This is a genomic window from Tistlia consotensis USBA 355, from assembly GCF_900177295.1.
GTDB lineage: Bacteria > Pseudomonadota > Alphaproteobacteria > Kiloniellales > DSM-21159 > Tistlia > Tistlia consotensis.
Genome location: NZ_FWZX01000007.1, coordinates 171,349 through 214,899 on the forward strand (window position 1 = coordinate 171,349; position 43,551 = coordinate 214,899).

Consider the following 43,551-nt stretch of genomic DNA (forward strand, 5'->3'; position numbering starts at 1 on the left):
CATGACCAGCAGCCAGATCATCTGCGGGAAGGACAGCTCGCCGATCAGGTGCTGGATCGGCCGGCCGCGGATCTCGATGCGGCCCGGCTCCATGTCGATGATCGAGGTCCGCCACCAGTCCGAGACGTCGTTGCCTCCGGTCCCTTGCGTCACAGCACACCCTCCGCCTTCAGGTCCTCGATCTCCGCCTCGCTCAGCCCCAGCTCGCCGTAGACGGCGGCGTTGTCGGCGCCGAGCTCGGGCGGCGGCGTCGCCACCGCCGGCGCCCGGCCGTCCAGCTTGAAGCCGGTGCGCACGACCCGGATGTCGCGTCCGGCGCCGGGCACGGCCGGGAACTCGGCGACCATGCCGCGCTCCGCGATCTGCGGATGCTCCAGGATGTCGGGCACCGCGAGCACCGCGCCCGAGGGCACGCCCAGGCGGTTCAGCTCGCGCGCCCAGTCGTGCGCGGCCTTGGCCGCCAGGCTCCGCTCCAGCTCGGCCCGGAGCGCCTCGCGGTTGGCCTTGCGCGCCTCGCGCGTCCGGTACTCCGGCCGCTCCAGCAGCTCCTCGCGGCCCAGGTGGCGGCAGAGGATCTCCCACTGCTCCTGCTTGTTGGCGGCGATGTTGAGCAGGCCGTCGGCGGTGCGGAAGGCGCCCGAGGGTGCCGAGGTCACGTTCTCGTTGCCGTGCGGCTGCGGCCGGACGCCGGCGATCAGCCAGTTCGAGACGACCCAGCCCATGGTCGCCAGCGTCGCCTCCAGCATCGAGACGTCGATGAAGCTGCCGCCGTTGCGCTCGCGGCCGTTCAGCGCCGCCGAGATCGCCATGGCCGCGGTCAGGCCGCCGATCGTGTCGCAGATCGGGTAGCCGACCCGGTAGGGCGCGGTGTCCGGCGCGCCGGTGATCGACATCACGCCGGACAGCCCCTGGATGATCTGGTCGTAGGCCGGCAGGTTGCGCAGCGGGCCGTCCTGGCCGAAGCCGGAGATCGCGCAGTAGACCAGCCGGGGGTTGACCGTCAGCAGCGCCTCGTGGTCGAGCCCCAGGCGCGCCATCACGCCGGGCCGGTAGTTCTCGACCAGCACGTCGGCGCCGGCGGCCAGCCGCCGGAACAGCGCCTTGCCCTTCTCGCTCTTGAGGTTGAGCGTCACCGACTTCTTGCCGGCGTTCTGGGCCAGGAAGGAGACGCCCATGTTGCGGGCGTTGAGCGCCTCGTCGGCGCCGAGCTGGCGAGCCAGGTCGCCGCGCCCGGGCACCTCGACCTTGACGACCTCGGCGCCGAGGTGGGCCAGCTGATGACAGCAGAACGGCCCGGCCAGCACGTTGGTCAGGTCGAGCACGCGGACGCCGTCAAGCGGCGCCGGCATGGCGCGACCTCGCGAGACGGATCAGGGCGGGCAGCGCGACGAGCGCGACGCCGGCGGCGTTGGCCGGCAGCCCGGGCGCCAGCACCAGGGCGGCGCCGGCCGCCATGGCCAGGCGCTCCGCGACGCCGAGCCGGCCGAACAGATAGCCGACGTGCGAGGCCGCGAAGCCGACGATGCCGACCAGCAGGAACGGCAGGTACTCCAGCGCCTCGAGCACGCCGGTCCCCTTGGTGCCGATGACGATCTCGGGATGGAAGACCCAGGCGATCGGCAGCACGAAGCCGACGGCCGCCAGGCGCAGGGCGTTGAGGGCGAGCGGAATCGGATTCTCCCTGGCGATGGCGGCGGCGGCGAAGACCGCCAGCGCGACCGGCGGCGTGATCGCGGAGAGCGCCGCGTAGTAGAAGACGAAGAGGTGGGTGCCGAGCTTCGAGACGCCGAGCTCCATGATCGCCGGCCCGGCGACGAAGATCACCATCAGGTAGGAGGCGGCGGTCGGCAGCCCCATGCCCAGCACGATCGAGCAGAGCGCCGCGAGCAGCAGCGCCGCCAGCAGGTTCTGGCCGCCGAGCGCGGTGATCTGCTGGTTGAGCGCGACGCCGAGGCCGGTCGAGGTGATCGCCGCGATGACGATGCCGATCGCCGCACAGCTCAGCAGCACCGACAGTCCGTCGCGCCCGCCCTCGACGACGAACAGCAGCCACTCGCGGGCACCCAGCCGGGTGTCCGGCAGGAGCATCGCGACCAGCAGCATAACGCCGATCGCGATCAGGCCGCAGTAGGTCGGCGGGTAGCCCAGGAACAGCAGCGCCAGCAGCAGGCCGAAGCCGAGCAGCAGCAGGGCGGCGCGCGACAGCCGCGCCCGGTCCCAGGGCGGCGGCGGCTGGTCGAGCGGGTTCAGCTGCAGCCGCCCGGCCTCGAGCGCGACGGTGGTCGAGAGCGAGAAGAGGTAGAGGAAGGCCGGCACGATCGCCGCCGCCATGATCTCGACGTAGGGGATGCCGGTGATGTCGGACATGATGAAGGCGCCGACGCCCATCACCGGCGGCATGATCTGGCCGACGCAAGAGGCCGTCGCCTCGACGCCGCCGGCGAAGCGCCCCGAGAAGCCGGCCCGCTTCATCAGCGGGATGGTCAGCACGCCGGTCGAGGCGACGTTGGCCGGCGCCGAGCCATTGATCGAGCCGAACATCGAGGAGGCCAGGATCGCGCACTGGGCCGGCCCGGAGCGGCGCCCGCGGGTCAGCATCAGCGCGACGTCGTTGAACAGCTCGCCGGCGCCGGTCAGGCGCAGCACCGTGCCGAGGATCACGAAGATCAGCACGATGTCGACGACCGAGCCGAGCGCGACGCCGAAGATGCCGCGGTAGGAGTAGGAGATCTCCAGCACCCGGCTCAGCGAGAAGGGCCGGTGCTCCAGGATGCCCGGCATGACGTGGCCGAACAGCAGGTAGCCGGCGGCGGCCAGCACCACGGCGGTCAGCATCCAGCCCTCGGCGCGGTGGGCTCCGAACACCACGACCAGCGTGCCGATCGCGTAGGCGGCGAGGTCCCAGTCGTTCGGCAGGCCTTCGCGGAAGTTGGCGATCGCCTGGTATTCGCGGGTCATGTAGGCCCAGGCGAAGAGCGTCGCCGCAATCAGCAGCAGGCTGAGCCAGAGGTCAAGCCGGCTGCGCCGTCCCTCGCGGTCGGTCAGCATCGGCTTCAGGCAGAAGATGGCGACGAGGCCAAGCGCCAGCGCCGTGCCGTACTGCACCTGGCTGGGGTAGCGGCCGAACGCCAGGGTCGCCAGCACGAAGAGCGTCAGCGCGGCACAGGCGGCGAGGCCGAGAGCCTGCAGCAGGCGGAAGGCCGGCCGGCTGTCGGCGCTGACCGGCAACGCGGTTTCGAGAAGCCAGTTCACGGCTGAGGAAGCCCCTTCCCGGACAGGAACGGCCGCGCCTGCCGGCAGGCGGCGGGCGCGGCCGACGGCAGGCTCAGAGCTTGCCGATCTCCTGGTAATAGCGCTTGGCACCCGGATGCAGCTCGCCGGAGATGCCCTCGAAGGCGTTGTCGAGCGAGATCAGCGACAGCGCCGCCGACTGGCCGTTGACCAGCTCGATGTGCTCCCAGAGCGCCTTGGTCAGCTTGTAGACCGTGTCGTCGTCCAGGTCGCCACGCACCATGATCTGGTAGGGGAAGGTCCAGAACAGGGCCGGGCCGTCGGAGACGACGCGCGTGCCGTAGGCCTTCTCGATCGAGGCCTCGGGGACCTTCTGGTAGACGTAGTACTGGCCGTTGGTCAGCGCCTTGCGGAAGGCCGGCAGGGTCGCCGGGTCCGGCGAGATGAAGCGCAGCTTCCGGCCGCGCGAGGCGTTGTCGATCGCCGCCGTCGGGATCGAGCCCCAGACCAGCGCGGCGTCGAGCGTGCCGGACAGGATCTGTCCGAGCGCCGGCTCGTACTCCAGGTACTGGCCGTCGACCTTGTCGCCGATGCCGTGCACGTCGAACAGGATCTTCGAGACGCGGCCGGCGTTGCCGCCCGGCCGGCCGATGCCGACGGAATGGCCGGCGAGGTCGTGGAAGCTCCTGATCTCGCTGTCGGCGGCGACGACGTACTGCGCCATGCCGGTCGGCAGCGCCAGGATCACCTTCATCTTCTTGTAGGCGTCCCGGAACTCGGCCGGATCCTTCTCGAACTTGCCCTTGCCCTCGATCGCGTCGAGGTAGTGCGGCGCCCCGATGCCGACCAGGTCGACCTCGCCCTGCGCCGCCTTGCGCAGGCCGGCGACCGAGCCGTTCTCGACCACCGTCATGTCGATTCCCGCCTGCTTGGCGAGACCCGACCAGACCACGCCGAGGGCGTAGTCGTCGGAGGTCGTGGAGACACCGGAGAAGACCAGGTCGGCGGCCGATGCGCCGCCGGCGGTCATCGCGAGCCCGGCCACCAGGGCCAGGCCGAGGAGCCTGTTGGACATCCCTTCTGTTCCTCCCGAAAGCTTCTTGTGTTCTGTCTAACAGAATGATATTCATTCTAGTAGAACGCCGATCCTTCGTCAACGAAGGCCGGCGCGCACGGTCCTGGAGCGGTCGGTGACGGAGCAGAAGGTCGAGGCGGTCGAGCGCGCGCTGGCACTGCTGGAATGCTTCGACGGCGGCGAGGAATCCCTGTCGCTGGCCGAGCTCGCCCGGCGCAGCGGCCTCTACAAGAGCACGATCCTCAGGCTCGCGGCCTCGCTGGAACGCTTCGGCTATCTGGTCCGGCGGGCCGACGGCCGCTATCGCCTGGGCCCGACCCTCTGGCGACTCGGCTCGCTCTATCGCCGCTCCTTCGACCTGGCCGAACTGATCCGGCCGGAGCTCAAGGTGCTGGTCGAGGCGACCGGCGAGACCGCCTCCTACTACGTGCGCGAAGGCGACAGCCGGGTCTGCCTCTACCGGCACAACTCGCCCAAAGCGATCCGCCACCACCTCAACGAGGGCCAGCGCCTGAGCCTCGAGGGCGGCGCCGCCTCCAAGGTGCTGACGACCTTCTGGACGCCGCCGGAGGAGCGGCCCTGGGCCGAGCAGGTGCGCCGCGACGGCTACGGCGTCTCGCTCGGCGAGCGCGACCCCGAGATCGCGGCGATCGCCGTGCCGGTCTTCGACCGCGGCGGCCGGCTGCGCGGCTCGCTGTCGATCTCCGGCCTGATAACCCGCTTCGACGCCGGGCAGCGCGCGATCGCGCTGGAGGCCATGCGGGGCAGCGCCGCGCGGCTCCACGAGCAGCTCACGGAACGGGAATAGCAAGCGAGGGAAGAAGGAAATGGCGCTCTATCCTCCGCCGCAGCGGATCGAGGCCGAGGTCTGGACCCGGCTGCCGGACGCGCTGCGGCGCAGCGGCGAGGTCCCCGACTGGGGCGCCGCCAACAAGCCCGGGCGGCCGGTCGACTGCTTCCTGGAAGGGCCGAGCTTCGACCGCGACGGCCGGCTCTGGCTGGTCGACATCCCCTACGGCCGGATCTTCACGGTCGAGCCCGACGGCGCCTGGCGGCTCGTCCTCGCGTACGACGGCTGGCCGAACGGCCTCAAGATCCACCGCGACGGCCGGATCTTCGTCGCCGACTACCGCCACGGCATCCTGGTGCTGGAGCCCGGCGCCGGACGCATGGCGCCGCTGCTCAGCCATCGCTATTCCGAGCACTTCCGCGGCTGCAACGACCTGGTGTTCGACGCCGCGGGCCGGCTCTACTTCACCGACCAGGGCCAGAGCGGCCTGCACATGCCGAACGGCCGGGTCTACCGCTACGACCTCGAAGCCGGGCGGCTCGACCTGCTGCTCGACACCGGGCCCAGCCCGAACGGCCTGGTGCTGAACGAGAGCGAGAGCCTGCTCTACGTCGCCATGACCCGCGACAACGCGGTCTGGCGCCTGCCGCTGATGGCCGACGGCGGCGTCTCCAAGGTCGGCCGCTTCGTCCAGCTGTCGGGCGGCCTGTCGGGCCCCGACGGGCTGGCGCTCGGTGCCGACGGCAGCCTGTTCGTCGCCCATGCCGGCAACGGCTGCGTCTGGGGCTTCTCGCGGCTCGGCGAGCCGCTCTGGCGGATCGTCAGCCCGACCGGCCTGACCGTCACCAACCTGGCCTTCGGCGGGCCCGACGGCCGCACGCTCTACATGACCGAATCGGAGAGCGGCACGATCCTGCGCGCCGAGCTGCCGGTCGCCGGCCGGCCGATGTTCTCCCATGGCGAGACCGCCGCTTCCGGCTGACGCGGCTTTCGCGTAAGACGGCTCCATGCCGTCGCCCGCGACCCCGAGCACTTGGCGCCGCGCCCTGCGGCTGCACCAGTGGGCCAAGAACCTGCTGGTCTTCGCGCCGCTGGCGCTGGCCGGCAGCGTCTCGACCTTCGCCGACCTGCTCGACGCCCTGGCCGGCTTCCTGGCGCTCGGCCTCGCCGCCTCGGCGGTCTACCTGATCAACGACCTGCGCGACCTCGCCGACGACCGGGCGCATCCGACCAAGCGCCACCGGCCGCTCGCCGCCGGCGAGATCTCCGACCGCAGCGCCCTGGTCGCGGCCCTGCTGCTGCTGCTGCTCGCCGCCGCCATCGCCGCGGTCCTGCCGAGCCTTTTCGGCGAGGCGCTGGCGGCCTATCTCGCGACCACCCTCGCCTACTCCTTCCTGCTGAAGCGCTGCCCGCCCTTCGACGTCTTCCTGCTCGGCATCCTCTACGCCCTGCGCATCCTGGCCGGCATGGCCTTCGTGCCGGTACCGGTCTCGCCCTGGTTTCTCGGCTTCGCCCTGCTGTTCTTCCTCAGCCTGGCGCTCGCCAAGCGCTACGCCGAGACGGCCCACGCTCTCGACACCGGCGACACCCTCCGCCTGCACCGCGGCTACCGCCCGGCCGACCTGCCCTTCATCCTGGCGCTCGGCGTCTCGAGCGGCAGCGCCGCCATGCTGGTCTTCATGGTCTACCTGATCCTCGAACGCTCGCCGGCGACGGTCTATGCGAGCCCCGAGATGCTCTGGCTGGTCTTCCCGCTGCTCGCCGCCTGGCACGCGCGGATCTGGCTGCTGACCGGGCGCGGCGAGATGCACGAGGACCCGGTTGCCTTCGCCCTGCGCGACCCGCTGTCCTGGGGCCTCGGGCTGCTGGTCGTGCTCTGCGTCCTGCTGGCTTGGTAGCGCGGCGATGGTCGAGCGCGACGGCCGCGATCTCGCCTGGGGCCGGGCACACCCCGGAGGCCAGGAGGTCCTGCGCCCGGCCTGGCTGGAAGAGGCCGCGGCGCTGGCCGCCGATCCCGACCCGCTGCCGCGGCTGGGCCACGGCGCCGGCCGCTCCTACGGCGACGAGGCGCTGAGCGACGGCGGTCGCCTGATCGAGACCACGGCGCTCGACCGCTTCGTCGCCTTCGACCCGGCGACGGGCCGCCTGACCTGCGAGGCCGGCGTGCTGCTGCACGACATCCTGCGCCAGGTCCGCCGCTGGCGCGGCGCCGAGGGCGGCTGGTGGTTCCCGCCGGTGCTGCCCGGCACCCGCTTCGTCACCCTGGGCGGCGCCATCGCCAACGACGTCCACGGCAAGAACCACCACCGCCGCGGCACCTTCGGCGAGCACGTCGTGAGCCTGACCCTGGCGCGCTCCGACGGCAGCCTAGCGACCTGCTCGGCGGAGCAGAACCCGGAGCTGTTCCGCGCCACGATCGGCGGCCTGGGCCTGACCGGCCTGATCCTGGAGGCGACGCTGCAGCTGATGCCGGCGCCGGGGCTCTGGCTGGAGTGCGAGGAGATCCCGATGGCCGACCTCGCCGGCTTCTTCGCCCTCGCCGAGGAGTCGGAGGCAGACTGGGAATACACCGCCGCCTGGGTCGACTGCCGGGCGAGCGGCCGGGCGCTCGGCCGCGGCGTCTTCGGCCGGGCCAGGCCGCTGCCGGGCGGCGAAGCGCCGGCTCCGCCCGAGCTGCCGCGCCTCGCGGTGCCGCTCGCCCCGCCGGTCTCGCCGCTCAATCGCCTGACGCTCGGTGCCTTCAACGCCCTCTACGGCCGCCGGCCCGGGCTCGGCCGCGGCCGGCTCAGGCGGCTGCCCTATCACAGGCAGCTCTTCCCGCTCGACGCGGTCGGCGGCTGGAACCGCCTCTACGGCAGGGCCGGCTTCTACCAGTACCAATGCGTCGTGCCGCCGCCGACGGCGCGCGCCACGATCGCCGCCCTGCTGGGCGCCGTCGCCGCGGCCGGCGAGGGCTCGTTCCTGGCGGTGCTCAAGACCTTCGGGGCGCGGGCGCCGGCCGGCCTGCTGTCTTTCCCGATGCCCGGCGCGACCCTGGCGCTCGACTTCCCCAATCGCGGCGCGAAGACCCTCGCCCTGCTCGACCGCCTCGACGCCCTGGTGCTGGAGGCCGGCGGCCGGGTCTACTTCGCCAAGGACGGCCGCCAGGGTGCCGAGGCCTTCCGCCGCTCCTACCCGCTTTGGCAGGAGTTCCGGCGCTGGATCGACCCGCGCTTCGCCTCGGCGCTGTCCCGCCGCCTGGAGCTGACGCCATGAGCGAATCCCTGAAGGTCTCGATCTACGGCGCGACCTCGGCGATCGCCCAGGCCGTGGCCCGCCGCTACGCCGCCCGCGGCGCCCGCTTCTTCCTCGCCGGGCGCTCGCCCGAACACCTGGAGCGGGTCGCCGGGGACCTGGCCGTGCGCGGCGCCGCCGCCGTCGCGACGCATGCCGGCGACCTCGCCGAGGCGGCCGGCGACGCCGCCCTGCAGGCGGCCGAGGCGGCGGCGCACGGCGTCCCGGACGTCCTGCTGGTCGCCTTCGGCACGCTCGGCGAGCAGCAGCGCGACGAGCAGGACCCGGCGCGCGCGGCGGCGACGCTGGAGACCAACCTCGTTGCGCCGGTCCGCCTGCTGCTGCCGGCCGCTGCGGCGATGGAGCGGCGCGGCAGCGGCCGCCTGGTCGTGATCTCCTCGGTCGCCGGCGAGCGCGGCCGCCGCTCCAACCACCTCTACGGCGCCGCCAAGGGCGGCCTCTCGATCTTCCTGGCCGGCCTGCGCGACCGCCTGGCGCCCGCCGGGGTCGCCGTGGTCGACGTCCGGCCCGGCTTCGTCGACACGCCGATGACCCGGGACTTCCGCAAGGGTCCGCTCTGGGCCAGCCCCGAGCGGGTCGCCGACGACATCGTCGCGGCCGCCGACGCCGGACGGGCCGTCGTCTACACGCCCTGGTTCTGGCGCTGGATCATGCTGGTGATCCGCAACCTGCCGGCCGCCGTGATGCGCCGCCTGAACCTCTAGGCCCCATTCGGCCTGCCAGCACTTTCAGCCGACCGGTACCGAGACCAGCCGCCAATAAGTCAGACACCTCTATTTGAATGAGGAATGACTATCGATATGTTTTGCAAGCTTCACCGGCCTAAATCGAGGGTGGTCTCCACAATGATTACACGGAGGGAATTTCCTTCCAACAATCACCGTGACCTCATGCTCCGCAACATGATCCTCATCGTGGACAACTTTGTATACGCCCGACGCTTCGACTTTATCGCCAGGCTTAAACTCTGACTTCGTGAGCTTAGTCATCGCGCAATCCCTCATGTCATCGGCATGATATTCAACCTAAAATAGCTTAATCCAGCGCGGCCTTGCGCGCTCTACAATTCCCTTCAACGAACTCAGGATGAAGCCGCCGGGTCGTGGCTCGACGCAGCCAGCCCCAGCACGTCCTTCAGGTGCCCGCTCTTGACCCAGAGACGGGCACCCTCCGGGCCGGCCTCGGCGACCAGCCGGCCGCCGGCCGGCAGGCGCAGCCAGGACCAGGGCCCGAAGGCCTCGCCGCCCTCCTCGAAGCCGCCCTCCAGCACCAGCAGCTCCAGCCCGCCGGGCAGGTCGAGCGCGACCTCCGCGCCGGGCGCCCAGCGCTCCAGCCGGACCTCCTCGCGGGCGTCGCGGAACAGCGGCACCAGCTCGACGCCGGGCCGCCCGGGCGCCGGGACCGGCGCGACGCCGCCGCTGTCGAGCCGGACCTGGGTGCGGTCGGCGGGATCGAACTGCCAGAGCTTGACCAGGATCGTGCAGCCCGGCGCCGAGGCCGGGGTGTGCGAGGAGGTCGGCGGGTTGCGCACGTAGCTGCCGGCCGGGAAGTCGCCGTGCTCGTCCTGGAAGGTGCCCTCGAGCACCAGGAACTCCTCGCCGCCGCCGTGGACGTGGGGCGAGAAGCGGCTGCCCGGCGCGTAGCGCACGATCGAGGTCGCGCGCGCCACCTCGCCGCCGATGCGGTCGAGCATCCGCCGCTCGACGCCGGGCATCGGCGAGGCGACCCAGTCGAGCCGCGCGGCATGGACCGCGGCGCGGCGGGTGAAGTCGGCATTGAGCTCCATGGTCGATCTCCGTCCTGCTGACCGATGATATAGGCGGGCAGCCTTCGACGAGGCAGCAAAGCTGCGTGAACCGTCAGGCCCGGACCGCCGGCTCGATCTGCCGGACCGCGTGCAGTCCGCCCGGCCGAATTTGGCGGTCGGGCACGGCCATGCTTTCCCAGCGGCGGCGGTTGCGGCTATACCGGGCGGACCATGACACCAATCACCGACAGCACGGCCCTGGCCGCCCTCTGCGACCGGTTGGCCAAGGCCGACTTCGTCACCGTCGACACCGAGTTCGTGCGCGACACCACCTACTGGCCGAAGCTCTGCCTGGTGCAGCTCGCCGGGCCGGAGGACGCCGCGATCGTCGATCCGCTGGCCGAGGGCCTGGATCTGGCCCCGCTGGTCCGGCTGCTCAACGAGGAGCCGGTGATCAAGGTCTTCCACGCGGCGCGCCAGGACCTGGAGATCTTCTTCCACATGACCGGCCAGGTGCCGGCGCCGGTCTTCGACACCCAGGTCGCCGCGATGGTCTGCGGCTTCGGCGACCAGGTCAGCTACGAGAAGCTGGCCGGCGCCCTGGCCGGCGCGCGCATCGACAAGGGCGCGCGCTACGCCGACTGGGTCCGGCGCCCGCTGACCGAGCGCCAGCTCGACTACGCCCTGTCGGACGTCACCTACCTGCGCAAGGCCTACGAGAAGCTGGTGCGCAAGCTGGAGAAGAACCGCCGCGCCGACTGGCTGAACGAGGAGATGGCGGTGCTGACCGACCCCCAGACCTACGACCTGCACCCGGAGCGGGCCTGGCTGCGGCTCAAGACCCGCTCGCGCGACCGCCGCTACCTCGTGGTACTCAAGGCGCTGGCGACCTGGCGCGAGGAGGAGGCCCAGCGCCGCGACCTGCCGCGCAACCGGGTGCTGCGCGACGAGCAGCTCTACGACATCGCCCAGCGCGCACCGAAGGGCACGAACGAGCTGGCCCACACCCGCGGACTCAACGAGGACTTCGCGCGCGGCCGGCTCGGCAAGGGCATCCTGGCGGCGATCGAGGCCGCCCTCGCCCAGCCCCAGGACCTCTGGCCGAGCCTGCCCAAGGAGGAGGCCCTGCCGGACGCCCCCGGGCCGATCGCCGACCTGCTGAAGATGCTGCTCAAGGTCAAGTGCGACAGCGAGGGCGTCGCGCCGAAGCTGGTCGCCAACAGCCTGGACATCGAGCGCCTGGCGAGCGGCGAGGACAACGGCTCGCCGCTGCTGCACGGCTGGCGCTACGAGGTCTTCGGGCGCGACGCCGAGGCCCTGATGGCCGGCCGCCTGGCGATCGCCGCGCGCGACGGCAAGGCGGTCGCCCTGCCGCTCGACGGCGCCGACTGAGGGGTGGGCGCCTCGCCGCCCTCTTGCTCATCCGTCATCCCCGCGAAAGCGGGGATCCAGAGAAAGGCGTCGCCTGCGTGGACGGTCCGGTTTCCGTGCCCGCGGCGTCGTTCTCTGGATCCCCGCTTTCGCGGGGATGGCGGGAAGAGGGAGGTCAGGCCGCTGCGGCCTTGGCTGGCGCTCGCCTTCCTCCTCCTTCTCGCCTCCCCCGCCGCCGCCCAGGACGGGCCGCCGTCGCTCGGCCTGCCGGTGCTCTGCGAGATCGGCGTCGAGTGCTTCGTCCAGCAGTACGTCGACACGCGGCCCGGGCCGCTCGCCCAGGACTACCTCTGCGGCGGCCTGGCCTACGACCGCCACGACGGCACCGACATCCGCGTGCCGACCCTGGCCGACATGGAGCGCGGCGTGCCCGTGGTCGCGGCCGCGCCCGGCACGGTGCGGGCGGTGCGCGACGGCGAGCCGGACATGGACCCGGCCAGGCGCGGGCTCGACAGGATCAAGGGCCGCGAGTCCGGCAACGCCGTGCTGATCGACCATCTCGGCGGCTGGACCACGCAGTACAGCCACCTGAAGCAGGGCTCGGTCCTGGTCCGGCCCGGCCAGCGGGTCGGCGCGGGGCAGATCCTCGGCCTGATCGGCCAGTCGGGCCTGGCCGAGTTCCCCCACGTCGAGTTCCGCCTGTTCCACGGCGACCAGCGCATCGATCCCTTCACCGGCCTGCCGCCGGAGAGCGGCTGCGACAAGCCCGGGCGCGCGCTGTGGGACGCCGAGGCCGCCCAGGCCCTGGTCTACCGCGCCGGCGGCCTGCTCGCCGCCGGCTTCGCCGGCAGCAACCCGGAGATCGGGGCGATCAAGGCCGGCGCCTACCTGGGCAACGACCGGCTGCCGGCCAGCGCGGCCGCCCTCGCCTTCTGGGTCATCGACTACGGCCTGGAGCCAGGCGACAGCTGGCGCCTGGAGATCCACGGCCCCGACGGCAGGCTGTTCGCCGAATCCGACGGCAAGCTCGACAGGAAGCAGGCCGACTGGATCCGCGTCCTCGGCCGCCGGCGCGGCGACCGGCCCTGGCCGTCGGGCCGCTACGAGGCCCGCCACAGGGTCGCGCGCAACGGCGTCGTGCTGATCGACCGGGCGCGGGCCGTCGTCGTCGAATAGGTCCCGAGAACAGACTGCGGCATCCGCGCCGAAGATTCCCGGTGACGGCCCCGGCCCGGCTGTTCTAGCCTGCCGGGACAAGCAGAAGAAAAGTTCCAGGGACGCTTACCAGGGGACGCTGGATACCCGGGCTGCGGACGCACTCCTCAGGGGGATCACAGATGACTCATCCGTTTCGGCGCCTGATCGCGCTCGCCGGCTTCGCCGCGATGGCGGCGGTCGGCCTCTCCTCGGCCGCTCCGGCCTCGGCCGAGCCGCTCAAGGTCGCGCACTCGACCTGGGTCGGCTACGGGCCGCTCTACATCGCCAAGGACAAGGGCTTCTTCAAGGAGGAGGGCCTCGACGTCCAGCTGATCGTCATGGAGGATCCGAAGATCCGCTTCCCGGCGCTGGCGGCCGGCAAGATCGACGTGCTGGTCTCGACCGTCGACACCCTGCTCAACTACATGTCGGCCGGCGTCGACTACCGCTACCTCTTCGCCCTCGACGACTCGAAGGGTGGCGACGGCATCGTCGCCAAGAAGGACATCAAGACGATCGCCGACCTCAAGGGCAAGTCGGTCGCCTACAACCAGGGCTCGGTCTCCGAGTTCTACCTCGGCGTCCTGCTCAAGCAGGCCGGCCTCAAGCTGTCGGACGTCAAGACCCAGAACATGTCGGCGGGCGACGCCGGCGCCGCCTTCGTCGCGGGCCGGGTCGACGCGGCCGTGACCTGGGAGCCCTGGCTGACCCGCGGCAAGCAGGCGCCGGACGGCCACCTGCTGGTCGACAGCTCGACCTCGCCCGGCCTGATCACCGACGTCGCGATCACCACCAAGGAGACGCTGGCCAAGCGCGGCAAGGAGCTGGCGGCGCTCTACCGGGCCTGGGCCAAGGCCGTCGCTTGGCAGAAGACCCACGAGGACGAGGCCGACAAGATCATGGCCAAGGGCGTCGGCGGCTGGCTCGACGACCCGGCGGTCTTCAAGGAGACGCGCGCGGGCATCGCCTTCTACGACGCCGCCATGAACAAGTCCTTCATCGGCACCGAGGCCAAGCCCGGCCCGATCGCCGAGACGATCGCGAACGCGGAGGCGCTCAACAAGGAGAACGGCACCTCGGACATCGACGTGCCGCCGGCCTCGCTGGTCGCCTTCGGCATCGTCAACCAGTAGTCCGCAAACCCTCGGTGTCCATCTGGCTCCCCCCGGCGTCCGGCCGGGGGGCGCGGAGGTCGTGACCATGGCTCTGCGCGACCTCCTCGCCCCGAAATCCGAGATCCCGGCGCCGGTCTTCCTCGGCCTCAGCCTCTTCGCGATCGCCACGCTGTTCGGCGGCTGGTGCCTGCTGACCTACGGCCATCTCGTGCGGCCCGACTTCCTGGCGCCGCCGGACGCGGTCGCCCTGGCCGGCTGGAAGCGGCTCGGCAACCTGTCGCTGCTCGAGAACATCTGGGCGAGCCTCTCGGTCATCATGACCGGCTTCCTGCTGGCCTCGGTGCTGGCGGTGCCGCTCGGCGTGCTGATGGGCTCGTTCCAGGCGGCGCGCGCGCTGCTCGAGCCGATCACCGGCTTCATGCGCTACCTGCCGGTCAGCGCCCTGATCCCGCTGCTGATCCTCTGGATCGGCATCGGCTTCGAGGAGAAGGTGACGGTGATCTTCCTCGGCACCTTCTTCCAGCAGCTGATCCTGATCTCCGACGTCTCGGCCAGGGTCAGCAAGGACCTGATCGACTGCTCCTACACCCTCGGCGCCAACCGCCGGCAGGTCGTCACGCGCGTGCTCTTCCCGGCCTGCATGCCGGGGGTCATGGACAACCTGAGGGTCACCATGGGCTGGGCCTGGACCTACCTGGTGGTCGCCGAGCTGGTCGCCGCCAACTCCGGCCTCGGCTACATGATCCTCAACGCCATGCGCGGGCTGTTCACCGACGTGATCCTGCTCGGCGTCTTCACCATCGGCATCCTGGGCCTGATGACCGATACCCTCTTCAAGCTGCTGCGCCGGGTGCTGCTGCCCTGGTCGGCGACCTTCTGAGCGCCGGGACGGGGACGATGCCGACACTGACCATCGAGGACGTCACGGTCCGCTTCGAGACCAAGGGCCGGCGGCCGGTGACCGCGCTCGACGACATCAGGCTGACGGTCGAGGACAAGGCCTTCTCGGTCATCGTCGGGCCGTCCGGCTGCGGCAAGTCGACCCTGCTGCGCCTGGCGGCCGGCCTGTTCGACTGCACCTCGGGGCGGCTCGCGCTCGACGGTGAGACGATCCGCGGCCCCTCGGCCGACCGCGGCATGGTGTTCCAGAGCTACACGCTCTTCCCCTGGCTGACGGTCGAGAAGAACGTCCGCTTCGGCCTGTCCCTGAAGGGCCTGCCGGCCGAGCGGCAGAAGGCCGTCGCCGCCGAGATGATCGCCGCGGTCGGCCTGACCGGTTTCGAGCAGGCCTACCCGCAGCACCTCTCGGGCGGCATGATGCAGCGCGTGGCCCTGGCCCGGGCGCTGGCCAACGGCCCGAAGATCCTGCTGATGGACGAGCCCTTCGGCGCCCTCGACAGCCAGACCCGCCAGCTGATGCAGGCCCTGCTGCTCGACATCTGGGAGAAGAACCACAAGACCGTGCTGTTCATCACCCACGACATCGACGAGGCGATCTTCCTCGGCGACGTCGTCCACGTGATGACCGCCCGGCCCGGCCGCATCAAGAAGTCGATCCCGATCGACATCCCCCGGCCGCGCGCCATGGAAACCCTGACCTCGCCGGAATTCATGGCCGTCAAGCGCGAGATCCTGGCATTGATGCACGACGAGGCCGTGCTGGCCGACCGCAGCGCCGCGGGCGGCTAGGCTCCGGCAGCGGACCGTTCGAGCGCGCGAAGCGCCAGAGAAGAGGGGAAGCGATCATGGCGTCCGACGAACTGCTGGCCCGCCTGCGCGCGCGCTATGCCGAGGCCAAGGGCAGCGACGTGAGCGACCCCGACTTCAAGCGGGTCGCCGACGCGGTGTTCCAGGGCGACCGGCGTACCGCGCCCTTCGCCGGCCTGCCGACCCTGCTCGACGCGCCCTGGCGCGGCGACGACCTGGGCACGGCCCTGGCCGAGCTGGAGATCGCCCTGATCGGCGTGCCCATGGACCTGGGCGTCACCAACCGGCCGGGCGCCCGCTTCGGCCCGCGCGCCCTGCGCGCCATCGAGCGGGTCGGGCCCTACAACCACGTGCTGCGCTGCGCGCCGATCCAGGAGCGCAGGGTCGCCGACGTCGGCGACGTGCCCTTCCGCTCGCGCTACTCCCTGGACAGGTCCATCGAGGACATCTTCGAGTTCTACACCGGCATCCGGGAATCCGGCGTCAGGCCGGTCAGCGCCGGCGGCGACCACTCGATCACCTATCCGATCCTCAAGGCGCTCGGCGCCGAGCGGCCGGTCGCCCTGGTCCACGTCGACGCCCACTGCGACACCAGCGGCGAGTTCGAGGGCGCCAAGTTCCACCACGGCGGCCCCTTCCGCCAGGCCGTGCTGGACGGCGTGCTCGATCCCGAGAAGACGATCCAGATCGGCATCCGCGGCTCCTCGGAGTACCTCTGGGAGTTCTCCTACGACTCCGGCATGACCGTGATCCACGTCGAGGACTTCGCCCGGATGGGTGTCGAGGCCGTGGTCGCCAAGGCCAGGGCGGTCGTCGGCGACGCGCCGGTCTATCTCTCGCTCGACGTCGACGGCATCGACCCGGCCTACGCGCCCGGCACCGGCACGCCGGAGATCGGCGGCCTGAGCCCGCGCGAGACCCAGGCCCTGCTGCGCGGCCTGGTCGGCCTCAACGTCATCGGCGGCGACGTTGTCGAGGTGGCGCCGCAGTACGACGCGACGACGAACACCGCCCACCTCGGCGCCCAGATGCTGTTCGAGATCCTCTGCCTGACGGCCCTCGCGCCGCGGTAGCTGGGCTGCGTTGGCGGAAGGAAGAAGACGCGTTACATTCTTCCTATGGCGCTGAACATCAAGAGCGACGAGGCGGACCGGCTGGCTCGCGAGCTCGCGCGCCGGCGCGGACTGCCGATCACCCGCGTGGTGATCGATGCATTGCAGGCCGAGTTGAATCGCGAGAAGCAGAGACCATCACAGCCGGGTCTCGCCGAGCATCTGATGGCAATCGGCGCCGCCTGCGCCGCCCTGCCCGACCTCGATTCCCGCAGCGACGAAGAAATCCTGGGCTACGACGAGATGATCGCCGGATCGAGGCGATGATCGTAGACACCTCAGCCGTCCTGGCCGTTCTGCTTCAGGAACCGGACGCCGGCACGATCGCCCAAGCCCTCGAGACGGCGGCTCGACGCCTCGTCTCTGCAGTCTCCGTGCTGGAGGCGGCAATTGTCCTCACCGCCCGCAAAGGCGGGAGCGGCGTCCAGCAGCTCGACCTTCTGCTCTCGGTCGGCGGCTTCGAGATCGTTCCCTTCGATGCGGAGCAGGCCTTTGCGGCGCGGGAGGCCTTCGAACGTTTCGGAAAAGGGCGCCATCCAGCGGCCCTCAACTTCGGCGACTGCGCCGTCTATGCCCTCGCCGCGACCCGGGCAATGCCTCTGCTCTTCAAGGGCAACGACTTCGCCCGCACGGACATCGCGTCGGTCCGGACGCCCGGATAGCCTCTACAGCCCGGCGACCGCCGCCAGCGCCGCCACGTCGAGGTGCCCCTCCAGGTGGTCGGCGAGGCCGTCGAGTGTCGCCTCGACCGTCGCGTCGAAGCGCAGGCCGCCGTCGGCCCTCGGCCGGATCCGGCCGAGGAAGGCGGCACGGAAGGCGTCGCTGGCGAAGAGGCCGTGCAGATAGCAGCCGGCGACCCGGCCGTCCGGCGAGGCGGCGCCCTCGGGCTGCCCTGCCACCTCCAGCCAGGGCCGGTCCAGCGCCGGGCCGGCGGTACGGCCGATGTGCATCTCGTAGCCGGTCAGGCCCGCGCCGCTCGCGAGGTCGCGGCCGGCGACCTCGACCAGCCGCTTGTCGCCGGTCATCACCGTCTCGAGCTCGAGCAGGCCCAGCCCCTCGACCTCGCCCGGCGGCCCCTCGATGCCCTCGGGATCGGCGAGCCGCCGGCCCAGCATCTGGAAGCCGGCGCAGAGGCCGAGCACGCGGCCGCCGCGCCGGACGTGGGCCGCGAGGTCGAGGTCCCAGCCCTGGGCGCGCAGGAAGGCGAGGTCGCCGATCGTCGACTTGGAGCCGGGCAGGATCACCAGGTCGGCGTCGCCGGGCAGCGGCTCGCCGGGCGCGACCATGACCACCGTGACGTCGGGCTCCAGCTTCAGCGGGTCGAGGTCGTCGAAGTTGGCGACGCGCGACAGGCGCGGCACCGCGACCTTGATCGCTCGCGGCTCGCCCGCCGATACCGCCCGGTCGAGCGACAGCGCGTCCTCGGCCGGCAGCTTCGCCGCCCCGGGCCAGTAGGGCAGCACGCCGAAGGACCGCCAGCCGGTGCGCGCCTCGACGATCGCCAGACCCTCGTCGAACAGGGAGACGTCGCCACGGAACTTATTGATGATAAATCCTTTTATCCGATCTCGCTCGGCCTCGCTCACGACCGCGTGGGTGCCGACCAGGCTGGCGATGACGCCGCCGCGGTCGATGTCGGCGACCAGCACGACCGGCAGGTCGGCGGCCTCGGCGAAGCCCATGTTGGCGATGTCGCCGGCGCGCAGGTTGACCTCGGCCGGACTGCCGGCGCCCTCGACGATCACCAGGTCGGCCGCGGCCGCGAGGCGCCGGTAGGACTCCAGGACCGAGGCCATGAGCTCCGGCTTGCGGGCGAAGTAGTCGCGCGCCCTGAGGGTCGCGACCCGCCGGCCCTGGACGACGAGCTGGGCGCCGAGATCGCTTTCCGGTTTCAGCAGGACCGGGTTCATGTCGACCGAGGGCGCCACGCCGCAGGCCCGCGCCTGCAGCGCCTGGGCCCGGCCGATCTCGCCGCCCTCGGGCGTGACCGCCGCGTTGTTCGACATGTTCTGCGGCTTGAAGGGGCGCACCCGGAGCCCGCGCCGCGCGAAGAGCCGGCAGAGCCCGGCGACCAGCAGCGACTTGCCGACGTCCGAGCCGGTGCCCTGCAGCATGAGGGCGGGGGTGGTCATGGGTGGACAGGCGCCCTCTCGTGTCCCCTCTCCGCCCCCCTGGGGGGGAGAGGGAGGGGCCCGCGTAGCGGGAGGATGAGGTGGGGCAGCAGAGGTTCGGACAGGCCGACGCCGGCCGCACCGCCGGAGTCCCCCACCTCTCCCTGCCCTCTCCGCCCCCGGGGGCGGAGAGGGAATGTCCAGAGGGACGCGAGGAGGGTCACCGCCGCCCCCCTAGAACTCGATGCCGGCCTGGGCCTTCACGCCGTCGCGAAAGGGGTGCTTGATCATGGTCATCTCGGTGACCAGGTCGGCCGCCTCGATCAGCTCGTCCTTGGCGTTGCGGCCGGTGATCACGACGTGGTTGTCGGGATGGCGCTCGGCGAGGCCCTGCAGCACCTCCTGGATGTCGAGGTAGTCGTAGCGCAGCACGATGTTGAGCTCGTCGAGCAGGACCAAGCGGTAGGCCGGGTCCTTGAACATCTCCTTGGCGGCCTCCCAGGCGGCCCTGGCGGCGGCGATGTCGCGCTGGCGGTCCTGGGTCTCCCAGGTGAAGCCCTCGCCCATGGTGCGGATCGTCACCTGGTCGGCGAACTTGTCGAGGATGGCGCGCTCGCCGGTCTCCCAGCGGCCCTTGACGAACTGCACGATGCCGACCCTGAAGCCGTGGCCGAGCGCGCGCATGACCAGGCCGAAGGCCGCGGTCGACTTGCCCTTGCCCTTGCCGGTGTGGACGATCAAGAGGCCCTTCTGCAGGGTCTTGGTCGCCAGGATCTTGTCGCGCGCGGCCTTCTTCTTGGCCATCTTCTCGGCGTGGCGCGCGTTGATCTCGTCCTCGGTCATGCCCTCGGTCTTCATGGGGCGCGTCCTCCGCTCAGTCGTTCCAGGGAACCATAGGCCGCGTTGGCGCGCGGCTGCCAGAGGCCGCGGTCGATGGCCTCCCTGAGGCGCTCGGCCATCTCCTGGAGCGCCGCCGGGTTCTTGTCTTCCAGGAAGGCGCGCACCGCCTCGTCCTCGAGGTAGGCCTCCCAGACCGCGTCGAAGTGGTGGTCGCCGACAGCGCCCGTGGTCGCCGCGAAGGCGAAGAGGTAGTCGACCGTCGCCGCCATCTCGAAGGCGCCCTTGTAGCCGTGGCGCATGACGCCGGCGATCCACTTGGGATTGACGACGCGGGCGCGCACGACTCGGGCGATCTCCTCCTTCAGGGAGCGGACCACCGGCCGCTCGGGCCGCGAATGGTCGTTGTGGTAGACCGCGGGCTCGCGGCCCGAGGCGGTCTTGACGGCGACCGCGAGGCCGCCCTCGAACTGGTAGTAGTCGTCCGAGTCGAGCAGGTCGTGCTCGCGGTTGTCCTGGTTGTGCAGCACCGCCTCGACCTGGGCGAGGCGCCGCTCGAACAGGCCATGCGCCGCCTCGCCCTGGCTGCCGGCGCCGTAGGCGTAGCCCGACCAGGCGGTGTAGGCGCGCGCCAGGTCCTCGGCGCTCTCCCAGCCGCGCTCGTCGATCAGCGCCTGCAGGCCGGCACCGTAGGCCCCGGGCATCGAGCCGAACACGCGGTAGCCGGCGCGCCGCGCCGCGGTCTCGGCGTCGAGCCCCTCGCCCTCCAGCCGCGCCGCCTCGGCGCGGCTGCGCGCGGCCAGCGGGTTCATCGCCTCCGGCTCGTCGAGCGCGGCGACGGCGCGCACCGCCGAATCGAACAGCTCGATCTGCGCCGGGAAGGCGTCGCGGAAGAAGCCGGAGACGCGCAGCGTCACGTCGACCCGCGGCCGGTCGAGCAGGCTGAGCGGCAGCACCTCGAAGCCGGTGACCCGGCGCGAGGCCTGGTCCCAGGTCGGCCGCACCCCGATCAGCGCCAGGGCCTGGGCCAGGTCGTCGCCGCCGGTGCGCATGTTGGCCGTGCCCCAGGCCGAGAGCGCCAGCGCCTTCGGCCAGGCGCCGTGATCCTGGCGGTGCCGCTCGAGCAGCAGGCAGGCCGACTTCCAGCCGAGCGTCCAGGCCGCCGGCGTCGGCACGGTGCGGCTGTCGACCGAGTAGAAGTTGCGCCCCGTCGGCAGCACCTCGGGCTTGCCGCGGGTCGGCGCCCCCGAGGGGCCGGGCGCCAGGAAGCGGCCGTCGAGGGCACGCAGCAGCCCGGCGAGCTCGGCCGCGCCGCTGGCCTCGACGGCGGGCCGCAGGCGCGTCTCGATGGTGTCGAGCACGGCCGCCGTGCGGGGCCAGGCCGGATCGCAGGGCCGCTCGCCGCCGACCAGGGCCTGGGCCAGGCTCTCCAGGCGCTCGACCGTGTCGCCCTTGGTGCGCCAGGCCGCCTCGCCCGCCAGCGCCTCGGGTCGCGGGCCGTCCCAGGGCTCGCCCAGGGTCGCGGTCAGCGGGTCGAAGTCGCCGAGCCCCAGGTCGCCGGCCAGCGCCCGCAGCAGCGAGGCCTCGCCGGCACCACCGCCGCCCGGCCCCTCGCCACGCGGCACGCGCGCCAGGGCGACCAGCAGGTCGGTCAGCAGGCGACCCTCGGGCGAGCGGCCGAAGACGTGCAGGCCGTCGCGGATCTGCAGCTCCTTGAGCTCGCAGAGATGGTTGTCGAGGCTGGAGAGCGCCGCCGTCTCGTCGCCGGCGTCGAAGCCCAGGTCCTTGTCCAGGCCCAGGCGCTGCGACAGCTCCAGGATCTCGCGGCGCAGCAGGGCGAGACGCCGAGGGTCGACGCCGGCCGCCTCGTAGTACTCGTCGACCAGCGCCTCCAGGTCCTTGAGCGGCCCGTAGGACTCGGCCCGGGTCAGCGGCGGCGTCAGGTGGTCGACGATCACCGCCTGGGCGCGCCGCTTGGCCTGGGTGCCCTCGCCGGGGTCATTGACGATGAAGGGATAGAGGTGCGGCAGCGGCCCGAGGACCGACTCCGGGAAGCAGTCGGCGCCGAGCGCGATCGACTTGCCCGGCAGCCATTCCAGGTTGCCGTGCTTGCCCATGTGGATCACAGCGTCGGCCTCGCGGCGCAGGAAGGCGTAGAAGGCGAGGTAGCCGTGCGGCGGCACCAGCGCCGGGTCGTGATAGCTGCCGACCGGGTCGATGTTGTAGCCGCGCGCCGGCTGCAGCCCGACCAGCACCCGGCCGAGCCGGAAGGCCGGCAGCGCGAAGGCCTCGCGATCCGCCAGGAAGAAGGGGTCGCGCTCCGGCGCGCCCCAGCGCCCGGTCACCGCCTCGCGCACCGCCGCGGGCAGCCCCTCGAGGAAGGCCTCATAATCAGCCAGCGCCAGCGTCTCGCGGATCTCCCGGCCGTCGGTGGCGGCGTTGGTCGGGCCGGCCGCCAGCCGCGCGATCAGGGCCTCGCCGTCCGCCGGCAGGTCCGCCACCGCGTAGCCGGCCTCCGCCAGCGCGCGCAGCGCCTCGACCGTGCCGGCCGGCGTGTCGAGCCCGACGCCGTTGCCGAGGCGGCCGTCACGGTTCGGGTAGTTGGCGAGCACGACGGCGACCCGGCGCTCGGCCGGCACCTTGCCGCGCAGCCTCAGCCAGTTCGCCGCCAGGCCGGCGACGAAGGCGACGCGGTCGGCGACCGGCTCGTACTGCACGACCTGGCACTGGGTCGCCGCGTCCCAGCGCGCCGCGCCCTTGAAGGAGACGGCGCGCGACAGGATCCGGCCGTCGACCTCGGGCAGCGCCACGTTCATCGCGATGTCACGCGCCGAGAGGCCGTTCGTGCCGGCCCGCCAGGCGGCCTCGCTGCTGCCGGCGAAGACGACCTGCAGCACCGGGCAGTCGCAGACGTCGAAGGGCGTCGCGCTGCGCTCGCCGCCGGGACTGGAGACGGCGAAGCCGGTGGCGTTGAGGACGATGCCGGCACCGCCCTCCTCGAGCAGCGCCGCGACGGTATCGGCCGAGACCGGCTCCTTCAGGCTGGCGCAGTAGAGCGGCAGGGGATTGACGCCCTCGGCCTGCAGGGCGGCGATCAGCGCGTCGACCGGCTTGAGGTTCCCGGCCTGGACATGGGCCCGGTAGAAGACGATGGCCGCGACCGGCGCGGCTTCCTGCCAGCGCGCCTGCAGCTCGGCCAGGGTCGGCTGCGCCAGGTCCGGCCAGTAGAGGCCGGCGCGCAGCAGCGGCTTCGGTTCCGGCCAGTCGCAGGCGTGGCCGGCCAGGCTGGCGGCATAGGCCAGGAAGCCGCGGGCGTTCTCCGGCCCGCCCTGAACCAGGTACTGCCAGAGCCGATGGCCGGCCTCGGCCGGAACGGTCGAGCGGCGCGCCAGCTGCGGATCCGGCTTGTCGTCGCCGGGCAGCAGGACCAGCGGCACGCCGGCCTCCGCGCAGGCCGCCTCGAGCTGCTCGACGCCATAGCTCCAGTAGCCGGCGCCGCCGAGCAGGCGCGCCACGACCAGCCTGGCCGCGGGCACCATCTTGCCGACCCAGAGGTCGACCGACATCGGGTGGCCGAGCTGCAGCAGGTTGGCGAGGCGCAGGCTCGGCCGCCCGGCCGGCAGCTCGGCCTCCGCCGCGGCCAGCGCCGCCAGCTCGGTGTCGGCCGCCGAGAGCACCAGCAGGTCGCCCGGCGCCTGGCCCAGGTCGACGGCCTCCGTGCCGTCGCCCACGGCCCCCGGTTGGGCGGCTAGCAGGTGCATGGGCTCGATACCTTTCGCAGGCCTCCGCCGCCTTCCGTCATCCCCGCCCGCTCCTTCGTCATCCCCGCGAAAGCGGGGATCCAGAGAACGCCGCCGTTCGCGCGGACGGTCGAGCGTTCGTGCCGACGGCGCCGTCTTCTGGATCCCCGCTTTCGCGGGGATGACGAAGGAAGAAGGGATTCAACCATCATCTCGATCCGCGCGAAGGCGGTATGATCTCAGCCGGCCACCACCGCCTCGCCCATGAGAGCGGCCTCGACGGCGGCCCGGTCGAGCCCCTTGAGGCCGATCACCACCAGGCGGGTCCGACGCACCTCGTCCGGCCGCCAGTCGCGGTCGAAGTAGTGCTGCACGCGCGGGCCGGCGGCCTGCAGCACCAGGCGCATGTCCCGGCCGGCGACGGCGGCGAAGCCCTTCACGCGCAGCACCGCCTGGGCCTCGACCAGGGCGGCGACGCGGCGCGCCAGCTCGGCCGGCGCGGCGATCTCGGGCAGCTCGACGGCGAAGGACTCGAAGTCGTCGTGGTCGTGATCGTCGGCGCCCTCGTGGTGCGAGCGCCGGCTGTCGAGGTCGTCCTCGGCGGCGGCCGAGAGGCCGAGCAGCACGTCGGGATCGAGCCGCCCGTGGGCGGCGTGCAGCAGGCGTACGCCGGGCCGCGCCTCCTGCCGGATCGCGGCCTCGACCGCGGCCAGGTCCTCGGGCGCCAGCAGGTCGGTCTTGTTGACGACGACCAGGTCGGCGCAGCCGATCTGCTCCTCGAACAGCTCGGCGAGCGGCGAGTCGTGGTCCAGGCTTCCGTCGGCCTCGCGCTGGGCCTGCACGGCCTCGGGGTCCTCGGCGAAGAGGCCGGCGGCGACGGCCGGGCCGTCGACCAGGGCGACGACGCCGTCGACGGTCACCCGGGTGCGCACCTCGGGCCAGCCGAAGGCCTTGACCAGCGGCTTGGGCAGGGCCAGGCCCGAGGTCTCGATGACGATGTGGTCGGGCGGGAGCGCGCGGTCGAGCAGCGCGCTGATGGTCGGCAGGAAGTCGTCGGCGACGGTGCAGCAGAGGCAGCCGTTGGCCAGCTCGACGACGTCGTCCTCGCCGCAGCTCTCGATGCCGCAGCCCTTGAGGATCTCGCCGTCGACACCGAGGTCGCCGAACTCGTTGATGATCAGGGCGATGCGCCGGCCGTTGGCGTGCTCCAGCAGGTGCCGGATCGTGCTGGTCTTGCCCGAGCCCAGGAAGCCGGTGACGACGGTGGCGGGGATCTTGCCGGGGTTATGGGCGGTCATGGGCTCCTAGCGGTGCGCTGCAGAGGGTTTCAGGACGAGCGGCAGGCCGGCGGCGACGAAGACGACGCGGTCGGCCGCGGCGGCTACGGCCTGGTTGAGGCGTCCCGCCTCGTCGCGGAAGCGTCGCGCAAGGGCGTTCATCGGCACGATCCCCAGGCCGACCTCGTTCGACACGAAAACGACGGGGACTTCAACCCCCGGCAGGGCCTTCAGCAGGTGCCGCGTCTCCTCGGCCGGATCGCGCCCCGCCGCCAGCAGGTTGGACAGCCAGAGCGTCAGGCAGTCGACCAGCACCGCGCCGTCCGACCCGACGCCCTCAGACAGCGCGCCGGCCAGGTCGAGAGGCTCCTCCAGGGTCCGCCAGCGGGTGCCGCGCCGGGCCCGATGCGCGGCGATGCGCTCGGCCATCTCGCCGTCGCCGGCCTCGGCGGTGGCGAGATAGAGACAGGGTCCCGGCCGGCTCTCGACCAGCGCCTCGGCATGGGCGCTCTTGCCGGAGCGGGCACCGCCCAGCACCAGGGTCACGCGCGGCAGCGACTCGGCCAAGAGATCCTCGGGGCTTGCGCCGGCCCGACCGGCGGCCCGGCCGTCCGCGGCTACTTGTAGAAGCTGACGTCGGTCAGGGTGCTCAGGGTGGCGCTGACGACGCAGTCGTCGCGCGGCCCGGAAGCATCCTCGCAGGGCGAGATGTCGTTGAGCAGGATCTTCGAGATCGCGCTGCACTGCAGGCCGGTCAGGTCGAACAGCTTGACCACCGACTTGCCGGCGCGCAGCGGCGAGGCGTCGACCGCGATGCGCCGGTCGATCCGGCCGTCCTTGTCGAACAGCACGAGGTCGAGCCGGTAGACCGGGTACTCGGCGCCCTTCTCGTTCTCGAACAGCAGATAGGCGCGGCAGGCCTCGCCCTGCTGCTCCAGCTTGTTGAGCTCGATGTGGACGCCGGGCGCCTTCGCCGGCGTCGTGGTCGTCTGGGCCAGGGCACCGGCCAGGGGAAGGCTGAGAGCGCCCGCCAGGATTGCTGCCGCCAGCGCTTTCGCAGTCGCCTTGTCGCCCATCGTTCACCGCCTCCCGCTTGTCGTCTCGCACCCCGGTCCCCGGACGCGGCGGCAGCATGCCAGAGCCCTCCGGCCCGGTCCAGCCGCAGGAGCGCCCGACGCGCGGCTTGTGCGACTTGGCCGCGATCGCCTAAAGCTGCGGCATGCGTCTGCTACTCTATGCACCGCAGTCCAGCGGGGCGTCGGCCATGGCCATGACACTGGCCCAGCGTGCCGGCTGCTCGGCGCTGGTCGACCTGCCCTACTTTCACCTGGCCCCGCCCCTGGCCAGCGACCGGCCGGTCCTGGTCAAGGCGGTGGTGACCACCGCCTACACGCTGGCGGAGCACAAGGCGCGCTTCCGCCCGGACCTGACGCTGCTCGCGCTGCGCGATCCGGCCGCGGTCTGGTGCAGCCTGTCGGCCAACCCCTACCGTCATCGCAACGGCAGCGCGGAGGAGAAGCTCGCGCTCTTCGATCGGATCTTCGCAAAGGCACGCGATTACGACGGCCTGCTGCACTACGAGGACCTGATCCGGCGGCCGGCGCGCTTCCTGGAGGCCTGCGCCGGATTCGGCTGGCCGCTGCCCGACACGGCCCTGGAGCTGCCACGCAAAGTCGAGGCGATCATCGCCGACCTCTATGCCACCTTTCCCGAGCTGCCGGAGCTCTTCGACCTCTCCTTCGGCGGCTTCGACGGCGGCGCGATCTCGGCCGAGCGGACCGCCGTCCCGCCCGGCGACCCGGCACGAGCCCGCGCCGCCGAGCTCTGCCCGGCGCTCAGCGGCCACTATGCGCAGTACAGGATGCAGGACGAACCAATCTTGGCGAGCAGGTAGCGCGCGATGCCCCCTTTCGATTCGAAGCCCCTCCCCCCGGATCGGCAACCTCCCGGGGCCGGCGAGGCCGTGCGGTCCGACAGCGAGCCGGAATGGCTCGACCGGCTCGGCGTCGAGCAGCCGACGCTGCGCCGGCTCGGCGGCTACTGGCAGCGGCTGCGCGCCGGCCGGGCGATGCCGCGGCGCGACGAGCTGGAGCCCTGGGCGATCCCGGACCTGTTGCCGCATCTCTGGATCTGGCGGGTCCAGGCGGAGCCGCCGACCTTCTTCCTGCGGCTCGCCGGCGGCCGCATCAACCGGCTGCTCGGCGACTGGCGGCGCGGCAGCGAGCTGGGCGAGGTCGTGCCCGCGCACGCCCAGGCGCCGCTGCGCGCCCGCTACGGCCGGGTCGCCTTCGGCCCGGCCGTGCTGCGGGCCCGCGGCTACGCCCTGCTCGGCCGCGAATACGGCGTGCGCGTGCGTGCCGAGCGCCTGCTGCTGCCGCTCGGCGGCGGTGCCGACGCCGCCGAGGACATTCTGGGAATCACGTGGTACGAGGATCTGCCGCGCCGCGGCGCCACCGATATCCCGGACGGCGGCGACGAGAGCGTCCTCGCTCTCGACACACTCGACTCCCTTTCTGTGATCGGAGATGGACCGTCCAGAGTCGTCGCGCGTTCCTGACGTGGCGTGTCCGGAGAGTTCTCGTGGTGCTGGATCATAACGACAGACGCTACTCCTACGACGAGCCAGACTGGCTGGCCGGCCTCGGCCTGGGCGATTCGCGCCTGCGCCGCCTCGCCGCCTACTGGGATGCCCTGAGGGGCGCACGCATCATGCCGCGCTTCGACGAGCTGGAGCCCTGGAAGGTGCCCGACCTGCTGCCGATCATGTGGGTCTGGCGGGTCGACCGCGAACGCCGGCTGATGTTCCTGCGCCTCGTCGGCGAGGAGGTTCAGCGGGTGCTCGGCAGCTGGCCGCGCGGCGCCGAGCTGGCCGAGGCGGCACCGAAGGCGGTGCTGCCGCTGCTGCGCCGGCGCTACGAGGCGGTCGCCTACGGCCCGGCGATCCTCTACGTCCGCGGCATGGCCCTGCTCGGCGACATGCGGGTCCCGGCCGAACGCCTGGTCCTGCCGCTCGGCGCCGGCGAGCAGGCGGCCGACGACATCCTGGGCATCAGCCACTACGACCTGACGCCGCGCCGCGAGATCGAGGAGCGCGCCTACGCGACCGAGGAGTCGGCCGAGACGCTGCTGCCGCTCTCCGCGCTCGCCTGATCCGCTCCCGAGCCGGCCCGGGCCGCCGGGCGGCGCGGGCGCAGCATGACCAGGGCGACCAGGGCGGCGAGCGCCGCCCAGAGCGCGGCCAGCCAGAGCGCGCTGGAATAGGCCGAGACGAAGGCGCTCTCGACGGCCGGGCGCAGGGCGTCGCCGGGGGGCGGCAGCACGCCGAAGCGCTGGCCGGCCGCCGCCGGGCCCTCGTGGAAGATCAGGTTGGCGGCGGCCCCGACCAGGGCGATGGCGAAGAGGCCGGCGAGCCGGCTGGCCGCGTTGTTGATGCCCGAGGCGGCGCCCGACTTGCCGTCGGGGGCGGCGTTCATCACCACGGTGGTCAGCGGCGAGACGACCAGCGCCATGCCGAGCGCGAGCAGCAGGATCGGCGCGAAGACCGCGGTCCAGTAGCCGCCCTCCCCCAGCGCCAGCCCCGAGGCGGCGACCGCGACCAGGGCCGAGCCGAGCACCAGCGGCGGCCGCGGACCGGTGCGGTCGACCAGGCCACCGGCGGCACGCGACAGCGTGCCGATGATCAGGCCCAGGGGCAGCAGCGTGACGCCGACCTCGGCGGCCGAGAGGCCGCGCCGCCCGACCAGGTCGAAGGGCAGCAGGAACAGCACGGCGCCGAGCGCGCCGTAGAGGAACAGGGTCATGACGTTGGCGCCGAGGAAGGCCGGCTCGGCGAACAGGCCGGTCGGCATCAGCGGCGCCGCCGTCCGCCGCTCGGTGCGCAGGAACAGCCAGAGGCCGGCGAGGCCCAGGGCAATCGCGCCGAAGGCCGGCAGGCGGCCGCCGGCGCCGTCGTCGGCCAGTCGGGTCAGCCCGACGGTCAGCGCCCCGCAGGCCCCGGCCGCGAGCAGCCCGCCGGCCCAGTCGAGCCGGCCGCTCGCGCTCTCGTCGCGGCTCTCCGGCACGTGGCGCAGGGCCAGCCAGATCGCGGCCAGCGACAGCGGCAGGTTGATCCAGAAGGCGGCGCGCCAGTCCAGGGCGTCGATCAGCAGGCCGCCGAGCGGCGGGCCGAGTGCCGTGGTGATCGCCGAGGCGCCGGCCCAGGTGCCGATCGCCCGGCCGCGCTCGGCCTTCGGGAAGGCCGCGGCGATGATCGCCAGGCTCTGCGGCACCAGCAGCGCCGCGCCGACGCCCTGCAGCAGGCGCGCCGCGATCAGCGCCTCGATGCCCGGCGCCAGGGCGCAGGCCAGCGAGGCCAGCGCGAAGAGCGCGATGCCGGCGACGAAGACGCGGCGCCGACCGAGCCGGTCGCCGAGCCCGCCGCCGACCAGGATCAGCGCGCCCAGCAGCAGGATGTAGCCGTTGACCACCCACTGCAGCTCGGCGAAGCCGGCGCCGAGGTCGCGCTGGATCGTCGGCAGCGCGATGTTGACCACCGAGCCGTCGATGAAGGCCATCGCCGAGGCCAGGATCGTCGCCGCCAGCACGAAGGGCCGCGAGCCCTCGGCACAGAGGCCGTCGGGCCCGCCGCGGCGCAGGCGCCGCGCGGCCTGTCCTTCGGGACAGAGGGGGCGGTGGGTGATCATGGCCAGACGGCTCCCGCTTGAACGGCCGGCAGCCTACCACCCGACACCCGCAGGGGGAGGCTCAGAATGCGACCGGGTCGCCCTGGAGCGCCAGCAGTTCGCGCTCCTCGACAGAGCCCGCAACCTCGGAAGGCCGCCCCTCGTTCCCAGCTCCCATTCGCTCCATCGGCACCCGCTCGCCGCGCGGGATCGGTGACACATACAACCAAACACTGTATATATCATGGTCCCGCAGTGGCCAGTGGTGGGAAGTGTCGGAATGGCTGACGATTCGATGAGGGCCGACCCAGAGGCCGGAGGCCTCCGAATTGGTGGTGTCGACGCCGCAATAGGCGAATTTGCCGACACTGAGCAGGCTCAACTTCTGCAATACATCTACTTCGGTGATATCAGGGGCGGCGCCATTCTAGGTTCCTTGGGCGCCGCACTGATGCTCTATCTCATCCAACCGCGCCCCACGATATCGTCAGGGACTCTTCAATTCTTTCACGACGCGTTCGTAGCCTGCTGCCTCCTGGCCGGCACGTTGGTCTTCTTGTTCATCGGCATCGCGCTCTGCCCAATCCCCTGGCGCGGCAAACTCCCGAAGCGAGGGCCGAAAGGCAGCCATTCGTCGATCTCGCATTACCTGGACATTACGTCGTTCGACGACGGCGATCAGTACATCGAACGACTCCTGGCAATCCGCGCTGACGACACGGGGCCCATCGACGGGCTGACCCGCGAAAAGCTGAGAGCGTGCTACGAGATGGCCAACATCGCGAAGGACAAGATGAGCCTCATTGCGCGAGGATTCGGCGCGGCGGCCGCCTGTGTGCTGTTCCTGCTGCTCGATTTGGCGATCTTCACCGCCCATCTTGGCCAATAACGGCGAGAGCGGCGCCCGCATCGCCGCCGCCCCTGAAAATCAGAATGCGACCCGGTCGCCGCCCTTGAGCGCCAGCAGGTCGCGCGCCTCGGCCGGGGTCGCGACCTCGAGCGACAGCTCCTCGAGGATCCGGCGGATCTTGGCGACCTGCTCGGCGTTGGAGGTCGCGAGGCGCCCGGGGCCCAGCGTCAGGCTGTCCTCCAGCCCGACCCGGACGCTGCCGCCCAGGGTCGCGGCCATGGTGACCAGCGGCATCTGGTGGCGGCCGGCGGCGAGCACCGAGAAGCGGTAGCCCTCGCCGAACAGCTTGTCCGCGATGCGCTTCATGTGCAGCAGGTTCTCCGGGTCCGGGCCGATGCCGCCGAGCACGCCGAAGACGAACTGCACGAAGAGCGGCGGCTCGACCAGGCCGCGCTCGAGGAAGTGCTTCAGGCTGTAGAGGTGGCCGACGTCGTAGCACTCGAACTCGAAGCGCGTCCCTGCTTCGCGTCCGAACGCAAGAATCGTCTCTATATCCTTGAAGGTGTTCCGAAAGATCGAATCACGCGTCGCCTCGAGAAGCTCCGGCTCCCAGGCGTGCTGCCAGGACTCGAAGCGCTCCAGCGCGGGAAAGAGCGCGAAGTTCATCGAGCCCATGTTGAGCGAGCACATCTCCGGCTGCGCCCGGCGCGCCGCCGCCAGGCGCTGCTCCAGGGTCATCAGCGAGCTGCCGCCGGTCGAGATGTTGATGACCGCGTCGCTCGCCTGCTTGATGCGCGGCAGGAAGGCCAGGAAGACCTCGGGATCGAAGGCCGGCCGGCCGTCCTTCGGGTCGCGGGCGTGCAGGTGCAGGATCGAGGCGCCGGCCTCGGCCGCCGCGATCGACTGCTCGGCGATCTGGTCCGGCGTGACCGGCAGGTGGGGGCTCATGGTCGGGGTGTGGACCGAGCCGGTCACCGCGCAGGTGACGATGACCTTGCCGCGCGCCATCGCCCTAGCCCCGCCCGGCCGGCAGCTTGAGCTCGGCGGCGAAGGCGTCGAGCGCCGCCGTCAGCATGGCCATCAGCTCGTCGATCTCGGATTCGCTGACGACCATCGGCGGGCAGACCAGGATGTGGTCGCCGGCGCGGCCGCCGCGGGTGCGCCGCGAATAGACGATCAGGCCCTGCTCGAAGGCCCGCTCGACCAGGCGGGCATGGGCGTTCAGCGAGGGCTCCAGCGGCGCCATCGTCTCGCGGTCGGCGACCAGCTCGAAGGCCAGCAGCAGGCCCTTGCCGCGCACGTCGCCGATGAAGGGATAGCGCTCCATCAGCAGCGCCAGCTTCGACTTCAGCAGGTCGCCGCGCGAGGCCGCGCGGGCGACCAGGCCCTCGTTCTCGATGACCTCCAGCACGGCCAGGCCGGCGGCGCAGGCCAGCGGGTTGCCGGCATAGGTGAAGCCGTGCAGGAAGCCGCCGGCGTCGAGCACCGGCTCGACGATGCGGTCGGGCGCCACGGCCGCGCCGAGCGGGCTGTAGCCGGCGGCGAAGCCCTTGGAGAGCGCGACCAGGTCGGGCCGGGCGGCCCAGTGGTCGCCGCCCAGGAAGCGGCCGGTGCGCCCGGCGCCGCTCATCACCTCGTCGTAGATCAGCAGCACGCCGTGGCGGTCGCAGATCTCGCGGACCCGGCCGTAGTAGCTGTCGGGCGCGACCAGGGCGCCGGTCGAGGCGCCACCGACCGGCTCCATGATGAAGGCCAGCACGGTCTCCGGCCCCTGGGCCAGGATCTCGCGCTCCAGCAGGTCGGCGTACTTCAGGCCGCGCTGCTCCATCGTCAGCGCGTCGCGGTCGAGGTAGGCGGTCGGCGCCGGGATCTTCGGCATCTCCTGCATCATCGGCGCGAAGGGCGCGGTCAGCGCCGTGTAGCCGGTCACCGCCAGGGCGCCGAGGGTGCAGCCGTGATAGGAGGGGAAGCGCGAGATCACCTTGTAGCGGCTGCCCTGCCCGGTCGCGACGGCGTACTGGCGGGCCAGCTTGAGGCAGGACTCGACGGCCTCCGAGCCGCCCGAGACGAAGAACACGCGGCTGAGGTCCCCGGTCAGGTGGCCGACCAGCTTGGCCGCCAGGGTCTCGGCCGCCTCGTTCTCGAAGTGCAGGCGATAGGCGAAGGTCGCCTTGCCGATCTGCCGGCGCATCGCCTCGACGACATGGGGATGCGAATGGCCGATGTTCGAGACCATGGCGCCGCTCGAGCCGTCGAGGTAGCGCCGCCCGTCGCTGTCCCAGAACCACACGCCCTCGGCGCGCTCGACCAGCGGCCGGCGCTGGCGGGTCTGGTAGAAGAGGTGGGAGGCGGGGCGGTTCGGGAGGGCGGAGGCGAGAGCCATCTTTCGATCTTTCGGTGAGAACGGTGAGTCAGCTCACCTCACCCTCCCACGGCCTTCGGCCGCGGGCCCCTCCCTCTCCCCGAAGCGGAGAGGGGCTGTTTTTTTCCCCTCTCCGCTTCAGGGGAGAGGGAGGGGCCCACGCGGAGCGTGGGAGGGAGAGGTGCCGGCACGGACCTATCCGGCCAGATAGCGGTCGAGCACGTTGCGGGTGACCCGCTCGACCAGGGCGTCGCGGCGCAGCAGGCCGGCGACCCATTCGCAGGAGCCGGCGTGGAAGACCTCGCCCCGGCCCTTGTCGAAGCGCACGATCATGCCGCAGCCGCGCTTGACCTTCTCCAGGGCCTCGGCGGAGTCGTCGCCGACCAGGGTGCGCGCGGCGAAGCGGGCGTCCTCGTCGGTCAGGAACTGGGCGTCGCGCGGGATGTCGGCGCTCTCCTCGATCAGCGAGGACTGGCCGAGCGCCAGGATCTCGACGTCCGCCGGCGCGCCCTCGATCCCCGTCGCCTCGGGCAGGCCGTTGCGGATCAGGTAGTCGAGGCCGTCGACCTCGTAGCCGAAGACGTGGGACTCGGCGCCCAGCAGGTCGCCGTAGTAGAGCCCGGTGCCGGCGAAGGCCCAGTGCTCCGGCCGGTAGACCGGGAAGCCGCGCACGCCGCGCGGCGCGCAGCCGCCCCAGCCGGCATAGAGCCCGCGGGTCGCGTTGAGCCCGAAGGTCTCGGCGCCCGGCCGGCCGACCTCCGGCGCCTCCCAGGAGGTCGTGGTGCGCGCCTGCCCGGGCCCGCCGTAGACCGGGTCCTCGGCACGCGCCCGGTACTTGTAGCAGGTCTGGCGCCGGCCCTCGTCCTCCAGGCGCGTCTGCCACATGAAGTTGCCGGCGAAGCGCGCCGCCCGGCCCCCCTTCTCGACGAAGGCCTCGACGGCGTCGCGCATCTCCCAGGTCCAGTACTCGTCGTGGCCGACGAAGGCGAGGCAGTCGTAGCCCTCCAGGATCTCCGGGCGGAACTGCAGCTCGTGCTGGGTCGCGAGGTCGACCGCGTAGCCGCCGGCCTCGGCCCAGCGGAAGAAGTGCGAGTCGTAGCTGGCCCAGCCGGCCGAGGCGTACTTCTTCGAGTGGCCGGTCGCGTAGGCCCACTCCATGTGCGGATAGCGCGGGATGCTGGCCGGCGGCACCGGCGCCTCCAGCGGCACCCGCGGCGCGTCCGGCGGCAGCACGACGAAGCCGCGGCAGAAGGGCCGCTCCAGGCTGACGGTCGTCGCGTAGAGGTCGCGGTTCGCGCCGGTGATGCCCTGGTAGTGGTTCGAGCCGCCCCAGGTGTTGTAGGCGGTCCAGGTGCCGGTCGCCGCGATCTGCAGCAGGCGCCCGCGCCGGCCGTTCCGGCGTGCCGCCTCACGCGAGACCGGGGCCGGGCGCACGACGATCAGGTGATGGCAGAGCGCGGGCGTGCGGCCGCCCTCGCTGCGCAGGGTCAGGCGGTAGGCGCCCGAGGGCCAGTCCGCGGGGACCTCGAAGGCGTGGCTGGCCTGCCAGCCGCAGCCCTCGACCGAGCACTGGTCGGGGGTCGCCTGCCAGGACGCGCCGAGGCCTTCCTGGCGCAGCATCGGGGTCAGGGTCGCGCCGTCGCGCGCGACCTCCAGGCCGTAGCGCGGCGCGGTCGCGCTGACGAACAGCGTCACGGTCTCGCCCGGCGCGTAGCTCAGGCGGTCGGAGTAGCACCAGATCTCCTCGCGCGGCGCGTCCATGCCCGGCCACTCGTAGTAGTGGCCCAGCACGGCCTCGCGCCGCTGCTCGGGGGTCAGGCCGAAATCGGGGAAGCCGCGGGTGATCACGACAGGTCAGTCCCTCAGGTACTTGCGCAGGAAGGCGCGGGTGCGCTCGGCCTTCGGCGCCGTGAAGATCCGGTCCGGCGGACCTTCCTCGACCACGACGCCGCCGTCCATGAACAGCACCCGGTCGGCGACCTCGCCGGCGAAGCGCATCTCGTGGGTGACGATCAGCATGGTCATGTGCTCCTGGGCAAGCTGCTTCATGACCAGGTTGACCTCGTCGACCAGCTCCGGGTCGAGGGCCGAGGTCGCCTCGTCGAACAGCATGACCTTGGGCTCCATGGCCAGCGCCCGGGCGATCGCGACGCGCTGCTTCTGGCCGCCGGAGAGGCGCGAGGGATAGGCCTCAGCCTTGTCGGCGAGGCCGACCTTGTCGAGCAGCTTCTCGGCGCGCGCCCGCACCGCCTCGCCGGACAGGCCCTGCAGCAGCCTGGGCGCTAGCGTGACGTTCTCCATCACCGTCAGGTGCGGGAACAGGTTGAAGTGCTGGAAGACCATGCCCATCCGCTGGCGCACGGCGTTGATGTGGCGCTCGAAGGCCTTGCCGGTCAGCGGCGCGTTGACCTGCACGCCGTCGAGCCAGATCTCGCCGCGGTCCAGGCTCTCCAGGTGGTTGATCGAGCGCAGCAGGGTCGACTTGCCGGAGCCGCTGGGCCCGATGATGGCGACGATCTGGCCGCGCTCGACCGAGAGGTCGATGCCCTTCAGCACCTCAATCGCGCCGAAGGACTTGTGCGCGTCCTTGACCTCGATCATCGGTCGGGTCGCCTTGCCGCCGCCGGTCGCCGGCCGGGTCATGGTGTCGCTCACCGGGTCGCCTCCACCTTGCGTTCGACCGCACGCAGCCCCGCCTCGAGCAGCAGGTTCAGCAGGTAGTAGAGCGCGGCGGCGGTGATGTAGAACTCGAAGGGCCGATAGGTCTCGCTGATCGCCAGCTGCGAGGCGTGGACCAGCTCGGCGACGCCGAGCACCGAGACCAGGGCCGAATCCTTCAGCAGCGCGATCAGGTTGTTGCCGAGCGGCGGCGTGACGCTGCGCACCGCCTGCGGGATGATCACGTAGCGGAAGCTCTGGGCGCGGCTGAGCCCGAGGCTGCGCGCGCCCTCGTTCTGGCCGGGGTCGACCGCGACGATGCCGGCGCGGATCACGTCGGCGTTGTAGACCGCGAAGTGCAGCCCCAGGCCGACGATGCCGGCGACCAGGGCCGGCACGTCGATGCCGACCTGGCTGAGCCCGAAGTAGATCAGGTAGAGCTGCAGCAGCAGCGGCGTGCCCATGAACAGCCAGACGAAGAAGCGCGTCGGCCAGGCCAGCAGGCGCGGCGCATAGAGCACGATCATCGCGAAGAGGATGCCGCCGAAGAAGGCGAGCAGCGCCGCCGAGACGGTCAGCACCGTCGTCCAGACGACGCCGATCCACAGGAAATGCGCGTATTCGGGAACGACGGAGAAGTCGAGGCCCATGACTCGTCCCTCCCCGTCAGTCGATCGCGTGGCGCGCGTCGAGCCACTGCACGCAGCGGATCGCGCCGTAGATGATCGCCATGTAGAGCACCGCGGCGATGGCGAACATCTCGAAGGGCTTGTAGGTCGAGCCGATGAAGCGCTGGGCGGTGTAGGTCAGCTCGACCACCGAGATCGTCGAGACCAGGGCCGAGCCCTTGATCAGCGCCACCGAGTTGACGCCGAGCGGCCGGATCATCAGGCGCGCCGCCTGGGGCAGCACGATCCGGCGCATCGCCTGGCCGCGGCTGAGGCCCAAGCTGCGCGCCGCCTCGGTCTGGCCGCGCTCGACGGCCAGGATGGCGCCGCGGATCGATTCGGTCATGTAGGCGCCGATGTTGACGCCCAGGCCGATCACCCCGGCGGTGAAGGGATCGAGGTTGATGCCGACCTGCGGCCCGCCGAAGTAGAGGACGAAGAGCTGGATCAGGCAGGGCGTGCCGCGGAAGAGGCTGACGTAGGCGCCGCCCAGGACGCGCAGCGGCCGGCTGCGTCCCAGCCGCGCCCAGGCGCCGAGCGCGCCCATGGCCAGGCCGAGCACCAGCGACAGCACCGAGATCTGCACCGTCACCCAGGCCGCCTCCACGAAGAAGGGGGTGACCTTGATCATCAGGTCGAGGTCCATGACGGTAGCTCCGAGCAGGCGTCCCCCTCACCCTCCCGCTGCGCGGGTCCCTCCCTCTCCCCTGAGGGGAGAGGGTCGGGGTGAGGGGGCCAAGCGCCGTGACCTCAGCGGATGTCGGCGCCGATCCACTTCATGGCGATCTTCTCGTAGGTGCCGTCGGCCATCATGGCGTCGAGCGCCTTCTGCATGGCGGCGTGCAGCTCGGGATTGCCCTTGCGGATCGCGATGCCGACCTTGACGCTGCCGCCCTCGATGCCCGGCGTCGGGATCTGCCGGACGTCGGCGCCGCTCTTCTTGACGGCGACCAGCACCGGGATGTTGTCGACCACGATGGCGTCGACGCGGCCGCTGTTCAGCTCGAGCATCAGCTCGGGCAGGCCCTTGTAGGTGTGGATCGACCAGTCGCCGTGCTCGCCGGCATGCTCGCGGGCCCACTTCTCGTGGGTCTCGCCGAGCGTCACGCCGATCGTCTTGCCGTCGAGATCCTTGAGGCTCTTGATCGGCGAATCGCCCTTCACGAAGACGGCGCGGCCGGCGCTGTAGTAGGGGCCGACGAAGTCGACGACTTCCTGGCGCTTCGGCGTGATGGTCATCGAGCCGACGATGGTGTCGTACTTGTTCGCCAGCAGGCCGGCGATGATGCCGTCCCAGGCGGTCGTCACGATCACCGGCTTGACGCCCATGCGCTCGGCGATGCCCTCGCCGATCGAGGGATCGAAGCCGACCACCTCGTTCTTGTCGTTGACGAAGTTGAACGGCGGATAGGCGCCGCTCATGGCGATGCGCAGCTCGCCCGCGTCCTTGATCTTCTGCAGATCGTCGGCCTGGGCCTGCGGGGCGGCGGCGAGGGCGACGCCGGCCAACAGGCCGAGCGCGGCGATGCCGGAAAGAAGCGTCTTCATGGTCCTGCACTCCCTGTTCGGCCGCCGGGAAAGACCGGGCCTTCCGGCGGCGGCTGCGGCGGCCGATCCGGCGCACCCGCATGGCACGCCCCCGCCCGCTCATGGGAAATGCTTGTCCGGCGGGCCATCATTCGGCAAATAGATAATCTCAATATCGACTATTGGCTCAAGGAATGCAGGAGAGCCGGCAGACCCGCTTCGCCTGGGACCTCGACTGGAACCTGCTGCGCACCTTCATGGTGATCGTCGAGGAACGCGGCATCACCCGCGCCGCCGACCGCCTGGGCCTGAAGCAGCCGACCGTCAGCAACGCCCTGAGGCGCATGGAGGAGCGGCTCGGCCGGCGCCTGATCGAGCGCAAGCCCAACGCCTTCCAGGTCACCGCCGTCGGGCGCCTGCTCTACGAGGAGTGCGTCGAGGTCTTCGGCACGGTCTCGCGCCTGCCGATCCTGCTGCGCGAGGTCCAGGAGGAGGTGACCGGCGGCGTCGCGATCGCCATGACCAGCCACGTCATCTCGCCGCTGCTCGACGGCGCGCTGGCCGAGTTCCACGCCGCGCATCCGCGCGCGACCTTCGCCCTGTCGGTCACGACCAGCGAGCAGGTCACCAAGTCAGTCCTGCAGAAGCAGGCCTCCTTCGGCCTCTGCCTGGTGCGCGAGCGCGACCCGCGCCTCGCGTACGAGCAGATCTACCGGGAGTTCTTCGGCTTCTTCTGCGGGCCGAAGCACCGCCTGTTCGGGCGCGGCGGCCTGACCCTGGAGGACCTGCGCGGCGAGACCTCGGTGTCGTTCCAGACCGACCAGCCGTCAGACGCGCTCAGGCCCGTCGCCCTGCTGCGCGCGCGCGCCGGCCTCGACAGCACGATCGTCGGCATCTCGGCCAGCCTGGAGGAGGTGCGGCGCATGATCGTCGCCGGCCTCGGCATCGGCCCCCTGCCCCTGCACGTCGCCCAGGACGACGTCGCGGCCGGCCGGCTCTGGCGCCTGCCGCCCTACGACGACCCGCCGCCGATCGACATCTTCCTGGCCTGGAATCCCGCCGCCAACCTGAACCGCGCCGAGGCCGGCCTGCTCGAGCTGCTGCGCAAGCGCATCGCGGCGACCCCACTGTCCCAGCGCACCTACGCCGCCGGCTGAGGTGGCCGCCAAACGCGCGGGGCCGCTCAGCGCGCGGCAGCGGCCTCGTTCAGGGCGTCGTGGCGGCGCCGGATCTCTTCCGGCCAGCGGCTCTTGATGAAGGACAGGACGGCGACGATCTCCCGGTCGCTCAGCACGCCCTCGAAGGCCGGCATGGCGCTCTTGTAGCCGCCGCCGACCAGGGCCGCAGGGCCGTGCTTGGTCAGCGCGAAGAGCTGCGCGTCGGGATGGTGCCAGGTGTGGCCGGTCTCGTCCTGCGGCGGCGCCGGCAGCCGGCCGTCGGCCTTGCGCTGCTGCCAGTCGGCCTCGCCCTCCAGCCCGGCGCCGTGGCAGGACGCGCAGTGCGTCGCGTAGAGCGCCTTGCCCTCGGCGACCAGCGCGGCATCGTCGGGCCGCAGGCGGATCGCCGCCTCGGCGTTCTCGTCCTCCCAGAACACTGCGAGCAGCAGCGCCACGACGGCGATCACGGCCAGCAGGCCGCCGGCCAGATGCAGCAGTGTCAGGCGACGGTTCGCCGTCTTCCGCGGCGTCGGTCGGTCGGCCATGGTTCCTCCCTCGGCACCGATCGGACGACTGCGACTTTAGCGCCGCGCCGCGCCGGGCGGTCAAGACGTCGCAGGGCCGGCGGATCGTTAAAAGAAGGAAAGGTTGCGACCGCGGCAGGCCCCGAACGCTAGCGGTCGAACCTGACGGTGCGCAGGCGCAGGGCGTTGCTGATCACCGAGGCCGAGCTCAGGCTCATGGCCGCCGCGGCGATCATCGGGCTGAGCAGCAGGCCGAGGAGGGGATAGAGCACGCCGGCCGCGATCGGCACGCCGATCGCGTTGTAGACGAAGGCCAGGAAGAGGTTCTGCCGGATGTTGCCCATGGTCGCGGCGGCGAGCCTGCGCGCCCGCACGACGGCGCGCAGGTCGCCCTGGACCAGGGTCATGCCGGCGCTCTCGACCGCGACGTCGGCGCCGGTGCCCATGGCGATGCCGACGTCGGCCTGGGCCAGGGCCGGCGCGTCGTTGATGCCGTCGCCGGCCATGGCCACTCCCTGCCCGCCGGCCTGCAGCTCCAGGACCAGCCGGGCCTTGTCCTGGGGCAGCACCTCCGCCTCGACCCGGTCGATGCCCAGCTTCGCGGCCACCGCCTCGGCGGTGACCCGGTTGTCGCCGGTCGCCATCACCACGGTCAGCCCGGCCTCGTGCAGCGCCTCGATGGCCGCCGGCGTGGTCTGCTTGATCGGGTCGGCGACGGCGATCAGGCCGGCGAGCGCACCGTCGACCGCCAGGTACATGACCGTGGCGCCCTCGCGGCGCAGCCGGTCGGCCTCGGCCTCCAGGCCCGCCGCATCGGCCCCGACCTCCTGCATCAGCCGGCTGGTGCCCAGCGCCAGGGCCTGGCCGGCGACCCGGCCCCGCACGCCCTTGCCGGTGACGCTCTCGAAGTCGCCCGCCTTGTCGGGCTGCAGCCCGCGCTCCCGGGCGCCGGCGACGATCGCCGCCGCCAGGGGATGCTCGCTGCCGGCCTCCAGGCCGGCGGCCAGGCGCAGCACCGCGTCCTCCGATCGCCCGGCCGCGGCGACCACGCGGGTCAGCTTCGGCCGCCCCTCGGTCAGGGTGCCGGTCTTGTCGACGACGATCGCGCCGACCCGGGCGAAGCGCTCCAGCACCTCGGCGTTCTTGACCAGCACGCCCAGCCCGGCGCCGCGCCCGGTCGCGACCATGATCGACATCGGCGTCGCCAGGCCGAGCGCGCAGGGGCAGGCGATGATCAGCACGCTGACCGCGGCGATCAGGGCATGGCTGAAGGCCGGCGCCGGACCGAAGGCCAGCCAGGCGGCGAAGGCCACGACGGCGACCGCGATCACCGCCGGCACGAAGACCGCCGAGGCCCTGTCGACCAGCTTCTGGATCGGCGCGCGCGAGCGCTGGGCCTCGGCGACCATCTGGACGACCTGGGCCAGCATGGTCTCGCCGCCGACCCGGTCGACCTCGAAGACGAAGGAGCCGGAGCCGTTGAGCGTGCCGCCGGTGACCCGCTCGCCCTCGGCCTTCTCGACCGGCAGCGGCTCGCCGGTCAGCATCGACTCGTCGACCGAGCTGCGGCCTTCGACCACGACGCCGTCGAGCGGCACCTTGTCGCCGGGCCGGACGCGCAGCCGGTCGCCGACGGCGACCGCCTCGACCGGCACCTCCTCGTCCTCGCCGCTCTCGGTGACGCGCCGGGCGGTCTTCGGCGCCAGGTCGAGCAGCGCCTTGATCGCGCCGGAGGTGCGCTCGCGCGCCCTCAGCTCCAGCACCTGGCCGAGCAGCACCAGGGTCACGATCACCGCGGCGCTCTCGTAGTAGACCGGCACGGTGCCGGCGGCGCTGCGCAGAGAGGCCGGGAAGATGCCCGGCAGCAGGGTCGCGACGAGGCTGTAGAGGTAGGCCGTGCCGGTGCCGAGGGCAATCAGGGTGAACATGTTGAGATTGCGCGTGACCAGCGAGGCCCAGCCACGTGCGAAGAAGGGCCAGCCGGCCCAGAGCACGACGGGCGTCGCCAGGACCAGCTGGACCCAGGGCCCGGCGGCCGGCGGCACGAGGTCGCCGACCGGCAGGCCGAGGAGGTGGCTGCCCATCTCGAGCGCGAGCAGCGGCAGCGACAGGACGAGTCCGACCCAGAAGCGCCGGGTCATGTCGACGAGCTCGGGGTTCGGCCCCGCGTCGGCGGCTGGAACGCCCATCGGCTCCAGGGCCATGCCGCACTTCGGGCAGGTTCCCGGGCCCTCCTGGACGATCTCCGGATGCATCGGGCAGGTGTAGAGCGTGCCGGCCGGCGCGGGCTCGGCCGCGGCCCCGGCCGGATCGCCCAGGTAGCGGTCCGGCTCGGCCTCGAACTTCGCCAGGCAGCCGGCGGAGCAGAAATGGTAGCGCCGGCCCCCGTGCTCGTGGCTGTGCGGCGACTTGGCGGGATCCACGGTCATGCCGCAGACCGGATCGGTGGCGCTCGTCGCGGCCTGGTCGGTCATCTCGTTCGGCTCCTTCTCGAGGATGGAAGGTCGCTAGACCCCGGAGGTGGTGCTTCCAGTAACTGGAAGGTCAAGGCCCGCCGGATCGATTGTCCCGGCCCGGCAGGCGACCGGCGGCCCAGGCCAGGGCCAGCGGCGGCACCAGCAGCCACTGCAGCAGCGGCGCGAGGCCGGTGCCGAGCGGCGGCAGCAGCGGCATGGCCTCCGCATAGGCCCAGCTGCCGCGCAGCGAGACGTTGAGCCATTCGCTGTAGACCGTGTAGCCGACGCCCGCTGCGGTCGCCGCCGCGAGCACGACGCCGAAGCGCCGCGCCGGCCAGCCGGCGCTGCCGACCAGGCCGAGCGCCAGGACCAGGCAGGCCGTCGCGATCAGCAGGTCGCCGAGGCTGCAGTGCAGCACGTCGAAGGCGATCTCGCCCGGCGTCCCGCTGTACCAGACCGTGTAGAGCGGCATCTGGGCCGTCTCCCACAGCAGGTTCAGCAGCAGCAGCGCCGCCAGGTAGCGGCGCAGGGCAGCCAGCCAGGCGAGCCCGTGCGCCGCCGTCGTCCCGGTCATCTCGGGTTCCTCCGAAAGCATCGCGAAGGCGCGGCGGGGCCCGGGGCCCACGGGTTCCACGGGCCCCGCCGCGCGGTCGCTCAGTACATCAGCCGGACCCCGAGCAGGGCGTAGAGGGAGTCGGTCGCCTCGCCCTCGCCGCGCCGCAGGTCCGCCGTCTCGCCGTAGGCCCGCTCCCAGTGAACGCCCAGGTAGGGAGCGATGTTGCGGTAGACGAGATCGTAGCTCAGCCGCGCCCCCAGCTCGGTCGTCGAGAGGCCGGAGCCGACGGCGATCTCGCGGTCGTCCGCGAAGGCGACGTTGATCTCGGCCGAAGGCCTCAGGATGATCCGGTTGGTGACCAGCAGCTCGTAGTCGAGGTCGAGCCGCGCCGAGGGCGCCCCGGTCTGCGAGACGAAGAGCTCGGCATCGGTCTCGATCCACTGGCGGCCGAGGCCCTGGAGGCCGACGACCCCGTAGAGGCGGTTCGGTCCGGCCGGCGCGTCGTAGCGCAGACCCGCCTTGAGGTCGAAGAAGTCGCTGACCGGGTGCTGGACCAGCAGCTGGTTCTCCAGGGTCTCGAAGCCGCCGCCCTCGACGGCCCACTCGCCCTCGCTGTGCAGCCTGAGCTTCCACTCGTCGCTGCCGACCCAGCCGTCGCCCTGCCAGGCCACCAGGTCGCTGCCGTCGCCGAGCCGGTACTCCAGCCGCTCGAAGGTGGCGGAATGGACGATCAGCGGCGCCTGCTCCGCGGCCCGGGCCGCGGGAGAGAGCGTCAGGCAGGCGAGCAGGACCGCCGCGGCGAGGCCGCGGCGCGCAATCGCAAGTCCCTGCATCGACCTCACTCCCCCTGCACCGGCGTGACGGGAAGCGCCGCCGACTGCGGCCCGCCGACGACCCGCACCTCGCGGAACATGCCGGCACCCATGTGGTAGAGCAGGTGGCAATGGAAGGCCCAGCGGCCCGGCGCGTCGACCTCGGTCTCGGTGTAGAGCGTCGTGCCGGGCGGCACGCTGACGGTGTGCTTGACCGGGTTCCACTGGCCGCTGCCGTTGTCGAGGATCGACCACATGCCGTGCAGGTGCATCGGGTGGGTCATCATCGTCTCGTTGACGAACTTGAAGCGCACCCGCTCGCCGTAGTGCAGCACGATCGGCTCGGCGTCCTCGTACTTCACGCCGTCGATCGACCAGATGTAGCGCTCCATGTTGCCGGTCAGGCGGATCTCGATCTCGCGGGTCGGCGGCCGCAGCGCATAGCGCGGATGCAGCGCCCTGAGGTCGGCGTAGGACAGGAACTTGCCGCCGTCCGCCGCGTGGGGCGCCAAGCCGCTGCCGGGCGCGTAGAAGGGATCGGCAGCGCCTGCCGGCGCCATGCCGGCCATGCCGTCTTGGCTCATGCCGGGCATAGTCGAGTGATCCATGCCCGCCATGGCGCCGCCAGCCTGCGGCGCGGGAGACGCGGGAGCCATGCCCGGCATCTTCGCGTGGTCCATGCCCGCCATGGCGCCGCCGGCATCCGGTGCAGGGGA

Annotated in this window: 42 protein-coding genes (1 of these 42 only partly in view); 18 read left to right on the top strand and 24 right to left on the bottom strand. The window is 71.9% G+C overall.

The annotated features are described in order from the left end of the window. The 4 genes from B9O00_RS11665 to B9O00_RS11680 all read right to left on the bottom strand — a co-directional run. Nucleotides 1-153, bottom strand: the 5' portion of a protein-coding gene (locus B9O00_RS11665) for a citryl-CoA lyase (RefSeq protein WP_085122843.1). The gene continues 654 nt to the left of window position 1, outside the view; the window shows 153 of its 807 coding nt (coding positions 1-153); it begins with the start codon at nucleotides 151-153; its stop codon lies off the left edge, out of view. Next, nucleotides 150-1,349 (bottom strand): CaiB/BaiF CoA transferase family protein, encoded by a 1,200-nt coding sequence (locus B9O00_RS11670; RefSeq protein ID WP_085122844.1) that lies wholly within the window; start codon nucleotides 1,347-1,349, stop codon nucleotides 150-152. The genes B9O00_RS11665 and B9O00_RS11670 overlap by 4 nt, the downstream gene beginning before the upstream one ends. Continuing rightward, nucleotides 1,333-3,252, bottom strand: coding sequence for a TRAP transporter permease (locus B9O00_RS11675; RefSeq protein WP_159460195.1), 1,920 nt, complete (start codon nucleotides 3,250-3,252; stop codon nucleotides 1,333-1,335). The genes B9O00_RS11670 and B9O00_RS11675 overlap by 17 nt, the downstream gene beginning before the upstream one ends. Before the next feature lie 73 nt (nucleotides 3,253-3,325). After that, nucleotides 3,326-4,306: a TAXI family TRAP transporter solute-binding subunit gene (locus B9O00_RS11680; RefSeq protein ID WP_085122846.1), complete on the bottom strand. Its 981-nt coding sequence runs from the start codon at nucleotides 4,304-4,306 to the stop codon at nucleotides 3,326-3,328. A 115-nt stretch (nucleotides 4,307-4,421) separates the two neighbouring features. Between B9O00_RS11680 and B9O00_RS11685 the strand changes: the two genes are divergently transcribed. Genes B9O00_RS11685 through B9O00_RS11705 form a run of 5 tightly spaced genes read left to right on the top strand, consistent with a single transcriptional unit; the run spans nucleotide 4,422 to nucleotide 9,094 of the window. Next, entirely contained in the window at nucleotides 4,422-5,114 is a 693-nt protein-coding gene (locus B9O00_RS11685) for an IclR family transcriptional regulator (RefSeq protein WP_085122847.1), read from the top strand. 19 nt (nucleotides 5,115-5,133) lie between these two features. Then, nucleotides 5,134-6,078 carry an SMP-30/gluconolactonase/LRE family protein gene (locus B9O00_RS11690; RefSeq protein ID WP_085122848.1) on the top strand — a complete coding sequence of 315 codons (945 nt, stop codon included), beginning with the start codon at nucleotides 5,134-5,136 and terminating at the stop codon, nucleotides 6,076-6,078. Nucleotides 6,079-6,103: 25 nt separating this feature from the next. Beyond that, complete coding sequence (locus tag B9O00_RS11695) at nucleotides 6,104-6,994, top strand: UbiA family prenyltransferase (RefSeq protein ID WP_085122849.1); 891 nt, start codon at nucleotides 6,104-6,106, stop codon at nucleotides 6,992-6,994. Between the two features lie 7 nt (nucleotides 6,995-7,001). Further along, a complete protein-coding gene (locus tag B9O00_RS11700; protein WP_085122850.1) occupies nucleotides 7,002-8,351 on the top strand; it encodes an FAD-binding oxidoreductase in 1,350 nt (449 codons plus the stop codon). Next, nucleotides 8,348-9,094 carry an SDR family oxidoreductase gene (locus B9O00_RS11705; protein WP_085122851.1) on the top strand — a complete coding sequence of 249 codons (747 nt, stop codon included), beginning with the start codon at nucleotides 8,348-8,350 and terminating at the stop codon, nucleotides 9,092-9,094. Before B9O00_RS11700 ends, B9O00_RS11705 begins: the two co-directional genes overlap by 4 nt. Before the next feature lie 377 nt (nucleotides 9,095-9,471). Here B9O00_RS11705 and B9O00_RS11710 read toward each other — a convergent pair whose 3' ends face one another. Beyond that, nucleotides 9,472-10,176, bottom strand: a complete 705-nt coding sequence (locus B9O00_RS11710) for a cupin domain-containing protein (protein ID WP_085122852.1) — start codon at nucleotides 10,174-10,176, stop codon at nucleotides 9,472-9,474. A gap of 192 nt (nucleotides 10,177-10,368) precedes the next feature. Here B9O00_RS11710 and rnd point away from each other — a divergent pair, with 192 nt between their 5' ends. The 8 genes from rnd to B9O00_RS11750 all read left to right on the top strand — a co-directional run bounded on the left by rnd (nucleotide 10,369) and on the right by B9O00_RS11750 (nucleotide 17,301). Further along, on the top strand, nucleotides 10,369-11,529 hold the full coding sequence (gene rnd, locus B9O00_RS11715; RefSeq protein ID WP_085122853.1) for a ribonuclease D: 1,161 nt from the start codon (nucleotides 10,369-10,371) through the stop codon (nucleotides 11,527-11,529). Between the two features lie 249 nt (nucleotides 11,530-11,778). Further along, nucleotides 11,779-12,684 carry a M23 family metallopeptidase gene (locus tag B9O00_RS11720; protein WP_085122854.1) on the top strand — a complete coding sequence of 302 codons (906 nt, stop codon included), beginning with the start codon at nucleotides 11,779-11,781 and terminating at the stop codon, nucleotides 12,682-12,684. A gap of 161 nt (nucleotides 12,685-12,845) precedes the next feature. Then, nucleotides 12,846-13,838 (top strand): ABC transporter substrate-binding protein, encoded by a 993-nt coding sequence (locus B9O00_RS11725; RefSeq protein ID WP_085122855.1) that lies wholly within the window; start codon nucleotides 12,846-12,848, stop codon nucleotides 13,836-13,838. Nucleotides 13,839-13,905: 67 nt separating this feature from the next. Continuing rightward, nucleotides 13,906-14,700, top strand: coding sequence for an ABC transporter permease (locus B9O00_RS11730; protein ID WP_085122856.1), 795 nt, complete (start codon nucleotides 13,906-13,908; stop codon nucleotides 14,698-14,700). 17 nt (nucleotides 14,701-14,717) lie between these two features. Beyond that, nucleotides 14,718-15,509, top strand: a complete 792-nt coding sequence (locus B9O00_RS11735) for an ABC transporter ATP-binding protein (protein ID WP_085122857.1) — start codon at nucleotides 14,718-14,720, stop codon at nucleotides 15,507-15,509. Nucleotides 15,510-15,565: 56 nt separating this feature from the next. Beyond that, nucleotides 15,566-16,600, top strand: coding sequence for an agmatinase (gene speB, locus B9O00_RS11740; RefSeq protein WP_085122858.1), 1,035 nt, complete (start codon nucleotides 15,566-15,568; stop codon nucleotides 16,598-16,600). 45 nt (nucleotides 16,601-16,645) lie between these two features. Continuing rightward, nucleotides 16,646-16,906 carry a type II toxin-antitoxin system VapB family antitoxin gene (locus tag B9O00_RS11745; protein ID WP_085122859.1) on the top strand — a complete coding sequence of 87 codons (261 nt, stop codon included), beginning with the start codon at nucleotides 16,646-16,648 and terminating at the stop codon, nucleotides 16,904-16,906. Beyond that, nucleotides 16,903-17,301, top strand: a complete 399-nt coding sequence (locus tag B9O00_RS11750) for a type II toxin-antitoxin system VapC family toxin (RefSeq protein ID WP_085122860.1) — start codon at nucleotides 16,903-16,905, stop codon at nucleotides 17,299-17,301. The genes B9O00_RS11745 and B9O00_RS11750 overlap by 4 nt, the downstream gene beginning before the upstream one ends. A gap of 3 nt (nucleotides 17,302-17,304) precedes the next feature. Here the strand turns inward: B9O00_RS11750 and B9O00_RS11755 are convergent, their stop codons facing one another. The 6 genes from B9O00_RS11755 to B9O00_RS33775 all read right to left on the bottom strand — a co-directional run bounded on the left by B9O00_RS11755 (nucleotide 17,305) and on the right by B9O00_RS33775 (nucleotide 25,680). After that, nucleotides 17,305-18,771, bottom strand: coding sequence for a cobyric acid synthase (locus B9O00_RS11755; RefSeq protein ID WP_085122861.1), 1,467 nt, complete (start codon nucleotides 18,769-18,771; stop codon nucleotides 17,305-17,307). Nucleotides 18,772-18,984: 213 nt separating this feature from the next. After that, nucleotides 18,985-19,608, bottom strand: coding sequence for a cob(I)yrinic acid a,c-diamide adenosyltransferase (gene cobO / locus B9O00_RS11760; protein WP_235017099.1), 624 nt, complete (start codon nucleotides 19,606-19,608; stop codon nucleotides 18,985-18,987). Beyond that, a complete protein-coding gene (gene cobN / locus B9O00_RS11765) occupies nucleotides 19,605-23,348 on the bottom strand; it encodes a cobaltochelatase subunit CobN (RefSeq protein ID WP_085122862.1) in 3,744 nt (1,247 codons plus the stop codon). The genes cobO and cobN overlap by 4 nt, the downstream gene beginning before the upstream one ends. 218 nt (nucleotides 23,349-23,566) lie before the next feature. Then, the gene (gene cobW / locus B9O00_RS11770) at nucleotides 23,567-24,625 is read right to left on the bottom strand and encodes a cobalamin biosynthesis protein CobW (protein ID WP_085122863.1); all 1,059 of its coding nucleotides are present in this window, start codon (nucleotides 24,623-24,625) and stop codon (nucleotides 23,567-23,569) included. A gap of 6 nt (nucleotides 24,626-24,631) precedes the next feature. Next, nucleotides 24,632-25,171 (bottom strand): bifunctional adenosylcobinamide kinase/adenosylcobinamide-phosphate guanylyltransferase, encoded by a 540-nt coding sequence (gene cobU / locus B9O00_RS33770; RefSeq protein ID WP_235017100.1) that lies wholly within the window; start codon nucleotides 25,169-25,171, stop codon nucleotides 24,632-24,634. Between the two features lie 50 nt (nucleotides 25,172-25,221). Beyond that, the gene (locus B9O00_RS33775; protein WP_085122864.1) at nucleotides 25,222-25,680 is read right to left on the bottom strand and encodes a hypothetical protein; all 459 of its coding nucleotides are present in this window, start codon (nucleotides 25,678-25,680) and stop codon (nucleotides 25,222-25,224) included. 188 nt (nucleotides 25,681-25,868) lie between these two features. On the opposite strand from B9O00_RS33775, the gene B9O00_RS11785 reads away from it, so the two are divergent. The 3 genes from B9O00_RS11785 (at nucleotide 25,869) to B9O00_RS11795 (ending at nucleotide 27,754) form a co-directional block, all read left to right on the top strand. Continuing rightward, nucleotides 25,869-26,498 (top strand): hypothetical protein, encoded by a 630-nt coding sequence (locus B9O00_RS11785; protein ID WP_085122865.1) that lies wholly within the window; start codon nucleotides 25,869-25,871, stop codon nucleotides 26,496-26,498. A 69-nt stretch (nucleotides 26,499-26,567) separates the two neighbouring features. Beyond that, a complete protein-coding gene (locus B9O00_RS11790; protein ID WP_159460196.1) occupies nucleotides 26,568-27,161 on the top strand; it encodes a PAS domain-containing protein in 594 nt (197 codons plus the stop codon). Between the two features lie 23 nt (nucleotides 27,162-27,184). Continuing rightward, on the top strand, nucleotides 27,185-27,754 hold the full coding sequence (locus tag B9O00_RS11795; protein ID WP_159460197.1) for a PAS domain-containing protein: 570 nt from the start codon (nucleotides 27,185-27,187) through the stop codon (nucleotides 27,752-27,754). Here the strand turns inward: B9O00_RS11795 and B9O00_RS11800 are convergent. Next, nucleotides 27,700-29,286, bottom strand: a complete 1,587-nt coding sequence (locus B9O00_RS11800) for an MFS transporter (RefSeq protein WP_085122867.1) — start codon at nucleotides 29,284-29,286, stop codon at nucleotides 27,700-27,702. The genes B9O00_RS11795 and B9O00_RS11800 overlap by 55 nt on opposite strands. 259 nt (nucleotides 29,287-29,545) lie before the next feature. Here B9O00_RS11800 and B9O00_RS11805 point away from each other — a divergent pair, with 259 nt between their 5' ends. Then, a complete protein-coding gene (locus B9O00_RS11805) occupies nucleotides 29,546-30,154 on the top strand; it encodes a Pycsar system effector family protein (protein ID WP_085122868.1) in 609 nt (202 codons plus the stop codon). Nucleotides 30,155-30,193: 39 nt separating this feature from the next. On the opposite strand, the gene kce is transcribed toward B9O00_RS11805, so the two are convergent. The 7 genes from kce to B9O00_RS11840 form a co-directional block, all read right to left on the bottom strand. After that, nucleotides 30,194-31,123, bottom strand: coding sequence for a 3,5-dioxohexanoate:acetyl-CoA acetone transferase (gene kce, locus B9O00_RS11810; protein ID WP_085122869.1), 930 nt, complete (start codon nucleotides 31,121-31,123; stop codon nucleotides 30,194-30,196). A 4-nt stretch (nucleotides 31,124-31,127) separates the two neighbouring features. After that, nucleotides 31,128-32,498: an aminotransferase family protein gene (locus tag B9O00_RS11815; protein WP_085122870.1), complete on the bottom strand. Its 1,371-nt coding sequence runs from the start codon at nucleotides 32,496-32,498 to the stop codon at nucleotides 31,128-31,130. 174 nt (nucleotides 32,499-32,672) lie between these two features. After that, nucleotides 32,673-34,325 carry a N,N-dimethylformamidase beta subunit family domain-containing protein gene (locus B9O00_RS11820; protein ID WP_089229618.1) on the bottom strand — a complete coding sequence of 551 codons (1,653 nt, stop codon included), beginning with the start codon at nucleotides 34,323-34,325 and terminating at the stop codon, nucleotides 32,673-32,675. A gap of 6 nt (nucleotides 34,326-34,331) precedes the next feature. Then, nucleotides 34,332-35,132: an amino acid ABC transporter ATP-binding protein gene (locus B9O00_RS11825; protein WP_437123421.1), complete on the bottom strand. Its 801-nt coding sequence runs from the start codon at nucleotides 35,130-35,132 to the stop codon at nucleotides 34,332-34,334. Further along, the gene (locus B9O00_RS11830; RefSeq protein WP_085122871.1) at nucleotides 35,129-35,785 is read right to left on the bottom strand and encodes an amino acid ABC transporter permease; all 657 of its coding nucleotides are present in this window, start codon (nucleotides 35,783-35,785) and stop codon (nucleotides 35,129-35,131) included. The genes B9O00_RS11825 and B9O00_RS11830 overlap by 4 nt, the downstream gene beginning before the upstream one ends. 16 nt (nucleotides 35,786-35,801) lie before the next feature. After that, a complete protein-coding gene (locus B9O00_RS11835; RefSeq protein WP_085122872.1) occupies nucleotides 35,802-36,449 on the bottom strand; it encodes an amino acid ABC transporter permease in 648 nt (215 codons plus the stop codon). A gap of 104 nt (nucleotides 36,450-36,553) precedes the next feature. Further along, nucleotides 36,554-37,351 carry an ABC transporter substrate-binding protein gene (locus tag B9O00_RS11840; protein WP_085122873.1) on the bottom strand — a complete coding sequence of 266 codons (798 nt, stop codon included), beginning with the start codon at nucleotides 37,349-37,351 and terminating at the stop codon, nucleotides 36,554-36,556. Between the two features lie 173 nt (nucleotides 37,352-37,524). On the opposite strand from B9O00_RS11840, the gene B9O00_RS11845 reads away from it, so the two are divergent. Next, nucleotides 37,525-38,487, top strand: coding sequence for a LysR family transcriptional regulator (locus B9O00_RS11845; RefSeq protein WP_085122874.1), 963 nt, complete (start codon nucleotides 37,525-37,527; stop codon nucleotides 38,485-38,487). 26 nt (nucleotides 38,488-38,513) lie between these two features. Here the strand turns inward: B9O00_RS11845 and B9O00_RS11850 are convergent, their stop codons facing one another. From B9O00_RS11850 to B9O00_RS11870, 5 genes are all read right to left on the bottom strand, one after another. After that, nucleotides 38,514-39,032 (bottom strand): c-type cytochrome, encoded by a 519-nt coding sequence (locus tag B9O00_RS11850; RefSeq protein WP_085122875.1) that lies wholly within the window; start codon nucleotides 39,030-39,032, stop codon nucleotides 38,514-38,516. 128 nt (nucleotides 39,033-39,160) lie between these two features. Further along, a complete protein-coding gene (locus B9O00_RS11855) occupies nucleotides 39,161-41,485 on the bottom strand; it encodes a heavy metal translocating P-type ATPase (protein WP_085122876.1) in 2,325 nt (774 codons plus the stop codon). A 70-nt stretch (nucleotides 41,486-41,555) separates the two neighbouring features. After that, complete coding sequence (locus tag B9O00_RS11860) at nucleotides 41,556-42,041, bottom strand: hypothetical protein (protein ID WP_085122877.1); 486 nt, start codon at nucleotides 42,039-42,041, stop codon at nucleotides 41,556-41,558. Nucleotides 42,042-42,121: 80 nt separating this feature from the next. After that, entirely contained in the window at nucleotides 42,122-42,856 is a 735-nt protein-coding gene (locus B9O00_RS11865; protein ID WP_085122878.1) for a copper resistance protein B, read from the bottom strand. A 5-nt stretch (nucleotides 42,857-42,861) separates the two neighbouring features. Continuing rightward, nucleotides 42,862-43,551 (bottom strand): multicopper oxidase domain-containing protein (locus B9O00_RS11870; protein ID WP_159460198.1); only part of this gene is annotated, 690 nt, incomplete at its 5' end.

Excerpts from the sequence above, each read along its gene's own strand:
- B9O00_RS11670 (WP_085122844.1), bottom strand. The coding sequence starts at position 1,349 with ATGCCGGCGCCGCTTGACGGCGTCCGCGTGCTCGACCTGACCAACGTG.
- B9O00_RS11680 (WP_085122846.1), bottom strand. The coding sequence starts at position 4,306 with ATGTCCAACAGGCTCCTCGGCCTGGCCCTGGTGGCCGGGCTCGCGATG.
- B9O00_RS11690 (WP_085122848.1), top strand. The coding sequence starts at position 5,134 with ATGGCGCTCTATCCTCCGCCGCAGCGGATCGAGGCCGAGGTCTGGACC.
- B9O00_RS11695 (WP_085122849.1), top strand. The coding sequence starts at position 6,104 with ATGCCGTCGCCCGCGACCCCGAGCACTTGGCGCCGCGCCCTGCGGCTG.
- B9O00_RS11700 (WP_085122850.1), top strand. The coding sequence starts at position 7,002 with ATGGTCGAGCGCGACGGCCGCGATCTCGCCTGGGGCCGGGCACACCCC.
- B9O00_RS11705 (WP_085122851.1), top strand. The coding sequence starts at position 8,348 with ATGAGCGAATCCCTGAAGGTCTCGATCTACGGCGCGACCTCGGCGATC.
- B9O00_RS11710 (WP_085122852.1), bottom strand. The coding sequence starts at position 10,176 with ATGGAGCTCAATGCCGACTTCACCCGCCGCGCCGCGGTCCATGCCGCG.
- rnd (WP_085122853.1), top strand. The coding sequence starts at position 10,369 with ATGACACCAATCACCGACAGCACGGCCCTGGCCGCCCTCTGCGACCGG.
- B9O00_RS11725 (WP_085122855.1), top strand. The coding sequence starts at position 12,846 with ATGACTCATCCGTTTCGGCGCCTGATCGCGCTCGCCGGCTTCGCCGCG.
- B9O00_RS11730 (WP_085122856.1), top strand. The coding sequence starts at position 13,906 with ATGGCTCTGCGCGACCTCCTCGCCCCGAAATCCGAGATCCCGGCGCCG.
- B9O00_RS11735 (WP_085122857.1), top strand. The coding sequence starts at position 14,718 with ATGCCGACACTGACCATCGAGGACGTCACGGTCCGCTTCGAGACCAAG.
- speB (WP_085122858.1), top strand. The coding sequence starts at position 15,566 with ATGGCGTCCGACGAACTGCTGGCCCGCCTGCGCGCGCGCTATGCCGAG.
- B9O00_RS11745 (WP_085122859.1), top strand. The coding sequence starts at position 16,646 with ATGGCGCTGAACATCAAGAGCGACGAGGCGGACCGGCTGGCTCGCGAG.
- B9O00_RS11750 (WP_085122860.1), top strand. The coding sequence starts at position 16,903 with ATGATCGTAGACACCTCAGCCGTCCTGGCCGTTCTGCTTCAGGAACCG.
- B9O00_RS11755 (WP_085122861.1), bottom strand. The coding sequence starts at position 18,771 with ATGACCACCCCCGCCCTCATGCTGCAGGGCACCGGCTCGGACGTCGGC.
- cobO (WP_235017099.1), bottom strand. The coding sequence starts at position 19,608 with ATGAAGACCGAGGGCATGACCGAGGACGAGATCAACGCGCGCCACGCC.
- cobN (WP_085122862.1), bottom strand. The coding sequence starts at position 23,348 with ATGCACCTGCTAGCCGCCCAACCGGGGGCCGTGGGCGACGGCACGGAG.
- cobW (WP_085122863.1), bottom strand. The coding sequence starts at position 24,625 with ATGACCGCCCATAACCCCGGCAAGATCCCCGCCACCGTCGTCACCGGC.
- B9O00_RS33775 (WP_085122864.1), bottom strand. The coding sequence starts at position 25,680 with ATGGGCGACAAGGCGACTGCGAAAGCGCTGGCGGCAGCAATCCTGGCG.
- B9O00_RS11785 (WP_085122865.1), top strand. The coding sequence starts at position 25,869 with ATGGCCATGACACTGGCCCAGCGTGCCGGCTGCTCGGCGCTGGTCGAC.
- B9O00_RS11800 (WP_085122867.1), bottom strand. The coding sequence starts at position 29,286 with ATGATCACCCACCGCCCCCTCTGTCCCGAAGGACAGGCCGCGCGGCGC.
- B9O00_RS11805 (WP_085122868.1), top strand. The coding sequence starts at position 29,546 with ATGGCTGACGATTCGATGAGGGCCGACCCAGAGGCCGGAGGCCTCCGA.
- kce (WP_085122869.1), bottom strand. The coding sequence starts at position 31,123 with ATGGCGCGCGGCAAGGTCATCGTCACCTGCGCGGTGACCGGCTCGGTC.
- B9O00_RS11815 (WP_085122870.1), bottom strand. The coding sequence starts at position 32,498 with ATGGCTCTCGCCTCCGCCCTCCCGAACCGCCCCGCCTCCCACCTCTTC.
- B9O00_RS11830 (WP_085122871.1), bottom strand. The coding sequence starts at position 35,785 with ATGGGCCTCGACTTCTCCGTCGTTCCCGAATACGCGCATTTCCTGTGG.
- B9O00_RS11835 (WP_085122872.1), bottom strand. The coding sequence starts at position 36,449 with ATGGACCTCGACCTGATGATCAAGGTCACCCCCTTCTTCGTGGAGGCG.
- B9O00_RS11840 (WP_085122873.1), bottom strand. The coding sequence starts at position 37,351 with ATGAAGACGCTTCTTTCCGGCATCGCCGCGCTCGGCCTGTTGGCCGGC.
- B9O00_RS11845 (WP_085122874.1), top strand. The coding sequence starts at position 37,525 with ATGCAGGAGAGCCGGCAGACCCGCTTCGCCTGGGACCTCGACTGGAAC.
- B9O00_RS11850 (WP_085122875.1), bottom strand. The coding sequence starts at position 39,032 with ATGGCCGACCGACCGACGCCGCGGAAGACGGCGAACCGTCGCCTGACA.
- B9O00_RS11855 (WP_085122876.1), bottom strand. The coding sequence starts at position 41,485 with ATGACCGACCAGGCCGCGACGAGCGCCACCGATCCGGTCTGCGGCATG.
- B9O00_RS11860 (WP_085122877.1), bottom strand. The coding sequence starts at position 42,041 with ATGACCGGGACGACGGCGGCGCACGGGCTCGCCTGGCTGGCTGCCCTG.
- B9O00_RS11865 (WP_085122878.1), bottom strand. The coding sequence starts at position 42,856 with ATGCAGGGACTTGCGATTGCGCGCCGCGGCCTCGCCGCGGCGGTCCTG.